The sequence below is a fragment of the Tissierella sp. P1 genome (assembly GCF_002266425.1).
Classification (GTDB): Bacteria; Bacillota; Clostridia; order Tissierellales; family Tissierellaceae; genus Tissierella; species Tissierella carlieri.
Genome location: NZ_NPMN01000027.1, coordinates 1 through 57,671 on the forward strand (window position 1 = coordinate 1; position 57,671 = coordinate 57,671).

A 57,671-nucleotide genomic window follows, 5' to 3' on the forward strand; every position below is an offset into this window, starting at 1 on the left:
TTCAGTTGAAGTTGCTCTTTTTAGTGCAATTCTTTGTCTTGCAGAAAGCTGATAATGTCCTCCAACAAATTCTAATATTGAAGATAATTTATAATTTCTATCTAACAACCATTCAATTTCTTCTTGCGCAATACTAAGTTTTATTAAAGATTGCTCTGAAAACCATTTATGATCGTTAGGATCAAATCCTCTTTTTACTATTTTTACAGACAATGTCACTCCTCCTAAAGTTTAAGGTTAAATATTTGATTTCCTTATATATTATTTACTTATTGTCAAGATATTAATAAAAAAGATATTAGAATAACTTATATGGGGATAATTTGTTGGTTCTTACAAATACTATATATAGTGATAATTTAATTAATAGGAGATGAATTTAATGTCAAAAAATAAATTAATTGTTCCAGAAGCCAGAGAAGCTTTAGAAAAGTTTAAAATGGAGATTGCAAATGAATTTGGAGTAGATGATCCTAGAAATTTGGCATCCAAACATACTGGTTTGGTAGTACGAGAATTAGTAAGAATGGGGGAAGAAGAACTTATAGATAATAAGAGAATAGAGTAAGAAATATTAGACCATAGATAGATATATGGTCTTTTTAATTATATTATATATTATTAAAATTGAAAGAGAACTATAGATGGAATAAAGCATTATTAATGATATAATACTTATAATAAAATAAAGTTTTATACATATCCATTATAAAATTTTATTAGGACAAAAAAGTTGTAAAATAGGAGAAAGTTATGAAAAAAATAATGCTTAAAACAATGGTTATTCTTATTACAATGGTTTTAATATCTTTTTTAGTAATAGAAAGTCTAATTATTATTGAGGGAAAAAGAATATCAACAGAAAAAGTGGATTATGTTATCGTACTAGGAGCAAGACTTTACGGAGATATACCTTCTCCAGCCTTATTAGAAAGACTCAAGATAGCTAAAGGATATTTACTTGAGAATAGAGAGGTAAAAGTAGTGGTATCAGGTGGACAAGGTTCAAATGAGGATATTGCAGAGGCATATGCTATGGAGAAGTACTTAGTAGATAATGGTATTGAAAAAAGCAGGATAATTATCGAAGATAAATCTACATCTACTTTTCAAAATCTTAGGTTAAGTTTAGATAAGATAAGGGAAGTAGATGATAAAGAAAATATAAAGATTTTAATTGCATCTAATAAGTATCATATTTTCAGGTCAAAATTATTAGCAAAGAGATTAGGATTAATTCCTTATGGATTGCCTGCAAAAACACCACCCATAATTATCTTCAAATCTTATATTAGAGAATATTTTGCTGTAATAAAATCTTTTTTCTTAGATAAAATGTAGAATTCATGGGTAATTAGGAAGCGAAAATTATTTAGCTTAAGTACTTGACTACCACCTTGGGGAATAGATTAAGCTTAAATTAGGAGGTGGTAATAATGCAAATTAATGAAGTCTGTAAGCAAACAGGATTAACTAAGAAAGCAATTGAATATTATCAGAACAAGGGATTGATCTCCCCAATAATAAAAGAAAATGGATATAGGGAGTTTACAGATGATAACCTTGAACAATTGAAGATGATTTCTTTGCTAAGAAGGCTTGATTTAAGTACAGATGAGATTAGAGAAGTAATGGAAAGTAAGGATAAGAAATCTGTTCTAATAATGATAAAGCAAGAAAAGCAAATTCAAGCAAAGGCGAAACTAGCCCGAATAGAATTAATTGAAGAATTAATTCGTGAGGAAGATATGTATAAGGTTCAAGATAGGATTAATTTACTAGAGCAACAAACTACAATAAAAGAAAAATTGATGATGGCTTTCCCTGGATATTATGGTCGTTATATTAGTATTCATTTTGGCCAATTTCTCAATGAACCTATAAAGACAGAGGAACAAAATAGAATGTATGGTATAATAGTTGATTTCTTAGACAATATTGAATCAATACAAATACCGGAAGAGCTCCAACCTATATTAGATAAAGCTAATCTTGATATAGAAGACGAGGTACTGGAAAAACTTAATCAAAATATGCAAGCTGTATATGATGACTTTGAAACATACTGGAAAAACAACAAAGATAGTATAATTGAATATGCAGAGTTTAAGAAATCAAGGGAGTATCAAGATTCTATGATGGCTCAGCAAATGAATTTATTTCGTAAGTTTGGAGAAACGAGTGGATACTATGATATATTTATTCCAGCAATGCGAAAACTAAGTCCAGCATATGATAAATATTATGAAAAGATGCTAGAAGCCAATGAAAAATTAATCCAGAAGATTCCGGATATAGAGAAATGGTAAATTAGGATTTAGGGAAACCTTTCACTTTTTACCATATTATTAAACTAAAATATGAAAAGGCCAGCTTGTGAATATATGATTTTAAAAGATAGGGATGGATATTAGATCAATGATTAATATTGTTTTTCTAAAGGAAGGGGAGCCTATTGCATCATATGGTGTAGATAAAAATGGTGTATATTGTCTGGATGCTAAAATAGAAAACTATAAATTAAAAAGTGACAGTTTGAATTATGATCGAATACTAGAGATATATGATGAAAGTAAAAATGAGAATTAATAAGAAGAATTTATTGTGAACTTAGGAATTAGACAATGAGAAATGAAATGGAATATGATATTTGTAATAGAGAAAGGACTAAGAAGCTATAATAGCAGTTTCAAGGTCTTTTTTTCTTTATTGACATATATAGATAATCTATATATAGATTATCTATATATGGAAAGGAAGGGAAGATATGGCTATTAATAAGAATCTAATTACTGGGAGCACAACAATGTTAATATTAAAGCTCCTTGAAGAAAAGGATATGTATGGCTATTTAATGATTGAAGAATTGGCTAAGAAATCCGATAATACATTTTCATTAAAGGCAGGTACACTTTATCCATTACTTCATAGTTTGGAGCTAGAGGGTATGGTGAATTCATATGATGAGAAGGCAGATAGTGGAAGAATAAGAAAATATTATAGTATCACCAAGAAAGGTAGAAAAATGCTTGAAGAAAAGAAAGATGAATGGAAGACATATGCTTCAGCTATTAACAAAGTCTTACAAGGAGGTGCTAGTTTTGGAACAATCTAATAAAATCAAAGAATATTTAGAAACAGTTTGTGAGCAAATAAGATGGAAAAAGGCTCATGGAATTATTTCAGAGGAAATAGAGAATCACATTATTGACCAAAAAAACGCTTTTTTAGACGATGGATTAGATGATGAAACAGCAACTGCTAAGGCAATATTAGAAATGGGGGATCCTGTTACTATAGGTACAGGATTAGATGGCGTTTACAGACCAAAGCCGGAGTGGGGAATAATTATATTGACTAGTGTAATGCTCCTTCTAGGTATAGTGATTAGAGCCTTTATTACGTATGACTATCAGATGTCATGGAAATTAATTAATGGTATAGTATATACTTTGATAGGTATAGCTTTTATGACTATTGCATATTTCTTAGATTTCAGTATTATAGGTAAATATCCTAAGACGATATATTTTGGGTTGATTATAACAACTATAGGAATTGCGATTTTAGGTCGTACAATTCGGGGACAGAATTTCTATGTTAAGTTTATTATGCTGTTATTTCCGACGGCTCTTACGGGAATATTATATACTATGAGGAGTAAGGGGTATTGGGGAATAATCTTAAGTGGAGTATATTGCATTATACCAGGGATTATTTGTTTTAAGGCAGGATTATCAAGTTTAGCATTATATTTCATAACCTGTTTCATATTGATTATATTTGCAATAATAAAAGGTTGGTTTAATGTAAAAAAGATTAATGCCTTATTACTTGTTTGTATATTAACAGTCATCTTATCCATAGTTATATTAGTATCCATGAATGGCTATCAATTAGATAGACTAAAAGGTGCATTTGATCCTACGGTAGGAGGATATATGAAAAATATAGTAAAAAAGATAACCGAAAATGCGCAGTTTATAGGAAATAATAGATATGGAATTGATACAAGTAACTTAATTGAACTGGAATATATAGATACGGACTATTTATTAATCCATCTAATCGATAAAATAGGTTGGATATCTTTTATAATAATAATGCTTATTATCTTAGCTTTTATTATTCGCTCTCTTAGATTTAGCTTAACTCAAAAAGGAGTATTGGGAGGATTGGTGTCATTTTCCGTTATAATAAATTTTACTATGCAGGTTTTAATATACGTTGCAAATAATTTAGGTTTCCAATTAATTGCACCATTAACATTGCCGTTAATTTCTTATGGTGGAATTGGCACAATAATAAATATGTTTCTAATAGGCATTATGCTCTCAGTATATAAATCTGGCATCTTATATAAAAATGATAATAAGCTAAATATAAGCTCTAATAAAAATAAGATATTTCAGTTTATAGATGGAAAAATAATTATTGATTTTAACAGAAGATAAATAAAATTTATCACTCCCACAAACTATTTACAATATAATTACAATTTGCTGTGATTGAGTTAATTTACTATATTGATTGATAATATAATATCAATTGGGGTATAAGATAAAATATAGAAATAATTTTCTAAAATAAATTTATAGGGGTGATAAATTGGAAAAATATAATGTTTCAAATCGAGATCTTATTTTGTTTTTGGGGATTACTTTTGGATTAACGGCTATAATGGGGGTTGCTATGGGATTGGCATATCCTACATATTCAGTAGATTCTTTCCCTCTCACGCAGATGTATTATCCTGCTCTTGGTGTTATGGTTACTTTACTATTGAATAAAAAATGGAGAAAGGAACTACCAAAGAATTTTTTTCTAACATATTTATTTTTCGCACTCGCATCAATAGTTTATCTTTTAGTAAAAATATTTGGATTTAATCAAAACCCAAATGCTCATTTAGAGATATGGCTTATGATAGGTAGTTTTTTATTAATTATTGCATACAACAGTGATAATAAGGAAACGATAGAGAGCTTCGGATTAAAGTTTACAAAGAATATAAGGTCATCAACTATCCATATTTTATTATTTGTTATTCTATATTTAACTGCTATATTTATATCGTCACTGCTGGCTGGAGAGGTAGATAGCGTTATAGTACCATTTAAGAGCTTAGAAACCTGGATTAAAGTGTTACTCCTACCGCTTTCCTTTCCATTTACTTATATTGCATTTTTTGGAGAAGAATATGGATGGAGATATTTCTTACAGCCAGCTATTCAAGAACGAATAGGAAAAAGAAGGGGAGCAATAGTTGTAGGACTAATTTGGGGGATTTGGCATTTACCAATAAATATGTTCTATTATAGCCCAGAAACATCTCTTTATTCTGTCATAAATCAATTAATAGTTTGTATTGGATACTCAGTTTTCTTTGGATATGTATATATGAAGACTGAAAATATATGGACTATATCCATGATACATTTTATGAATAATAATCTCGGTTATGTATTATACGGTGCTAACGGAGCCAATATAGTATTTACATGGCAGTCAGTTTTAGTAAATTTATTACTTTTTTCAACAGTATATATGCCATTCTTACTAACTAAAGAGTATAGAAAGTCAGATATAGATATGGTGGAAACAGTGGAAGATACTGATGAAGGGATTGAGGTCACTAAGAAAGATATATTAAGTTAGAGATATGATTAGTCAAAAAATTAGATAAACATTTTACTTATATTCTTAATCAAGATGAAACTTTATCTTTTAGACTTAGTCAATAAATAATAGCAAAAAAATCCAGATTTCTATTAAGTTTAGTATATGGTGAAGTTAAATAGTATCTATAGATAGCACCTGAGAATAAGTGTTTAATCTATAGGTACTTTTTATTTTAATTTAAGCTATTTTAGTATTTTGATATTATTGAATAATAAAATTTGGAAATTTTATGAAAAGTGAAATGACTAATATTGACATCATACTAAAAATGATTTACTATGATATATATCATAGTGAAGTGAGGTGTTGAAAATGAAATTGATTTATGAAACTATTTCTTGGATTGAACAAAATCATAAGAATAGTTCCCCGTTTTTCAATCAAAAAGATAAAGCTATGAGCATTATAAGACGCTATATTATGTGGCTATGGATTAATGAAATTGAATTAAATTTTTCGAGTGAAAAAAGAAAGAAGTATTTAAAAGAATGTTATATACAAGTAGAAGGAGATATCTTAGCTGGAATTTTAAATCTAGACATAGAACAAGAGGATAAGGCAAGGCTTATTTACTTTCTTTATTTGAGTGATGAAGAAAAACAAGAATTAATTGAATCCATAGAAGAAGCAAAAGAGGAGGTAAAAAGAATTTACCATGAAGAGAAAGTTAACTACCATAATAATGAAAAGAACATATTAGAGCAATTGAAAAATCCTGAATATATGAAGCAATTGGTAAATCTTCGTTTTCAATCGGAAGTAAAGGTTACCCCATATGTAAGTCTAATAGATAAAGACTCTATGAAATTGCATTATCAACAAAGTCGTGGTGTTTTGTTGATAATAGGACATGAATATAATATAAAAAATGATATCTTCATGTATAGTCACAAGTCGAGCCTAGAAAAGTTCAAAGCATTAGGAGATGATACAAGGCTTAAAATAGTAGAATCAATTATAGAAGAACCTAAGACTGCATCTGAATTATCTTCACTATTAAACTTAACAATACCAACAATAGCTCACCATTTAAAGGTACTAGTTTTAGCAGGAATTATTTCTACTTGTGTAAATACTGAAGAAACAGCTAAAGTAACCTACGAATTATATTATCCTGGAATAGAAGATCTCATTGCTAACTTAAACAAGTTAATGCTAGGAGGGATAAGATGAATTTAGTAAAGCAACACAAGTCATTTCTTATATTATTACTGTCATTGATACTATTAAATTCTACAGCTATAATGATAACTCCTATACTTTTGAATCAATGGATTAATCAAGATATAAATATAGGGATTAGGCAAGTAGGGAGCATAGCAATATTATTAGTATTTTCTTATATTATCCAAATTATATTGATTTATTTAAGAGAAAAATTTGCATTAAATTTTAATATCCATCAAGCTATTAGTTTAACTAAGAAATTTTTCGGTTTAACTTATGATGATATTAATACAAAAGGGCCAACATATTATCTAGAAAGAATAGCTATTAGTGTCAATAGTTTATATATCTATTTAGCAGATGGATTTGTGCAGATGGTAGTAAATGTAATTATTGTCTGTGCAATTATTGTCCTAGTACTTACTTTCAATCAGCTATTAGCAGTTATTCTTCTGGGACTATTGCCTATTAATTATTTTGGCTACAGATCATTGAATAAAGAATTGCAGAAGAGATCAAAGGTTATGCAAGAAGAAACTTCTAGTGGCTGGAAAGATATATTAAATTTATGCAAGGAAACAGATTATATAAAACAACTAGCTACAAAGGATGCCTTGCTAGAAACAATGAAGGAGCCTTTTACAAGAATTTACAGCTCTATGGCAAAAGTCAATAGTTTCGCTCAAGGGATAAGTGCTACTTTACGTTCTTTTAATGAGCTAATGAAAAATTTAATGATTCTTTTGTTAGCTTATGGAGTAATTGTTAATGGTGAGAGCCCGCTGTCCATTGTCTTATTTAGCATTATATTACCATTGTATTTTAATGCAATAAATGGAATAACTAATGCTAATTTAGCTTCAAGAAATTTAAAGGAAAGCTCTCGATTTATAGAATATTTAGATGAAAATCAAGAAAATAATGGTGCAAAACTAATATCTTCAATAGACAAAATAGAATTTAATATTAAGAACTTATCTATAGGAAATCAAACCCTAAAATCAAATATTCAAGGTGTTTTTGAAAAAGGGGATATTGTATCAGTAAATGGAGATTCAGGTACAGGAAAGTCAACTTTGATGAAGCTATTACCTAAATTTAGAGTAACGGATGCTATTCTTATTAATGGTATAGATATTAGAGATATTAGTAATGAGAGTTTAAGAAAGCAGTTAGTCTATATGTCTCAGGAAGTTCCAATAGTGACAGGTACATTAAGAGATAATTTATTCTTAGGGAGAGCTTATAATGATAAAGAAATTAATCAATTAATAAAACTTCCAATCTTACAGTCAATTTTATCCAATAAATCATTAGACACAGTAATTGAAGAAAATGGAGCAAATCTTTCTGGTGGAGAGAAGCAAAAGATTGCATTAAGTAGGGTAATTTTTAATGAGGCTGATGTATTTGTCTTGGATGAAATAACTAGCAATATTGATAAGGAAACAGCAGGAGAAATTTATAAGACTATCATGTCAATAAATGAGGACAAGATTACTTTCATTATATCTCACGATAAGATGCATCTTTCATATTGTAATAAGGTTATTGATTTACAATAACATATATGAATTCTCCCAGCTATTTACTTCACATTATTTTCCATCTATAATAGATATAAGTAGATTTTTAACATAAATTGTTAGGATTAGTTTTATGATTAGGGGAGGAATTGAATTGAGTATTGATGTACAAAAGATTTCAGGTAGTATGAAAAAATATTTGGATATACCTAGTCCAACTGGGAATACAAAGGAAGCTATATTAGAAATTCAAAAGGATTTCAAGAAATTAGGATTAAGTACTAAAATGACTAATACAGGAGCTTTAATCGCAACTTTAAAGGGAGAAAATGATGATGATCATGTATTGATATCAGCCCATATGGATACCTTAGGTGGAATGGTCAAGGAAATAACTAATGATGGTAAGTTAAGGTATACTAGAGTTGGTGGTGGCAGCTGGTCTGCAGTTGAGGGAGAAAATTGTCATATAATAACAAGAAAAGGTAAAAAGATTCGAGGATCTATGATTCCAAAGATGGCCTCTACGCATATATACGGACAAGAGAAAGCAAGTGTAGTTAGAGATCAAACAAATATGTTTGTTAGAATAGACGAAATAGTGAAATCAAAAAAAGATGTACTAGACTTAGGCATTAGAGTAGGTGATTATATTGCTATGGATACTAGAACTGAAATAACAGAATCTGGATTTGTAAAATCAAGATATTTAGATAATAAGTTAGCAATAGGCATAGTATTAGAAATATGCAGATATTTCAAAGAAAACTCTCTAATGCCAAAGCATACTACATATTTTTACATTAGCAATTATGAAGAAGCAGGTCATGGAGTTTCTTTTATTCCGGAAAAGACAAAGGAAATGATAGCAATAGATGTAGGAATAGTAGGCGAGGGGCAAGAATCTAATGAGTTCAGTGTAAGTATTGCAGCAAAAGATAAAAAAGTCCATATGATTATGAATTCAGAAATAGACTTGTAGACATAGCGGAAGAAAATAATATAGATTATGTTGTTGATGTGTATAATTTTTATAGTTCTGATGCCAGCCAATGTATGTTACAGGGGAAAGACGTAATTTTTGCTGCTTTAGGACCAGCTGTAGATGCATCACATCATTATGAAAGAACTCATATTAAGTCTATAATAAATACAACAAATCTATTGATCAAGTATTTAATCTAGAAAACCTAATACATATGGAATATGTCATTAATAGTTTTATCCCTAGACAATGGAGTATTAATATGGTACTATATCAATAATAGAATGAAAGGGGTGCATCGATGATTACATTTCTTGCTAAATAATGAATTAAATAAGTACAACTATTATCTTTGCTTTGAGCAGAGGCAAGTTTTGTTGTGCAGATTTAGCGAGAAATCTCATTCAATATGTTGCATTAACTTCATCATTAATGATAATTAGAAGATTATTTTTGTATTTTAAGTTGAGAGTTTTCTGCTCTCAACTTTTTTGTTTGCAGATTCTCGCTAATAATTTTATTATGAAGGGAGAATTTAAAATGGCGTTAATTGATATTCGTAACTTAACATTTGAGTATCCAGGAAGTGTAGAACCTACTTTTAAAGACCTAAATTTACAATTAGATACAGAATGGAAATTAGGTTTTATAGGTAGAAATGGATATGGTAAAACAACTTTTTTAAAACTTTTGATGGATAAATATTCTTATGAAGGATTAATTATTAAACCAATTCCAATGTTTTATTTTCCTTTTTCTATTGAAGAGTATGATATTAAGACTTTAGAATTATTAGATGCTTTGCAACCGGATTTGGAATTATGGAAATTGCAAAGAGAAATGAATTTATTGGAAGTAGATGAAGATACTCTTTATCGTTCATTTTCCACATTAAGTGGAGGTGAACAAACAAAAATACTATTGGCGTTACTATTTGCGGAGGAAGAAAGGTTTTTGTTAATAGATGAACCTACCAATCATTTAGATACCCATGGTAGAGAAGTAGTTGCAAAATATTTGCAGAAGAAGAAGGGATTTATACTGGTATCTCATGATAGGAATTTCATTAATAATATAGTAGATCATATACTAACAATAGAGAAGAGTAAGATCGTTCTTCAGAAAGGAACCTATGATACCTGGGAGAAAAATAAGAATTTAGAAGATCAATATGAGCTAGAACAAAATCAAAAATTAAGAAAAGAAATTAGGAGATTAAAGCAATCAGCAAGGGAAAAGGCTATTTGGTCCGATAAAGTTGAGGATACTAAAATTGGAGATGGACCTTGTGATAGAGGCTATATAGGTCATATGGCGGCAAAGATGATGAAGCGTTCTAAAACTATAGAAAAAAGATATGAGAAAGCTATAGAAGAAAAAAACAAACTACTAAAAAATATAGAAACTATAGAGCCTTTACAAATGGATGTAATTGAACATCATGCGAAATACTATATAAAAGCAGAAGATTTTACAATTGCATATGAAAATAACAATATTTTTAATCCTATGAAATTTACAATAGAAAGCGGAGACTGTATTGTCTTTAGAGGTGATAATGGAACAGGTAAAAGTAGCATAATAAAGGCAATATTGGGAGAGGAAGTTCCTTGGAAAGGTAAGCTTGAGATTTCTAAGGGAATTGCCATCTCTTATGTTCCACAGAGATTCTCTTTTATTAGTGGAAATATAGATGAGTTTGTTCATGAAGAAAAATTAGATAAAACAAAATTTTTAACCATGTTGAGGAAGTTGGGATTTTCACGAAGCCAATTTGAAACTCCTATTGAAAATTTAAGTATGGGACAAAAGAAGAAAATATTTTTAGCTAAATCCATGTGTGAAGAAGCAAATTTATTTATTTGGGATGAGCCACTTAATTATATTGATGTAATTTCAAGAATTCAAATTGAGAATATGATTTTAGAATATTCCCCAACTATGATTTTAGTGGAGCACGATAAAAGGTTTATAGATAAAGTAGCTACTGATATTATAGAATTATAAATACAGCAATAAAGTTCAAACTTATAATTTTATTAATAAATAATTTTTATTGAAAGTGGAGAGTAAAAAATACTTTTATACAGAATAGAGAAAGGATGTCAACAGATTATCTGTTAGACATCCTTTGGTCTATGCCAGAAGACATATAAATATAAGGTATAAAAAGGTTATAGAATATGTTATTGGTTGTATTCTGATTCCTATATTAAAATTTATCTAAATTATAGTTTCTAAAATATCATTGATAAAGAAATAAACCTACAATACCTGTTAGAATAATAATAGAGATTGGATTTGTTTTATACTTTCTTAGTAAAAATAAAGAAATAATGAATACAAAGATAGCAGTAATATTAAAATTAAGCATTTTGGCATCAGGCCATTGGGAGCCACAAAAGGTAATTAAAAGGATAGTAAATGTAGAGGAAATAATAAGTCCAACAGAAATTGATCGTAGTCCTTTCAATATACTGGAAATGATATCTATATCTTTATGTTTCTTGAAGAACTTGTATAAGATAATAGAAAGAATAAACCCAGATATAATACATCCTAAGGTGGCTACTATAGCTCCAAATATACCTGCAATACGCATTCCCACAAAAGTTGAAGCATTAACTGCTAAGGGACCAGGAGTCATTTGTGAGATTGTAATAATATCAGTGAATTCTTTCAAAGTAAGCCAATGATGCAAATCAACTACTTGTTCCTGTATTAATGGTATTGTAGCATAACCTCCACCGATACTAAATAAACCAATCTGTAAAAAACTAACTAACAAAATAACTATATTTTTAGTCATAGTCCGCCCCTCCTTTCTTGGTTTTCAAATAAGTCTGTATAAAACATAGAAATGAACAGAAAATAATAATTAAAATAACATTGATATTTAAAAAGAAGCTAGCAAAAAATGAAGCAGGGACGATTAATGTTAATAACCAATTTTTTTCATCTAAAATTTCTTTACTCATATCAATGAGTAAATTCACAATAGTAGCCGCAACACCTGCCTCCATTCCTTTTAGGATAGAAGAAATAATTCTATTATCTCGAAATACGCTATAGCAAGAAGAGATAACAGATAAAATAAGTAAGGGGGGTAGGACTGCTCCGATACAACAGATGATTGCACCTATAATTCCAGCAATACGATAACCTACTAATACAGAAATATTAACTGCAATTGCACCAGGTGTTGATTGGGAAATGGCTGCCATATCTAATAACTTCTGTTCATTAACTAATTTTAAATTATTTACGAAATATTTCTGGATCATAGGTATAACAACATATCCACCTCCAAAGGTAAATGCACTTATAGAAAACATTATTTTAAATAATGAAAAATAAAGTTTTAGCTTATTAGATTTCATAATGATAAAATTCTCCTTCATATATAAATTATAGATCTTCTATATTATATCCTATGGAAATATCATAAGTAAAATAGTATAATATTATAATAAACATAACTGATTAGTAATGAGAGGGATTTATATGAATTTGAGACATTTGCGTATATTTAAAGCTGTATGCGAAGAAGAGAGTATTACAAAGGCATCTGAAAAGCTGTTTATGACGCAGCCGGCAGTTTCTCATGCAATCAATGAGCTAGAATCCTATTTAGGTATTTGTCTATTTGACAGAATTTCTAGGAGACTTTATCTAAATGAAACAGGTAAATTATTTTTAGCAAAGGTAATAAAGCTTTTAGATTTGTATGATGATTTGGAACAAAACTCTAAAGAATTGGAGGATAATGCAACTATCAAGATTGGGTCAAGCATAACTATTGCCAGCTTTATCTTACCTAAGGTAATAGCAAATTTCGAAGCGGTTTGCAATAATACTTCCACAAAGGTTATAATTGATAATGCTAGAAATATCGAAAATATGCTGCTTAATAATGAAATTGATTTAGGATTGATTGAAGGGGTTATCTATAAGGAGGAGTTAATGAGAATTCCATTTTCAAATTATGAGTCAGCAGTAATTTGTTCACCTCAACATAAATTTGCTCTAGAAAAATCGATAGATGTTAATTCATTAATGAAGGAAAGGCTATTGCTGAGAGAAAAAGGCAGTGCCATTCGTGATGTTTTTGACAGTGCATTATTATTACATAACATAACTGTAAACCCGGAGTGGACCAGTGTAAATTCACAAGCTTTAATTTATGCAGTAAAACAAAATTTAGGAATAAGTGTGCTTCCCAAAATATTAGTGGAAAGAGAACTTATCAATGGAGAGATTCTTGAAGTAAAAGTAAATGATTTAGAATTAGCAAGTGTAAATCACATTGTACTCCATAAAGATAAGATCCAAACTAAGAATTATAAAATACTAATTGAAATAATAAGGAATAAAGGAAATGACAAATAGACTATCTTTACTAAAGCTTATTCATAAGATAGTCATACTCGATAGGTTTTTGTCGTCTTGAAAAAGTAGTAAATAAGGGAGAAAAGATAGGAATAGATTCAATGATAAATAGAGAATATTATTAATGGTATATCAATTATTAATCATCCTAACTTTAAAATTATAAGCATATCTTGTATAATAGTATAATGTTGAAATATTTATAAGAAGGTCAGGGAATAAAATGAAAAGAATAAATGAGATTTTCAATGATTATGAGGCAAAGGGCAATATAAATACTGCAACAGTAGAAGGCGTAGTCTTAAGAAAAGATGATAAGACATTGGAAATGAAAATTAGAACCGATAAATATATTGAAATTAGAGAAATCGAAGGACTTAATGATTTTATAAAGGAAAGATTTTCATTAAATGATTCTAAAATTATTGTAGAGTATGCTGAGGAAATTGATAAAATGCCTATAGAAGAGGAATTAAGAGATATTATATTTGCCATGTCAGATAAATATCCTGTATTAAATGCAATTAAAAACAATTGTGAATTTGAAGTATTTGAAAATACCATTAATTTAAATTTTAAAATCCCAGCATCAAATGTTTTAAGATCCATGGGTTATAATAGAAAAATCAGAAATACTATAAAAAAATTTTACGGAACAGAATATGAAATAAATTTTGTTGATAAAATATGCAATGAAGAGTTCAAAAGGCTGCAAGAAGATGTATATTCAAATGAGATTATGCTAATTCAAAAAGAGGCTAAGATTACACAAAGTAACAATGATTTTAAATTTCCTAAAGAAACTGTAAAGAAACAGGAAATGAAAGTAGAAACTAATGGTAAAAAGAATGACCCATTCCTAATATTAGGTAGAAGCTCTAAAATTAAAGAAGCTATAACAAAGATCACTGACATTACACCATATGAAGGTAAGGTAGCAATAGAGGGTGAAATATCTAATATAGAATCTAGGGAGCTAAGAAGTGGGAAAATTCTAGTGTCTTTTGATTTATATGATGGGTCAAGTTCCATAACATGTAAGTCCTTTATAAAAGGTGATGATATTGAGGTATTAGATAAGATTAAAAAAGCCAAAGGTGTTAGACTTTCTGGGAATGCAGCTTATAGCAATTTTTCTGGCGAAGTTGAGATTATTGCTAATACTATAATAGAAACAGAAGGAATAAAGAAGGCTAAAAGAGATGATTATGCAGAGGTGAAGAGGGTAGAACTTCATATGCATACACAAATGAGTCAGATGGATGCTATGACTAGTGCCACTGATTTAATTAATAGAGCCATGAGTTGGGGGATGAAATCCATTGCCATAACAGATCATGGAGTGGTGCAGGCCTTTCCTGAAGCACATAAGCTTTTAGGAAGAGATAATCCGGATATGAAAGTTATATATGGGGTAGAAGCTTACTTGACACCAGATAAAAAGCCCTCTGTAACAAAGCCTAAAGGACAGAGTATTGATACTATATATTGTGTACTTGATTTAGAGACCACAGGCTTTTCGGCAGCAACAGAAAAAATTACTGAAATAGGAATTATGAAACTAAAAGATGGAGTGGTAATAGATAAGTTTAGTACATTTGTAAATCCTGAAAAGTCTATTCCACAAAGGGTTGTGGAGGTTACCAATATAACTGATGATATGGTTAAAGATGCAGAAACTATAGATAAGATTTTTCCTAAAATGTTAGATTTTATTAATGGTAGTGTGTTAGTTGCACATAACGCTGATTTTGATATAAATTTTTTAAGACATAATGCAAAGGTATTGGGATATGAATTTGACTTTACATATATAGATACCTTATCCTTAGCTCGAGAAGTCTTTCCTGATTTTAAGAGCTATAAATTGGGAAGAATAGCTAAAAACCTTGGTATAAAGGTTGAAGTTGCCCATAGGGCCTTAGACGATGTAGATACCACTGTAAAGGTATTTAATATTATGCTTGAAAAGCTAAAGGAACTGGGAGCCGAAACCCTTGAGGATATAGATAGATATGCTGCTAGTGAGGAATCTAAGAAGGAGGAATATAAAAAGCTTAAAACCTATCATGCTATAATACTTGCAAAGAATTATATTGGATTAAAGAATTTATATAAGCTTGTATCCTATTCTCATTTAGATTATTTTTATAAGAGACCACGTATTTTAAAGAGCCTCTATAAAAAATATTCTGAGGGATTAATTCTTGGCAGTGCATGTAGTGAAGGGGAACTTTATCAATCAATACTCTTAGGAAAACCCGAGGAGGAAATTGAATCAATCGCAAAGGAATACGACTATTTAGAAATTCAGCCTTTAGGAAATAATGATTATTTAATAAGAAATGAGCAAGTGGAAAATATAGAAAGCTTAAAAGAAATCAATAGAAAGATTGTACGTCTTGGGGAGAAATTAAACAAACCTGTAGTTGCTACTGGAGATGTTCACTTCTTAGATCCTGAGGATGAGATATATAGACGTATATTGGAAACAGGTCAAGGATATAAAGATGCAGACAATCAAGCTCCTTTGTATTTAAAGACTACAGAGGAAATGCTTGAGGAATTTTCATACTTAGGAAGGGAAAAGGCTTATGAGGTTGTGGTTACAAATACTAATATGATTTCTGATATGTGTGAACAAATTAGTCCCATTTCATCAGAAAAGGCCACTCCGCATATAGAAGGCTGTGAGCAGACTATTCGAGATATTACTTATGGAAAGGCTCATGAGCTCTATGGAAATCCATTACCTGAAATTGTTCAAGAAAGGCTTGATAGGGAGTTAGATTCCATTATAAAGAACGGATTCTCAGTAATGTACATTATCGCACAAAAGCTGGTATGGAAATCCAATGAGGATGGTTACCTTGTAGGATCTAGGGGCTCCGTCGGTTCATCTGTTGTAGCGTATATGACTGGTATAACAGAAGTAAATGCTTTGCCACCTCATTATAGGTGTTCAAAATGCAAGCATTCTGATTTTACAGATTATGGCTATAAATTAGGCTTTGATTTACCTGATAAGATATGTCCAGTTTGCGGAGAAAATTTAACTAAAGATGGAATAGATATACCTTTTGAAACCTTCTTAGGCTTTAATGGGGATAAAGAGCCAGATATAGATTTAAACTTTTCGGGAGAATATCAGGCAAAGGCTCATAGGTATACGGAAGTTATCTTTGGAAAGGGTACAACTTTTAAGGCGGGTACTATAGGTACCATTGCAGAAAAAACAGCCTTCGGCTATGTGAAGAAATATTTTGAGGAGAAAAACATAACGGCAAATAAAGCAGAAATTCTTCGAATCTCAAAAGGTTGTACAGGTATTAAAAGGACTACAGGTCAGCATCCTGGGGGAATAATAGTTGTGCCAAAGGGGCGAGAAATCTTTGAATTCTGTCCAGTTCAGCATCCTGCTGATGATCCAAATTCAGATATTATAACAACTCACTTTGATTATCACTCTATTGACGAGAATTTACTAAAACTGGATATATTAGGGCACGATGACCCCACAGTTATAAGAATGCTCCAAGATATTACTGGAGTAGATCCGCAAAAGATACCTATGGATGATAAAAAGACCATGTCCATATTTTCATCTACTGAGGCTTTGGGAGTGACGCCAGAACAGATAAATTCCAAGGTAGGAACATTTGGTATTCCTGAATTTGGTACTAGATTTGTAAGGGGAATGCTATTAGATACAATGCCAAAGACTTTTATGGATTTAATATGTATATCTGGACTTTCCCATGGTACTGACGTATGGCTGGGAAATGCTAAAGATTTAATTGATTCAGAAATAATTGTCAGCATAAGTGAAGCTGTATGTACTAGAGATGATATTATGGTTTATCTTATTAAAAAAGGCTTACCACCAAATACTGCCTTTAAGATAATGGAAACAGTTCGTAAGGGGAAGGCTTTAAAAGATCCAAAATGGCCAGAGTATGAGAATTTGATGAGGGAGTTTGATGTACCAGAATGGTATATTAATTCATGTAAAAAGATAAAGTATATGTTCCCCAAGGCCCATGCTGCAGCCTATGTAATGATGGCCTTCAGAATAGCATGGTTTAAGGTTTATATCCCTAAGGCGTATTATGCAGCATACTTTTCGATTAGAGCAAAAGCCTTTGATGCAGAATTTATGATATTTGGTAAAGAAAAGGTTAAGGAAAAGATGAAGGAAATTGAATTGATGGGGAATGATGCTGCTCCTAAGGATAGGGACATGTACGATGACTTGGAATTGGTTTTAGAGATGTACGAGAGGGGGATTAAATTCCTGCCTATTGATTTATATAAATCTCATGCAACAAAATTTCTGGTTGAGGGAGAGTATTTAAGACCGCCTATTAACAGTATCCCTGGAATGGGAACTGTCGCTGCTGAAGGTATATATAATGCAGCCCAGGAAGAACCTTTCAGCTCCATAGAAGATTTAAGGAAACGTGCTAAGATTGGAAATGCTGCGATAGACTCATTAAAAAAGTTTGATTGTTTAAAAGAACTTCCTGAAAGTGATCAAATAAGCTTTTTTGATGTAGGCTAACGGCTCTGTTATGTAGCAATTATATTAAAGTGAAAGATCATAAGCTTAACAATTAAGTTTATGGTCTTTTTATTTTATCTTAATATCCATCATCTCCATTTATATCCATTGGCCATAGTACCTGCCATTGGTGCCATGTAACCCAATTACTGCAATTGATAAAATAGCTTAAGCCATTGAGAATTAATACTTAAGCTGTTTTTATAGTAGGCTCTTAGCTTCTATATTATTTTGTGTTGCCTACTAAATAAAATAACAATATATCTTATTAAGTCTTTTGAACAAGCTGATAAAGTTGGGCCCATCTATATAATAACATCTGGAAATTTATGATATAATCTTAATATGAAAACTTTAGTCCAGTACATAGTTGTAGCAAAATGCGAGCTAAAGATTATTAAGATTTTTAATAGGAGTGGTCTAGATGAAAACCAAAATTATAAATGTGCTTATTGTGTTTCTATTAAGTATTTCAATTATTGGGTGTTCAAGCGGGAAAAAAAGTTTAAACTTAAACAATAGTAGTACAAATAGTAACAAAATTTCTGATACCAGTGTTCCAACAGATCCTTCTTCTACCTCCTTAGACAGCAATAGTGAAAACCCAGAGACCCAGATGCTATCTAATAACTCGGTATTGTAAGCATATAAAGAAGTATTGCAGAACGAGACTGAATTCTTTAGCACAGATAACAAGAAAAAATTATATCTGAATGGCTTTTTAACTAACGAAGGAATTTATGACACTATCTTCGAAGTAACGCACTTTACGGTGCTAGACATGGATGGTGACAAAGCTGTTGTTCTTGAATTATCAGTAGGCGATGAACCAGAGTTTTATGAAGTCTTGCATTATATGAATGATACAGTTTATGGATACCTTATTGCGTACAGGGGTTTAGAAGGGCTAAAAGCAGATGGAACATTTAGTTATTCAAGCGGTGCGGCAGATAATGGAACCGGAAAATTGAAATTGGAGTCAGATGCCTTTGAAACTGATATATTAGGGTACAGTAAGTCAAGTCAAGGCGATGATAACTTAATCATATCATATTTCATTAATAATGAACCAGTTACGGAAGAGTCCTTTGATTCTTTCATGAATGAACAATTTGGAAAAAAAGATGCAGTATGGTATGAATTTTCTCAAAGGAATATTGAAACTGAACTCTCTATAAATCCATAAAAAGGGTTCCCTTAAAAAAAGCTATGAGATTATATCTCATAGCTTTTTTGGGTATTCTTGACGCAGTAAAAAGTTAACTTGCCATTGGCACCATATCCGTTATTAATAGGAATTTTTACATGCTGCAATTATCTTCCTCATAGTCACTTTCTATATATTCTAAAATGTCTCCTGGTTGACATTTCAATTCTCTGCAAATAGCATTGAGAGTTGAAAACCTTATAGCCTTTACCTTTCCAGTTTTAAGATTAGACAGATTGACAATTGAAATACCTACAAGCTCCGATAATTCGTTAAGTGATATTTTCCTATCTGCCATCATGCGATCAAGTCTTACAATTATCGCCATACTATCATCCTCCTAAACTGTCTCATCATATTCATGCTGAAGGTAACTGCCATACTTAAATACACCACTAAGTATAAACATCATAAACCCAGCTAATATTAAATAAAGGTTTACTGAAAAGTTTGTACTTACATTTTGAATTTTTAAAGTATTTATCACTGAACTGGCCATAAAAACTTGAGACGCCGGAATTAAAAATGAGCCTAAAAGTAATATGAGCCCAACCATTGATATCCTTTTTGCGTTTTGTATTGAAAAGGGTTTAGCATCTTCTATAGTCTTTAGAATAAGGCATAATTGTTTAAGTAATGGGGTAACTAAAACAAAAATTAATGTTGATATTATTGTTATTGAAGAATATATATTTTTCGTATTAACCTCATGTGTTATTTCATTAAGATTATACCTAATCAATCCATCAAGGTAAAATCCGGAGTGCCCTGTACTGCTTTTACTTACTACAAAGTTCGAATCAGGTACTAAGAGAATAACTATAAAAGCAACTAAAGACACACAGGCAGCAACAATCGCTATCCAATAAAATGCATTCAAAACAACCTCCAAATTGTGTGAATATCTTTTGATTTTTTGCATTTCAGATTTGTAATTCATACATTTACCCCCTAAACTAAATTTATACATTTATTATAATTAAATATTTTATCAATGTCAATAAAATTTTAATGATTATCGATAAATTATAATCCTAATGAGGGTATCTGATAAAATAAAAATTGAAATAATAATCAAGTAAAATAAAGGATACTACTGAAATGAAAAGTAGTATCCTTTATTTTGGATATAATAAACTAAAAGATATAGAAAGAAGTTGATAGTATGACTGATTCAAATAGAGTGCACAATAGATTAATTCATGAGAAATCACCATACCTTTTGCAACATGCCCATAATCCTGTGTATTGGTATCCTTGGAGTGAAGAAGCTCTAACAAAAGCTAAAGAAGAAAACAAACCCCTATTTATATCCATCGGATATAGTACCTGTCACTGGTGTCATGTAATGAACAGAGAATCATTCCAAGACGAAGAAGTCGCAGAAGTATTAAATAAATATTTCGTTCCAATAAAAGTAGACAGAGAAGAAAGACCAGATATTGATAAGGTATATATGACATTTTCTGAAGCCATGACTGGATCTGGTGGATGGCCGCTTAATATATTAGCAACACCAGAAGGAAAACCTTTTTTTGTGGGGACATATTTTCCTAAGAGAACTAGAAGCAGGATGACAGGGATAATTGATTTAATTAATAAAATCAATAGACTATGGAAAAATGATAAAGATAAGGTATTGGAAGAATCAGAATATATCTTAGAAGAAGTAAAGAAAAGATATCTAGTAAATGAAACAGGAAATATAAAAGAGACAGTGAATAATGATGCAAAAGAAGGATTAATGAGAATATTTGATGAAAAAAATGGTGGATTTGGGTCTTATCCCAAATTTCCTATGCCACAATATCTATGGTTTCTCTTAGAACATAGTAGAAAAAATAACTATAGAGAAGCTTTGAAAATAACAGAGATTACTCTAGAAAAAATGTATAAAGGAGGCATTTTTGACCATATAGGATACGGCTTCTATAGATATTCCGTAGATGAAAAATGGTTAATACCTCATTTTGAAAAAATGCTCTATGACAATGCACTATTAGGAATTGTCTATACAAGAGCATATGAGATAACCGGAAAATCATTATATAAAGAAGTGGCAGAAAAGATATATGCCTTTGTAATAAGAGATATGTCATCTACAGAAGGAGGATTTTATTCAGCATTAGATGCAGAATCAGAAGGAGAAGAGGGAAAGTTTTATATATTTGACTATGATGAAATACTAAATGTCTTGGGAGAGGAGATAGGAGAATTATATTCTAAGTACTATAATATTACAGAAGAAGGAAATTTTGAAGGCTCCAATAACCCTAATCTAATTTTACATGATTTGAATGAGATATCAGAGTTGGATAGATCAAATCTTGATAAAGCTAATAAGATACTCTTTGAATACAGAAATAAAAGAATTAAACCCCATAGAGATGAAAAAATATTAACTTCATGGAATGGTTTAATGATAGCTAGTTTAGCACATGCAGCTCAAATATTTAATAATGAAGACTACAGTAAAATAGCTACAAAATCATCAGATTTTATAATAGAAAACTCCATGGATAAAGAAGGCCATTTATTATCGACTTATATAAATGGAGAAGGCTATAATGTTGGTTTTTTAGAAGACTATTCATTCTTTATATATGGATTACTTGAGCTATTTGAAGCAACAAATGATAATAAATATTTAGACCTAGGGGTAAGATTAACTGAAGATATGATAAAACTCTTCGGAGATACGAAAGATGGAGGATTATTTTTCTATAGCAATATATCAGAACAGTTAATAATGCGACCAAAGGATGTTTATGATGGTGCTATACCATCTGGTAATTCCATGGCTATAATGAGTTTATTTAAACTATACAATTTAACTAAAGAAGAAAAATATAAAAAGATTGCCAATAAAATGCTCTATGCCTTTGGAGACGATATAAACAATAATCCACTTTCACACCTATATTCAGTAATTGCAATAGAACAAAGATAGAAATAAATGGAGATAAGAAGTCTGCAAATAATTCCTATCTCCAAATTTTAAATAATTCCTAATGAGTTTAAAAATACAATTAATAGAAGTAGTGGTGAAATATATTTTAAAACAAAGTAATAGATAGTAATAGTTTTTGAGTTGCTTAACTTATTATTATTTGATAACTCATCTAATACGCTATCTTTGCTAACAAAATAACCAACAAAAATTGCTATTAAGAGTCCTCCAACTGGTAGAATAATATTAGATGATATATAGTCAAATAAATCAAAAAAGTTTTTTCCCAAGATCGTTACATGTCCAAAAATACTACTAGAATGTACAGTTAAGGCACCTACTATAAACGTAGATAATGATACAATAATAACTGAATATTTCCTTTTAATATTCCATTTCTCCGTGATAAAGGCAATAGGAACCTCTGCCATTGATAAGGAAGCAGTAGTAGCCGCAATGGATGCTAGAATAAAGAAAGCAATAATTAGTAGATTACCAAATGGGATATGTGAAAACACTAAAGGTATAGTATTAAATAATAGACTAGGTCCTGAATTTGGTCTCATTCCAAAGGTGAATACTACCGGAAATATTGCAATTCCAGCTAATAGAGAAACAAATGTATCTGATAGTGCAACTTTAGCAGATGTATGAATTAAATTATTATCTTCTGTAAAATAACTTCCATAAGTGATCATGGTTCCCATCCCAAGAGAGAGCTTAAAAAATGCCAAACCTAGTGCAGAAAGAATAACAGATGGATTTATTTTTGAAAAGTCTATTTTAAATAGAAAGTTAAAACCTGCTTTAGCTCCTGGTAATGTTAGGGCTCTTATACAAGAGATTACTAGGAGAACAAATAACACAGGCATAAGAGTCTTTGTTATTCTTTCAATTCCATTTTTGACTCCACCAATTAATATTAGTGCAACAACCAAAATGGAAATTCCTTGCCATATAATAGGAGAATATAGACTTTCAGTAGTAGTTAAGAATTGATTCTCTACTATATTTGTTGCTTGCTCAAAAGAAAAATTAGAAAGATTTGAAAAAGCACCATTTATAGCTTTAAATACATATGAATATACCCATCCAGCAACAGCACTATAATAGAACATAATCAAAAATGCAGCAGCTACTCCAAAATAGCCAATAATCTTCCATTTTGGGTTTGCTTTAAGCTTAGTGAAGGCAGAGACTGCATTACTTCTAGATTTTCGTCCTATATAAAATTCAGATACCATTACTGGCATACCAACTAATAATATGGATAAAAAATAAATTAATACAAAGGCTCCGCCACCGTTTTCGCCTACAAGGTAAGGAAATTTCCAAATATTACCTAATCCTACTGCTGAGCCAAGTGTTGCAAAAAATACTGCTAATCCGGATGAAAATGTTTCTCGTTTTTTATTTGTGGAGACTGATTCGTTATTTGGTTTTTTCATCTTTAGTTCCTCCTATATGAGTTTTGCCAATAGTACATTTGATATAAGGAATATTGTAATATTAATCTTAATTTACGTCAATAATTAAATTTTACCTAATTACTTAGGTAAAACATCATTTAAATAAAGTTGTGATAAATTTTAACGGATTTAAATCTTATAATCAATAATACTTGACACCATAAGTTCACTAGCCTATTATATATAATAAAGTGATAAAGAAAGAAAGAAGGGGAACAAATGACAAATAAAATACCTACTAGAGAGGAAGCTTTAGAATTATTTAAAAAATATAATAAATCGGATAGTCTGCTTCGCCATGCTTTAGCAGTTGAAGGAACAATGAAGCATTTTGCTGAAATTTTCAATGAACCAGATGTAGAGAAATGGACCATAGTAGGCCTTATTCATGACTTAGACTATGAAATGTATCCAGAGGAACATTGTATAAAGGTGCAAGAAATTCTCAGAGAAGAAGGATATCCAGAGGATTATATAAGAGCAGTAGCAAGTCATGGATTTGGAATATGCTGTGATATAGAACCTATTGAAAAAATGGAAAAGGTGTTATATGCTATTGATGAACTTACTGGACTTATTACAGCAGTAGCACTTCTCCGTCCTAGCAGATCTGTATTAGATTTAGAGCCAAAGTCTGTAAAGAAAAAATGGAAAGATAAAGCTTTTGCGGCAGGGGTAGACAGATCTGTTATTGAAAAAGGTATAGAGATGTTAGGGATGGAAAGAGATGATGTAATTAGAGAAACTATCCTCGCTATGAGAAAAGTGGCGGAAGAAATAGGCTTAAAAGGAGAACTATAAATTTAAAAACCCAGTATTTACTGGGTTTTATTATGCTATAATTAGGGTAACAAATAGTATAAAGAAATATATAATAAGGAGACAGTATATGATAAGAGATTTAAAGGATAAGAAAACTAATATACATCCAGAAGGATTTATTGCTGAGACAGCAGATGTTTTAGGAGATGTAACCATAGGCGAAGGAAGTAGTATGTGGTATGGAGCAGTGGCACGTGGGGATATGAGCTATATAACCATTGGGAAATTCACCAATATACAAGATAATGCTACAGTACATGTAGATACCAATACTCCTTGTGAAATCGGAGATTATACTACTATAGGACATAATGCAGTAGTTCATGGTTGTAAAATAGGCAATAATTGTTTAATTGGAATGGGATCAATAATTCTTAATGGGGCTGTTATTGGCGATAATTGTATAATAGCAGCCGGAGCATTGATTACAGAGGGAGCAGTTATACCATCTAATTCTTTAGTAATGGGCTCACCAGGAAAGGTTAGAAGGGAAGTAAGTAAAGAAGAAATAGAGACAGTAAAATATAATGCAGTTAGATACGAAGAATTATGGAGAAATGAACATTTATAACAAGAAAATATTTATATTAGAGGATATATTGACTAAGAAATTTCTAGATCAATATATCCTTTTTAATTTATTCAATTGATAATTTGTGACTGAGTTAGACCTTTTATCCTTTTTTTCGGTTCTATGATTTGTGAAATATGAATAACATATATCACAATAATTTTTTCTTAATCATTTTAATAAAATCAAGGGGGGATAATATGTTAACCAATCCAGTAGTATTATCAGTATTAGTTATGACTATCTTATGTTTATTAAAACTAAATGTATTAATCGCACTTATTCTAGCTGCTTTAAAAGGCGGTGTATTATCAGGTATGTCATTAGGAGATACTATAGCTACTCTAATTGGTGGTATGGGTGGTAATGCGGAAACTGCGTTATCTTATATATTACTTGGAGCCTTAGCAGTAGCCATTGGCAAGACAGGAGTTGCAGACATATTAGCTAGAAAAATAGGAAAAATGGTTGAAGGGAGAAGAGCAATATTTGTATTGTTAATAGCTGGTGTAGCTTGTTTCTCACAAAATCTGATTCCAGTCCATATAGCTTTTATTCCAATACTAATACCACCATTAATTTCTGTTATGAATAAGTTGAAAATTGACAGAAGGGCTGTAGCATCAGCATTGACATTTGGCCTCAAGGCTCCTTATGTAATGCTTCCAGTAGGCTTTGGACTTATATTTCATAATATAATAAGAGACGCTTTAATAGATAATGGTATGAATGTGGAAACAAATATGGTTTGGAAGTCAATGTTACTTCCCGGTATAGGTATGATAATAGGATTATTTATTGCAGTATTAATAGCCTACAGAAAGCCGAGAGAATATAAAGATATTAAATTAGCTAAACCAGATATTAAGCACGAGGGGATGTCTAAGGAACATATAGGGGCTTTAATTGGGGCGATTGCAGCCTTTGCTATACAAATTATAACAAAGTCACTTCCACTTGGAGCCATAGCAGGTCTAGCAATAATGATGGGATTTGGTGCGTTTAAATGGAAAGAACTTGATGAAATGCTAAACGGTGGCATTTCACTAATGGGATTTATTGCCTTTATAATGTTAGTTGCTTCTGGGTATGGTGCAGTTATTAGAGCCACTGGGGGAGTAGAATCTTTAGTAGAAGCTGCGGCAGGTATGATGGGGGGAAGCAAAGCCATAGCAGCGTTTATAATGTTATTCATTGGTCTAATAATTACCATGGGTATTGGAACTTCTTTTGGAACAGTTCCAATAATAGCTGCAATATTTGTTCCACTATGTATGACTTTAGGATTTAGTCCTGCCGCAACTATTTGCTTAGTAGGTACAGCTGGCGCATTGGGAGATGCTGGATCTCCGGCTTCTGATAGTACATTAGGACCTACGGCTGGATTAAATGTAGATGGACAGCATGACCATATTTGGGATACCTGTGTTCCTACGTTTATTCATTATAATATTCCATTATTGATATTTGGAACTATAGCAGCATTAATACTTTAATATGACTAAGGGGACAGGTTAACTGTCTCCTTTGCAATTATGGAAGGAATGGTTATGAAAAAGATAGTTTTGGAAATTGTCGTAACTAGTGATGGATGAGATAATATATAAAGATATTAATCTTTGTAAAGACATGATAAAAGCCGATATTTAGATAGAAATAATAGAACAAAGAATAGGAATATTAGATAACTAATTTAATTAAATAGTTATTAATAGATTTTATATGTTATAATATTATTTAAATTTTATATAAGAAAGGAATCGTTATATATGAATAGTTTTCCGACAATAGATGAGGTTCATCAGATCCTTGACGATATAGCAGAAGAATTACCAAAGGAGTTCTTCGATAAACTTAATGAGGGTATAATCCTTTTACCAGAATATAAACTTCATCCTGAGAGTAGAGATAGAGATAAATTATATATTATGGGAGAATATATCAAAAGTATAACAGGTAGAAGAATTGCGATCTACTATGGCTCTTTTGAAAAGGTCTGTTATGGACTCTCTAGACAAGAATTGTATGATAAGTTACAGGATACTCTATTACATGAATTCACTCATCATCTGGAATCCTTAGCAGGAGAAAAGGGATTGGAAATAAAGGATGCAGAAGATATGAAGAAATATAGGGGAAGGGAATAGAGTTGGTATTATAGAGAGATTTCATATATGAAATTTCTCTATAGGCGGAATAAGTTATGATTATATTTATAAACATATGAATTAAAGATGTCGATTAATATCGATGTTGTGGAATTAAAAAATCTTCTTAATTTATAGAAATGATAGTTGGTTAAAGGTACTTAATTAAAAACCCCTAGAATATTAACTATTCTAGGGGTAAAATATTTACTATTTTATAACGATATTTTCAGCTTGAAGACCTTTTTGTCCTTGAGCTACGTCAAATTCTACTTCTTGCCCTTCTTCTAAAGCTTTGAAACCTTCTTTTTGGATTTGTGAGAAGTGAGCGAAAACATCATTTCCGTCTTCTCCTGTAATAAATCCAAATCCTTTTTCTGCATTAAACCATTTTACTGTACCCTTCATAATGTGTACCTCCAAATTTTATTTCTTAAACTACTGTAATAAATTAATAATAAAATTTCTACACATGTATGCAAACTGCGAGTACCTATGGAAATATATATTATGTTACTTTTTACATTTAATTTAAGTTCTTATTAAGCATAGCATAACTGTTAACTAATAGCAAGGTATATTTAATAAATAAATATTACATCATCTATTGATACTACAAAGGCATCTACAATACTATCAAAATATATTGAGGTAGCTGAGATTTCTAAATGTAATAGAAAGGTCCAATTAGGGACCTTTTCTACTTCATAGCTTTTTTAGCAAATTCAGTAGTTACTATTTTGTTATAATCGGCTCTTTCATCTAGTTCTCCTGCTAATTCCATTATGTCCATCATATGATTTAATCCATCTTCTGTAATGATTAAATCTGGTTTCCAAGAATCTTGATCTCTATACCTTTCTATTAAAGTTTTTAGAATTTCTTTATCAGTATCTGGGAATTGTGGCATTACAGCATTTGCAATTTCTTCACTACTATGTTCTTGAACCCAAACCATGCCTTTATATAGAGCATTTGTAAATTTTTGAATTATTTCTGGATTCTTTTCAATGTATTCTTTGGTCGCTGAGTAGCAGGTGTATGGAATATATCCTCCTTCTTTACCTATAGAAGCTACTACATATCCTCTACCTTCTTTTTCTAATGTAGCTGCTACAGGTTCAAACAATGTTACATAGTCACCTTCTCCACCAACAAAAGCTCCCGCCATTACATCAAATTGTATGTCTGTTCTAACTTCAACATCTTTATCTAGTTCTAGACCATGACTTTTTATTACATATTCCAAAGTCATTTCAGGCATGCCACCTTTTCTGCCGCCGATTACAGTTTTGCCTTTTAATTTATCAAATGTAAAATTATCATCTTTTTCTCTTCCTACTAAAAAAGAACCATCTCTTTGTGTCAATTGTGCAAAGTTAATTACATAATTATCTCTTCCTTGATTGTACACATATACAGATGCTTCAGGCCCCATAAATCCTATTTCTGCCTCATTACTTAACAATGCAGCCATAACTTTATCTGCACCTTTTCCGTTTATTAATTCGATCTTTAGCCCTTCTTCTTCAAAGAAGCCTTGAGTTATAGCTACATATTGTGGTGTATAGAATAGAGAGTGAGTTACCTCAACTAACCTAATATTTTTTAATTCAGCTTCTTTTTTACATCCAGTTAATCCTAATGAGAGTATTAGTACTAGGATTAAAATAAAGGAAATCCTTTTAAAAAGCCCTGCCATCCTATCCCTCCTTACATAATATGGGTATACGAAACTATGATTTAATGTTATAATATTCTAAAATATAGTAAAGGTTACAAATTAGTTGTTAAAGGGGGAGTCGTATGAATATACCAAATATGTTAACGATTTTAAGAATATTACTTATTCCAGTTTATTTATACTTCTTTTATTCTAGTTTTCAAAAAAATATTTTATTTGCAGGACTGATATTTATTTTAGCTGGAATTTCTGATGTATTAGATGGATATATTGCAAGAAAGTATGATATGAGTACTAAACTCGGCATAGTGTTAGATCCTATTGCAGATAAATTGATGACATTTACCATTCTAATTAGTTTTACGACAAAGGGTATAATTCCAAGTTGGATATTGATTGCATTAGGAGTTAAGGAAATAATGATGATTTTAGGTGGAGCTATATTATATTTATTTAAAGGAAAACAGGTGATGCCTTCCAATAAATACGGTAAAATTGCAACCTTGTCTTTTTATGCGGCCACATTATCTATAGTGTTTAAATTTCCTGAATTAATTTCTACAGTTTTATTTTCTTTAACTGTAGCTTTAAATATTATTGCTTTTATCAATTATTTGATTATTTTTATGAAAGTGAAGCACAATACAGTTAATGATATAGTTGACAAATAAAAAATATGTATATATAATTAAATCAATAATTTTAGATTTGCTTTGATAAAGAAGAGTAGGTAAATACCCTATACAGAGAAAGGATTCTAGGCTGAGAGATCCTAAGTTAAGTATTTACTGAAGGTAGCTTTTGAGCGTTCAAGCTGAAACTAAGTAAGCTTGAAGGGTTAAACCCTTATATTTATTTAAGAGTCATGGATATTTCCATGGAATTAAGGTGGTACCGCGAATTACCCTTCGTCCTTACAATTGTAAAGATGAAGGGTTTATTTATTGTCATTCTGAAATACTTCAAATTGTTTTTTAGGAAGCATTTTAGTGGTAGAACCCTATGTTTTAAGAGTTTTAATTGTGAATTGTGCATTGTAAATTGTGAATTGAATGAAGGAGGAGATAAAAATGTTAGAAAATTTACCAAAGACGTATAATCCTAAAGACTTTGAAGATAGACTTTATAAGTATTGGAATGATAATAATCATTTTGTAGCTCATGTTGATAAAACTAAGAAGCCATATACTATAATGATGCCGCCGCCAAATGTAACGGGTAGCCTTCATATGGGCCATGCACTAAATAATACTATTCAAGATGTTTTAACTAGATGGAAGAGAATGGAAGGGTATTCTGCACTTTGGCTGCCTGGTACAGATCATGCTAGTATATCAACTGAAGCGAAGGTAGTAGAAAAAATTAATAAGGAAGGAAAATCCAAGGAAGAATTAGGACGTGAAGGATTCTTAGAAGAGGCTTGGGATTGGACCCATAAATATGGAAGTACAATCAAAAATCAGCTGAAAAAATTAGGAGTTTCCTGTGATTGGACTAGAGATAGATTTACTTTAGATGAAGGTCTTAGCAAAGCAGTAGAAGAAGTATTTATTAGATTATACGATAAAGGCTTAATATATAGAGGAGATAGAATAATCAACTGGTGTCCTAACTGTAAGACAGCAATATCAGATGCAGAGGTGGAGCATGAAGATTCACAGGGACATATATGGCATATTAGATATCCTATTAAGGACAGTAATGAATATATAGTTATAGCAACTACTAGACCAGAGACTATGTTAGGAGACTTAGCTATTGCTGTTAATCCAGAGGATGAAAGGTATAGGGATGTAATAGGAAAGACTGCTATTCTACCTCTAATGAATAGAGAGATACCAATAATTGCTGATGATTATGTAGAAATGGAATTTGGTACAGGAGCAGTAAAAATTACTCCATCTCATGACCCTAATGATTTTGAAGTAGGAGAGAGACATGGACTTGGTCAGTATATAATAATGAATGAAGATGGAACTATTAGCAGCAATGGTGGAATATATGAAGGATTAGAAAGATATGATGCTAGAAAGAAAATAGTTGCTGATCTAGAATCACAAGGATATTTAGTAGAGACTAAGGAACATCAAAATGCAGTAGGACATTGTGAAAGATGTACTACAATAGTAGAGCCTCTTATTTCTAAACAATGGTTTGTAAAGATGGAGCCATTGGCTAAGCCGGCTTTAGAAGCATATAAGAATGGAGAAGTAAACTTTATACCTGAAAGATTTGGAAAGATTTATACTAACTGGCTAGAGGGTATTAGGGATTGGTGTATTTCCAGACAGTTATGGTGGGGACATAGACTACCAGTATACTATTGTGATGAGTGCGGAGAAATTATAGTATCTAGAGCTAAACCAGAGAAATGTACTAAATGTAACAGTACTCACTTACATCAAGATACAGATACTTTAGATACTTGGTTTTCATCAGCTTTGTGGCCTTTCTCAACCCTCGGATGGCCTGAGAAGACAGAGGACTTAGAATATTTCTTCCCTACAGATGTACTAATTACAGGATATGATATTATATTCTTCTGGGTAGTTAGAATGGTATTCTCAAGTATTGAGCAGATGGGAGAAGTTCCATTTAAAGATGTATTCTTGACAGGACTAGTTCGTGACTCTCAAGGAAGGAAGATGAGTAAATCTCTAGGTAATGGTATAGACCCATTGGAGATAATCGATGAATATGGTGCAGATGCTTTAAGATTTACCTTAGTTACAGGAAATTCTCCAGGAAACGATATGAGATTCTACACCGAGAGAGTAGAAGCTAATAGAAATTTTGCTAATAAGCTATGGAATGCTACTAGATTTGTCCTTATGAATCTTGAAGAAGATGTAGCTAAGGAAGAATTAAATTTAGATAGTTTAGAGGAAGAAGATAAATGGATATTATCTAGATTAAATTCTGTAGTTAAAGAAGCCACAGAAAATCTAGATAAATATGAAATAGGTATGGCTGCACAGAAAATATATGATTTTATTTGGGATGAATATTGTGATTGGTATATTGAAATGGTTAAATCAAGATTATATGGAGAAAATGAATCTAGTAAACAAACAGCTGAGAAAGTTCTATTATTTGTTTTAAAAGATATATTAAAGCTACTTCATCCATTCATGCCATTTATTACTGAAGAAATTTGGCAGCACTTACCAGACAATGATAGACCATTGATTTTAAGCTCTTGGCCAATATATAAGGATGAACTAAATTTCCCTGAATCAGAAGAAGCTATTGAGTTTATTAAATCAGGAATAAAGGGTATAAGAAATGCTAGAGCTGAAATGAATATAGTACCTTCTAAAAAATCTACACAAATATTTGTAACAAAAAATGAAAAGATAAAGAATATCATTAATTATGGTCAAAGATATTTCTTAAATCTTGCATCCGCTGAAGAAATAGAAATAAGAGATACGAAAGATGGCATAGGTGAAGATAATATTTCAGTAGTATTGGATAGATGTGAGGTGTTTTTACCTTTAAAAGATTTAATTGATTTTGAGAAGGAAATAGAAAGATTAGGGAAGGAAAAAGAAAAACTTGAAGGTGAAATAAAGAGAGTAGTAGGGAAATTATCTAATGAGGGCTTTGTAAAGAAGGCTCCTGAAAAAGTAGTAGCTGAAGAAAAAGAAAAACAAAAGAAATACGAAGAAATGCTTGAAAAGGTAATGGAGCGACTTGAAAGTATAAAAACTAATAGATAAAGTGGGGGTTAAAATGAAGTATCAAGAGGCTTTAGAATATATTAATGACAAGAATAAATATGGATCAAGACTTGGGCTAGATTCAATTGGTAAGCTTTTGAGTCTCTTAGGAAATCCTCAAGAAGGATTAAAATATATTCATGTAGGTGGAACAAATGGAAAAGGTTCCACCTCCTCCTATCTAGCTCATGCACTAGAATCTGGAGGATATAAGGTAGGCTTATTTACTTCACCTTATATAGAACGATTTAATGAACGCATTCAAATAAATGGACAAGACATACCAGATGAGACCCTTGGAAGGATAACTGGCCTTATTAAAGAAAAGGCTGATATCATGGTAGAAGAAGGCTTTGAGCATCCTACTACTTTTGAAATAGTTACTGCCATAGGCTTTATTTACTTTAAAGAAGAAAATGCAGACTATATAGTGTTAGAAGTAGGATTAGGTGGTAGATATGATTCTACTAATATCATTTCTTCACCATTAGCATCAGTTATCACAACTATAGATTATGATCACATAGATGTTTTAGGTGATACTTTAGATAAGATTGCTTATCAGAAAGCTGGTATAATAAAGAAAAATAGTATAGTAGTTTCCTATCCGCAGGAAGAAGAGGCTTTGAAAATTATAAAAGAAGTATCAGATGAAATGAAAGCAGAGTTTCATCTATGTCCAATGGAGAATATTAAAGTAAAAGAGATTTCTGATGCTGGAGCCTGTTTTGATTTTCATTATGGAGAGATAAGTATGAAAGATATTAGTATCTCCATGTTAGGTGAATATCAGATATACAATGCTACTTTAGCCTTGACAACTTTATTGATTTTAAAGGAGAAAGGATTCGTAGATATTTCTGAAGAACAGATAAGGGAAGGTTTAATAAAGACCAAATGGCCTGGTAGACTTGAAGTTATGAAGAAAGATCCTATATTTTTAATTGATGGAGCTCATAATGTACAAGGTATTGCTCAATTAAAGAAAGCTATTAGCCTATTTAAGTATAATAAGCTGATTCTAGGTGTAGGAATATTAAAGGATAAGGATTCTTCTCATATGGTTGAATTACTAGCTCCTATTGCAGATAAAATTGTAGTTACAGAAGTTAATATGCCTAGGAAACTAGATGCAGAGGATTTAGCAGAAGAGATAGCCAAATATAATGAAAATGTTTTTGTAGAAAAAGATATAAAAAAGGCTATAGAAAAAACTTTAGAGTTATCAGAAAAAGATGATATGATAGTATTTGGCGGTTCTTTATATTTAATTGGAGAAGTAAGAACATTAATAAAACTACTGTAGCTTAGGCTCAGTAGTTTTTTAGATTTCACCAATATCTCACCTACTGCATAAATTACTTATATACAGGGGGTGATGTGTTGACTTTCCATAAAATATTAGTAGCTAATACTGGTGAAGACAGCTTAACATTGAAAGACGGCTATAATCTCAAAACTATTTTTCTATCTAAACTTATAGAGGAAAAAGAAGATAATTCAACTCAAGAAAATAATCAGCTGGGACCATATGACATAGATATGGGAGAAGAAGGATATATATATATCGCAAACTCTTACGATAACTCTATTATGAAATTAGATATAGAAAACATAAAATTATTAGAATTTATTAAAGTAGGAAGAAATCCTACCTGTATAAAGAGATTTAAAGGTAAAATTTATGTTGCCAATAGCGATTCTAATTCCATATCGATTATTGATGAAAATACATTTTCCTTAATAGAAGATATATCTGTAGGAGAGAGACCTACAGATATTCAAATAGATGAAGATAGTCTAAAAGTCTTTATTGCAAATGGAAACTGCTATACAATAAATGTTTTAGACTTAAATAATGAAAAGATTTCATCAATAACATTAAGTAAACAGCCAGTAAAAATGGCCATAGAAGATAAAAGATTATTTGTTTTATCTTATATTAATAATGGAGTTACTAACTACAGCAATTTATCAGAACTAGAAATAGAAGACTATAAGACCATGATGAGTATAGATCTAAAAGGAATTTTTGCTAATTTCGTTAAAATAAAAGGAAAGGAAGTGTTTTACCTCTCTAATGTAGAAGATGGATATATTTATAGAGTATTTATCGATGATGAAGTAAACATTTCTAAAATTTACTTAGGTGGGATGCCAAACAATATTAAATGGGACGGAAAAACAAAGCTTTATATATCAAATATATTAAATGATGATTTAACTATAATAGATGAGTCAAACAATCAAATAATAGAGAATATTAGAGTAGGAAAAGAACCTAATGGGATTCTCCTACTCTAATGGAGTTGTTTTTTCATTTGTAAGTATGTTAATTATATTTTGATATATAAACTCTGGATTTTCTTTCCATCTATTGCAAATCAAATCAACCTGTTTTTTTGTTGCCACATCTAAGTATAAACTGAATAGGGTATCTTCATTTTCCATTAATTTTAAGTTTACTACGTATTGATTATTTTCTTTTTCAAAGTAATCAGCAACCACTTGAGTTTCAATTTTATTTTTCTTTTCAATTCTATTGAATTCTTTGTTCAATTCTTCTTTTATTTTATTTGGAATTCTATCTTCAAAATATGATAAAGCTATTTCACCTTTTTCTAAGATAGAATATACCTCCTTGGAATTTTTATTTATTATTTCTATAAAATTAGACTCGATTAATTCACTTAAGTATTGTTGAACTAGGAAAAAATTCATATAATTTTTTTCTAAGACAAATTCAGTTATTTCAGTATTAGTGAAGACAGTAGCAGCTGATTTTATTAAATATAGTAAAAGTAATTTATTTTGTGCTAATTCTTCAGTGTTTTCAATAAACATTATTTAACACCTCTTTTCATGTATTACATCCTTAATATTATATCATAATAAATAAGTATGGTAAATATTCACATAAACTTAGTGTTTTCAGTAGTTAATTAAAATTAGTGGAAATATTGTTTGGAAATAAGATTTATAATTGATTTAATCTTCTAAATTCATCTCTAGCTTTATTTTGTAATAATTTTATTTTATTCATAAGATTTTCTTTTATGATATTGTAAAGAGAAATATTATGATTAAATAATATTTTTATTCTTTTTAAATAAGTATTGAATAAAAATCTAAAGTGAATTTGATTAGACGAATACTATGTTAATTAGGTATATGATACGAATATGATACAAATGTGATACCTTTTGATTTAAAATAGGTGATATGATGATATTGTGATAATATGTTTTAAATTCAAGAAATCTATTACAATTAAATTAATATCAGGAATTCACTGGGAGAATGATACAAATATGATACCTTTTGAGTGAAAATAGATGATACTATGATATCATGAAGTTATGTATCAAGTTTAAAAAATGCAATACAACTAAATATAGAATAGATTTATATCTAGCCCAGATAAATTTAAGTCAATGGAATGTCCCGTTGACTTATTTTATTATATTTAAATAGATATCATCATAAAAAGGAGGTGAAAAGATGAATGATAAATTAGATAGTCATAGAATAATTTTATTTGGACTGTTTTCTAGAGATCCACCAAAGGAGGATGAGAGGTGATTAATTTATATTTAGAAAATAGTTTTTCTAGAATATAAAGAATATCTTTATAATGATAGAGCTTAGGTTCGACACTTGAGGAGTTGAGTTTATGAAATTAACAGATATAAAAAGAGCTATTGACTCTATTCTAAAGGATAATTTTTCAACAATTGAAATATATTCTACTAACACTAAAGAAGGTCTTGATAGACCTTATTTTTTTGTTGAAATTTCACCTATTATTAGAGAGAGACTTAACAGAGCCCACTATCATAGAAAAGTAACAGTGCTAATTCGATATTTTCCAAATAATGAAGAAGAATTAGAGAACCTAGAAATCCAAGAGCAATTGGAAGAATTATTTGGACAAGCTCTAAGGATAAAAGATAGGGTGATTACCTTAGATAGTGTAGAAGGACAAATAGTTGACGGTACTTTACAGTTTAAATTTGATATAAGTTATATTGATAGCTTAGATGTGGATAAAATTTATGGATATGAAGATGCAGAATTAATGCAAAATCTTATATTAGAGGAGGAATGATTTATGGGTTTACCAGAGGTAATTATTGAATTTAGAACGAGAGGCACAAGCGCTATACAAAGAAGTTCTAAGGGTGTTGTAGCAATGATTTTAAAAGACGCTACAGGAAATTTTGATACTAAAATATATAAGTCTATAGAAGAAGTAGAGTCTGCTGATTGGACTTCTAAAAATAAAGACTATATAGATAAGGTATTTATGGGTACTCCAACAAAAATTATTATAGAGAGAGTTGGACTGGAGTCTACTGATTATAATTCAGCATTAGCAAGGCTAAAGAATAAAAAATGGAATTATTTAACCATTCCAGAGCTAGACAATGCAGATGTACAAAATATTTCAACTTGGATTAAAACCCAAAGAAATGTAAATAAAAAGACATTTAAAGCTGTATTAGCTAATAATGTGGCTGATGACGAAGGAATTATCAACTTTACAACAAATGATATTGAAGTAAGTGGAACTAATTATACAACTTCCCAATATTCAGCAAGATTAGCAGGGATATTTGCAGGTATGTCATTGGATAGGAGTTCAACTTATTGTGCTCTAAATGAAGTGACTAGTATTAAAGAACATGAAGATCCTGATGCCGATATTGATGCAGGACAGCTAATTTTAATTAATGATGGTGAAAAAATTAAGATAGGAAGAGGAGTAAACTCATTAACTACAACTACTGCAACTAAGGGTGAAGAGTTTAAGAAAATAAAAATAGTTGATGCAATAGATTTAATGAGAGATGATATTAGAGATACATTTGAAAAACATTATGTAGGTAAGGTTAATAATATTTACGACAATAAAATATTATTTTTAGCTGCTGTTAATGCTTATTTCAAGGAATTAGAAAGGGATAATATATTAGACCCTACCTATGGAAATATTGCAGAAATTAATATAGATGCTCAAAGAAATTATTTGCTAGGTAAGGGATATACAACAGTAGATGGCAGAAGTGTTGAAGATATGACTGAGCAGGAAATTAAAGAAGCTAATACTGGAAGTAAAGTATTTGCAAAAGCTAGTATTAAATTTGTAGATACTATGGAAGATTTAGAATTTTATATTTATATGTAAAGGAGAGATTTAGATGGCTAATAAAGTACCTGGATATAGACAAATAGCAGGAAGTTGGGGACAAATTTGGTGGGATGGAGAATTAGTGTTTGAAGTGGAATCATTTGAGGCAAAAATTACTGCTGAAAGAGAAGATGTATATCAAGCTGGTAGTTTAGATACAGATTCTAAAATGACTGGACTAAAAGGAGAAGGCTCTTTTAAGGTAAAGCATGTATTCTCTAGAGGGGTTCTTAAATTACTAAAGGCTTGGAAGGAAGGACGAGATGTAAGGAGTCAGTTGATAGGAAAATTAGCAGATCCTGATGCTTACGGTTCTGAAAGATGTGTAATTAACAATGTATGGTTTAATGAATTAACTCTAATGCAATTTGAAATGAAACAAAAATTAGAAAGGGAATTTCCTTTTGGATTCACTCCTTCAGATGTGGATTTTCCTGATAGAATAGAGGTGAAATAATATGAATAAGAATAAAGCTAAGAAAGTGACATTACAAGATTTAATAGCTAGAGCGGAACAAAGAAAACTAGATAAGAAGGAATTAAGACAATTATATATAAAATCCTTAGATGCTACTATTACTATTATGAAGCCTGATAGATCATTGGTTTTAGATTCTATGAATATGGAAGACGAATCTGATGGAGATAGACATTTAATTTATAATTGTGTAGTAGAACCATCTCTAAAAGATTCAGAGTTGCATAAGGCGTATAAAGTAGTGTCTCCTATGGATATAGTAGATGAAGTATTTGATCCCGGTGAAGTTGCTAATATTTCTAAAGAAATAGTAAGAATGGCAGGATATATTGATAGTGTTGAAGTGGTGAAAAACATAAAAAACTAATAAATGCTTCCTCTGAATTGTATATGATACATCATTACATTCAGAGGGGGCACAAAATTAATGATTTATTAGAATTGAGCAATGTTGAAAAAATATTTTTTATTGCTAGTATGAATTTAGATATTGAAGAAAGAAATAGTATTATTTCATGATGACAAATTAGAGACCAATCAGGGTCTCTAATTTATTATCGAAAAGGTAGGTGATAAGATGGCAAAACTAGGGGCAACATTAACTATTAAAGATAATGTAAGTGCTACATTAAAAATAATTAAAAAAGAGCAAGAAGATTTCAGAAAAAGTGTTGATAGGACTAGAATGGCTCTTGAAAGAATCTATAATAGAAAGTATCAGATTAGACTAAATAATACAGCTGCTACAAGGAATCTCAATAATTTAAAGAGATCACTAGCACCTTTTAGAAGGAAGCTTGTTATAGCTATGGCATATAAAGATATGGTTACATCAAGAATAAAAAGTGTTAATGAAAAATTAAGATCTTTTGGGAAGCAGGTATTTTCACCTGTTGTAAAAATCAAAGATAAAACTGTTGGAACTTTCTCTAGTGTGAAAAAGGGCTTCTCAAAATTAAAAGATTTAGATAATAAATATGGTGTTAGTGAAATACTTAGCTCAGGTGCTGAACTTGAAAAACAGCAAATATCAATGAAACATTTAATCGGAATTAACAATCAAGATCTAGATGAAAGTGGAGTTCAAAAAGTAACTGATGATTTTATGAAACAATTGAGAGATAATGCTAAGATTACTCCATTTTCATCTACAGAAGTAGTCGAAGCAGGGAGTAAAGCTTTAGAACTTACTGGGGGAAATACATCAGAAGCCATGTCACTTGTAAAGATAGCAGAGGATATGGCTTCTCTTAATCCTGGGAAGGACATTAATATGGCTATTGAAGCACTGGCAGATGCCAAGAATGGAGATATAGCAAAATTAAAGGAATTTAATGCAAAAGTATCTGATGAGGAACTTCAAGAACTGGGACTTATGGGAGTTGTAGATAAGAAACTCAAATCTCAATTTGAAGGCGGAACTGCTACGTTATCAAAATCTGCTAGTGGTATGTGGTCTACTATGACTGGTTTTGTTGATTCTACATTACAAGATTTAGGTCTTAAGGTAATAGAAAGTCTTCTTCCACATCTTGAAAAACTGATAGAATGGATGAATGCATCTGGTCCCACAATTGATACATGGGTAGGGCATATCTCAACTGGTATAGGGTGGGTAATAGATAAAGCTGGTTTGTTTCTTGGTAAAGTACTGGAATATTTACCTATGGCAGGAGAAGTTGTAGGTAGTGTAGTAGGATGGATAACTGATAAATTTGGTTGGTTAGGTGAAAAAATATTTAATCTTAACATTGATTGGGTTGGTGCATGGGAAGGTATCAAGAGTGTAATGGGTACTGCCTGGGAATTTATAGAACCTATATTATCCTTAATCTCAGAAGGTGTTAGATTTCTTTGGGAAGCTTTTGAATGGGCTTTCCCTGCAATCCAAGCTACAATAGAAACTGTATGGAACATTGTAAAACCTATACTAGAGGGATTAGGAACTATAATTGGATGGGTAGGGGATGGGATTGGAAAGCTAGCTGACTGGATAGGTGGTGAGAGAGAGCCAAAATCTACAAAACTTCTGTACAAAACAGGTAGAAATATGATATTTACTGAAGATGTATCAGGTCGGCATTTCAATGGCATTGAAAGAGTCCCATATAATAACTATAATGCAATTTTGCACAAAGACGAAGCAGTTATTCCAGCTCGCAATAATCCATATATAGGAAATGGAAAGATTAACAATCCAATAAATATAAATATAAATGGAGTAAATAAGTCAACAAACGAGATAGTAAATGAATTGGTGCCACAATTAAAATTAGCACTATCGAATATGTAGGAGGGTGATTTGATGGATATATTTATTAGTGTAAATAATAGAGAACAAGTAATCAAATTACCTGTTCTGCCCAAAGAATTTAAAATACAATCTAATATGAATAATCAAAGCTATGATACTATTTCAATAGGAGAAATAAAACTTATAGGCTTGTCTTCCTTAAAGTCTATTTCTCTAAGCTCTTTTTTCCCAAACCAAGAATATTCCTTTATTAGAGATAAGACATATAAATCTTGGGATTATGTAGAAATGATTGAAGACTGGAAAGAAAGAAGGATACCTATAAGGCTGATTGTTACTGATACTCCAATTAATATGGCTTGTACTATTGAAAGTTTTGAATATGGAGAGCAAGATGGTTCTGGCGATGTTTATTATACATTGTCTTTAAGTGAATTTAAGTTTATTAAGCTGGAGAAGAGGAGTGTATAATATGGGTCATGAACTTTGGTGTGTTAATGGTAGCGGTATGACAAATATAACTCCTCTTGTAGGTTCTATAACATGGAGAAGTAATATAAATGAATTAGGAGAACAGCTTGATTTTGATATTGCTTTTAATGATGATAGATATTTTCCAAAAAGTCCAGTAGATTTAGGTTCGCTAATCATAATTAAAAAATGGAGAAAAGGAAGTAAATAGAACTATAGTTATTACTGAGAATAAATCTGGGAGAGGTTCAATTCCTTACAATTGTTTTGATTATGCTTTTTACTTGAATAAATCTGAAGAGACCTATCAGTCAATAAAATGAATTCTAATGGAGCAATAAATGAGGTTTTAGCAAGAGCAGGAGTACCTATTGGTGGAGTGGACATACCCAGTATATTATTAACTAAGATATATGCTGATAAAGTTCACAGTGAGGTTATAAAAGATATTCTTGATTTAGTAGAAAAAGAAACTGGCGTAAAGTGCAGGATGGAGATGAAGGAAGGAAAATTATTTATTTTCAAACAAAATGATAAAATTATTGTTCCTACCTTTAAACTAGCTACTAATTTACCTTATGAGTCGGTTACTAATGCAATAAGTAATCCTTCTAGAAAAAGAACTATAGAAGAAATGAAAAACTCCATTAAAGTAATTATAAATAATGAAGATAAAATTAGATTAATCGATACTGTTCAAAATAGTGAACTAATAAACCAATATGGATTATTGCAAAAATTAGTGCAAGTCGATAAGGAAAATATTAGTGAGGCAAAGGTTGTTGCACAGAATATGTTAAAGGATTTAGGAAGGGTATTTGAAGAAAATAGTATAACTATACCAGGACATGATGATATAAGAGCAGGAAGACTAATTGAAATCGAAGAACCTTTAACTGGTATGAGAGGTAAGTATTTGATAGAAAGTGCCAATCATACTGTAACTAATGGAATACATTTATGTAGTGTCAATCTAGGGGTGATATAATGGAAGGAATAAGTGAATTAGCTAAAATGTTCAAAGAAAGAGAATCAATAAGATATATGGGACCTATAGTTGGGACTGTGTTATTTCCACCTCCTGAAATAAAGATCCAGATAGATAAGAATATAATATTGGATAAAGGCAATCTTGTTATAGGGGCTAGTATTCTAAAAGAATATAAAAGAAAGATAATCATAGAAGGTGAGAAGATTAAATTTAATCAAAGCAATCCTCCAACATATATTGGAACTACAGATAGTGTCAATGATGGAGGAATGGGTGCGTCAAGTCATGCTCATAAAATAGTAGATATAAATATAAATACCCCTGTAAGAATTGAAGCCACCAAAGAATCTTCATATATTGAAACAACAGATACTATAAAGGAAGGGGATAAAGTAATATTAATTCCTTCACAAGATGAACAAATATATTTTCTTATTGACTGGGCGGTGAGATTATGATATTTCCTAAAATAACTGAATTAGAATTACCAAAACAAGATTCTAATGTAATAAAGGATTTGGGTAAAACTTTCTTATATGATTTCAAAAAAAGAGAATTTATACTAAAGGATGGTAAGCCTATAGAAGCAGCAGGAAAAAAAGGCATTGAAATATGGATTGAAAAAGTCCTTAGAACTCAGAAGAACAGGTGGAAGATTTATGATGAAGTAGATTATGGAACTACTATAGAAGATTTAATTGTGGGACACAGCTATCCTAAAAGTTTTCTTGAGAGTGAACTAAAAAGAGAAATAACACAAGAAGTATTAAAACATCCTAGAATAGAAAATCTTACGAATTGGGATTTTATAAGAGTAAATGATAAATTAAGAGTTATATTTACTGTAAATTTATATGATAGTGATTTTATAAAGCAGGAGGTGAGCTTTTAACATGAAAAGTGTAAAAGAAATACACAATAGGATGCTTGAAAATATAAACAAAGAATACGATAGGAGCGAAGGCTCTTTTTTTTATGATGCTACAAAGCCTGCCGCTATAGAGTTTCAAAGGAAAGATAAAGAAATAAAAGAAGTTGAAAACAAACTAGATATAGAGAACCTATCAGGAGAAGACTTAGAAAGGTTTATTAATCAAAGGACTGGTATAGAAAGAAAACCAGCAACAAAAGGAACTATAACTGTAGTTATAAGTGGTTCTCAAGGATCTAGTATTAAAAAGGGTGATCTAATTGGTAGTGATACAGTAAATTTTGTGTTGCTTGAAAACAAGGTCATTGGAGAAAATGGAGTAACAAGTGCATTGGCTGAATGTGAGGTAGCTGGAACTGTAGGAAATGTACCAGCAGGAGCCATAAAGCATTTTCCGATAACTATTTCAGGATTAACTTCTGTAACTAATACTGAAGCGGTTATAAATGGATATGATGACGAAAGTGATTACGATCTAAGGCAAAGGTATTATGAAAAGATTCGTACTCCTTCAACATCAGGAAACAAATATCATTACCTCAACTGGGCAAAAGAGGTCGTTGGTGTTGGGGAGGCTAGGGTCTTTCCTTTGTGGAAAGGTGATAATACCGTAAAAATAGTAGTAATAGATTCAAATAAACAACCAGCTAGCACAGATTTAATTCAAGAAGTACAAAAGCATATTGACCCAGAGATAACAGGTCTTGGGGAAGGACAGGCACCTATAGGTGCTTTCTGCACTGTAGCATCTGCAAAGAGAAAAGATATTAATATATTAGTTACAATTACTAAAGATATGAGCAATTCTCTAGAAGAAATTAAATCTAAAATAAGGGAAAGCATAGTTAACTATCTCAAAGAAATAGCATTTAAAAAGAATTTAGTTAGCTATGCACAAATAGGGTCTTTAATATTGGATGTAGAAGGAGTATTGGATTATACGGATTTAAGAGTAAATGAAGGTATTGAAAATATATTAGTAGAAAATGAAGAAGTGGCGATATTAGGTGAGGTGGTAATAAGTGAGTAAAATGCTAAAGTATTTACCGCCATATGAGAGACAATCCAAAGTATTTCAGGAGATTATGAAGGCTGAGGAGATTGAATTTGAGAAGATTCATACAGAGATAAAAGATTTAGAAAAGCAATTCTTTGTTGACACTGCAACTTGGGGATTAGCTATATATGAAAAAGAGTTAAAGCTACCAATTAGACCAAACAAGTCCTTAGAAGAACGTAGAAGTATTATAAAAGCTAAGATGAGAGGTATGGGTAAGGTAGATGCTGAAATGATAAAGGCTATAGTTGAAGCATTTACTAAAAGTAGTGTAGAGGTTACCTTTGATGGCATAATCAAGATTATATTTAGTAATCAAGATACAATAATATTAAATATGAATGATATGTTTGAGGCTATAGAAGAAATTAAACCTGCTCACTTGGATTATGAGACAATCTTAGTCTTTGAATTAAAAGAAAATGACATATATATTTGTAGTACTTTAATATCAGGGGAAGAAATAACAGTATATCCTTATTCTCCTAGAGAATTATTTTCAAAAGGAAAGGTGTATGTTGCAGTAGGAAGTAATACTGGATTAGAAAGCATAACTGTATATTCAAGAAAGGAAGTGGTATAATGGCAGAACAATTTTATACAATATTAACTCAAATTGGAAAAGCTAAAATAGCAAATGCTAGTACATTAGGAAATAAAGTAAATTTCATACACTTTGCATTAGGTGACGGTAATGGAAGTTACTATAATCCTATAGAGAGTCAACAAGCTTTAAAAAATGAAGTATGGAGAGGGCAAATAGGTAATGTAGTGATAGATGAAAATAATCCTAGCTGGATAGTGTTAGAAACAATAATTCCTGCTGATCAAGGCGGTTTTATGATTAGGGAGGCAGGGGTGTTTGATGATGAAGGAAATATGCTTGCAATAGGTAAATATCCTGAAACATATAAGCCAATAGTTTCAACTGGTAGTGCTAAGGATTTGTATATTAGAATGATCTTAGAGGTGAGCAATACTTCTGCAGTGAATTTAAAGATAGACCCTACTATGATACTAGCAACAAAGAAGGACATAGATATATTGAGTAATAGAATAAAAAAGAATGAAGATGATATTTTAAATTTTAAAAAGGGAACAACTATAATAGAAGAGTTACAAACTGAAAATAAGACTTTATTAGGTGCAATAAATGAATTGAATGAAAAAAAGGTTGATAAAATCCAAGGGAAAGGATTAAGTACAGAAGATTACACTACAGACGATAAAAATAAATTAAAAAATATTGAAAATATAATAGAAGAAATGCACAATACAATAGGAGATATAAATGATCTTACTTTACCAGCAGAGTTAAAGGGTAAGGTATTAACTGAACAGACTAAATATATTCTAGTAAAAGCAGATCAGGCTTTTCAGTCAGCCAGTGATGGTAAACAACAAATTGCTACCGCTATTACTGGCAAAGGTGTTCCAGCTTCAGGTAGTGATACATTCCCTATATTGGCGAATAAGATAGGACAAATAGAAACAGATAAGACAGGGGATGCAACAGCAATAGCCTCAGACATACTGACAGGTAGAACTGCATATGTTAAAGGTTCAAAGCTTATAGGTACTATGCATAATAATGGAGCAATTAGCGGTTCTATAACTGCTCAAAATGGTCAATATACTATTCCTGCTGGTTATCATAGTGGATCAGGAAAAATAACAGCTACATTTTCAAATTTAACTGCGGGTAATGTAAGAAATGGAGTAAGTATAGGAGGAGTAACTGGATCATTTAAAGGTGGATGGAGTCTACGAGAGCTGAGTGTAGACTATGAAAACGATAGAATATATGAAGGAACATTTAATATAGACTTGCCTAGGGGACCTATAACTTCATTAAATCAAATAAAAGTATTGCTATTTGTCTGGAATGAATATTGGTCATATTATCACGCAGGGGGTACTACCTACAAGGTAGCAGGTGGTGGTTATACTGTAAGTCACTTATGGACACCTTTATCTCAATGGGGGCCCGATTTCAACCCGTCAGCTGGTACTGGTAATCAGGGGTCAAGCATTTATTTAGACAGTGTTACTATGTCTGGTACTAATATCAGATTAGGATTTAGAGCGCGATTAGGACTTGATGCTAATCATATATATGCAAAATCTGATCTATGCCAGATATATTATGAATCGTAACTCATAATAATCATAAATAAGTGAAAGAATTAGTATAAAATGGTGAGTAACAGGATGAATAGTGAAGTCTTTGTAGCTATCTTGTAGTAGGCATATTCGGAGGATTGTCATAACTAATAAATTAGTAAATTACAGACTAGACAGATCAGAAAAAGAAGTAAGAAAATACAATAATGTAATAAAGAGGAAATTCGTAATAGAAGAACAAATGAAAGTAGCTAGCCATAGAATTAAAGATTTAGAGAAGACTATATTCTAATGATAAAAATAAATATAACAGAAGGATACAAGGAATATAGCCTTAGATGTTGATAAAACATGTGTATTTTACACATAGATTAGGAGTATAATCGAATTAGTAATGACTTTAGATATGTGAAAGCAGATATTATTTTATGAAGTACAAAAGTTTTATACCTATAAAGTAGAGGTGATAGAACAATCATTTTAGGAGAGCATAGCCTTTTTTAGTGTTGTATTTAGGAAATAATTAAGTATTTGCAAAGTAAGAATTCCTTGGATGAAGTAAATTATATCCAAGGAATTCTTACTATTGAATCATAATACATTTATTATTTTATTGTATTTAAGTGGTAATAAAAATATTTTTAAATTTTAATCTTATGACTCATAATAAATAAAGAAGTGGAATTCCACTTCTCTATTTATTATGCTATTCCAAAGTTATTTTCCTGCAAGTTGGTTTTGAGCAGACTCAACTAATTTTTTTACCATGTATCCGCCTACGTATCCATTTTGTCTTGAAGTCAAATTACCTTTATCCATGCTGTCATAATTTGACATACCTAGTTCGTTTGCTATTTCTAATTTCATTTGGTTTAAGGCTGCTCTAGCTTCTGGAACAACTATTCTGTTATTATTGTTATTAGCCATTTGACAAACCTCCTTTTTCAACAACTTAATTTGTTGTTGTAATATTAATATAACCCTTCCATCAATATTTATTCTGGAAATTAATTTTAAATTGTATAAATATAGCCAGTTTAGTCAATAATCATAATTTGATTTTGTTTTATGCTTATTCTGTTGTATAATTATCATAAATAATAAAATAGACAGAGGGCGAAAATATGAAACTAAAGAAAAAGATTATATTTGTTTTATCTTGTTTTTTGCTATTAACTTTTACCGCATGTGAAAAAAATAGGAATAAAGATAATATGGTAGTTGATACCCCTACAGACTCTATAGTTGGAGATGATGTAGAAGAAACAGAAGAGGAAGAAATAAAAGATCAAAAAGAATTAATAGATTTATCTTTAAAGCCTAATGAAGCTGGAGAAGTGATGATTCTTATGTACCATAATATTGGTGAAGAGGAGGCTGAGTGGACAAGAACACCTGATAACCTTAGAAAAGATTTATTGACACTTTATGAGAAAGGATATAGGCCTGTAAGTTTAAAAGATTTTGTAAATAATGATATGGATGTAGAAGCAGGCATGACACCAGTAGTAATTACTTTCGATGATGGAAATGAAAATAATTTTAGGATAATAAAGAATGACAAAGGTGAAGATATTATAGATTCTAATTCAGCTATTGGAATATTGGAGGATTTTAAAGAGGAATATCCAGATTTTAAATCAACTGCAACTTTTTTTGTATTTGGAACCAATGTCTTTCGACAGCCAGAATTTTTAGAGTATAAACTAAATTATTTAATAGAAAATGGATATGATATTGGAAATCATACTATTGACCATAGAGGAATGAAAAAAATAGATGATAAAGATGTGATACAGGAAGTTATAGCCAAACAAGTAAGCAACATAAATAAGATATTATCAGGATATAAAGTGAACACTTATGCACTTTGTTACGGAGAAAGACCAGCAGATAAGGAACTAGAGAGATACTTAGAAAAAGGAAGTTTTGATGGTACAAGCTACGAAAACATTGCCATCTTAAATGTAGGTTGGAATCCAGCACAGTCACCAGTATCTAATAAATTTAACTCTTTATCATTACCTAGAATCAGAGCCTCCGAAATAAAGGTAGATAATGTTGGAATATATAATTGGTTAGATTACTTTGATAGCAATCCAGAAAAAAGATATATTTCAGACGGAATCAAGGAAGTAATTACTGTGCCTAAAGTTTTAGAGGAAACAATAAATTTGGAAGGTTTAGATGGTAAAGAATTATATATTTATGGAGAATAGAGATAAAGATCCTTCGTTTTACGAGGGATTTTTTCTATTTATAATTAACAATTATTTTCTATTGTAATATAAATTTTATTTTAGAATAAATTATATTATATAAGCACTTGGAGGTGATGTTATAATGAGAAAAACTTATTATAGGAATGATATTAATATTACAGTTAGATTATTAATCGTCCTATGTATAGCATTAGTATTTTTAGTCTATGTTTCTGTTAAGACTACAGGAAATATTGCAGCTGTATTTTCACCAACTAAGGAATTACCTATATATAGTGTAGAAACACCAGAAAAGAAAATAGCTATAAGCTTTGATGCTGCTTGGGGAAATGAATACACCAATGATATATTGGATACACTAGATAAATATAAGGTGAAAAGTACATTTTTCTTAGTAGGATTTTGGGCAGATAAATATCCAGAAGACGTAAAAGAGATAGCAAAAAGAGGTCATGATGTAGGAAACCATTCAACTACTCATCCAAATATGCCACAATTAAGTCCAGAGAAAATGGCAGAAGAATTAAATACAACAGGACAGAAAATTGAAGAATTAATTGGTAAGAAACCAACATTATTTAGACCACCATTTGGTGATTATAATGATAACCTTATCCGTACTTGCAGAGAAAATGGTTATTATGTAATTCAATGGGACGTTGATTCCCTAGATTGGAAGGAACTAGGTGTGCAGCCAGTAGTTGATAGAGTAACAAGAAATGTAAGAAATGGTTCCATTGTACTGTTTCATAATAATGCAAAATATATTAAAGAATATTTGCCTTTAGTTATAGAGCGATTACAAGAAAGTGGATATGAAATAGTACCAATTTCTGAACTAATATATAAGGAAAACTTTATGATGGATAATACTGGAAGACAGATTCAAGTAAAATAGATAATGATTTGAGGGGATATGGTGGAACAACAAATGATAATTATTGGAATAGTAGAGAACTCTAAGGACAGAATAACTTTTAAATTATTAAAAGAGATTTTCACCATGTCTGGTTATAAAATCTACTATGAAAATAAGCTCGAAAGTATGGCAGTATTAAATAAAGGAAATACCAATATCATTATAATCGATATAAAATCTAATTTAATATCTTCTATAGAAAATATTGGATTTCACTTTAATATACTTATCCATACTTTCTTAAGTCCTAAGGATTATGAAAATCATAAACTAAAGAAATTATTTAGTGAATCGGAATATATAATCATAAACTGCGATGAAGAAAGATGGACTTATCTTTTGAATGATAATATTAAACCAATAGTAATAACCTATGGATTTAATAACAAAGCAACTATTAATCCTTCTAGTTATAATATTCACGACTTAATAGAAACTAATATATGCTTTCAAAGAGAAATAAAAAGAATAGATAGCACTATGATTGAGCCATTTGAATTACCCATAAAAATTTATTCCAGAGAGAAACTAGATATTTACTCAGTTATATCAACTATTACCTGTGGATTACTTCTTGGAGTAGATAAATTTTCTATAAATACTTTTATGAATTTTAATACTCATATAGTTTAAGAAAAAAGTAACTGCAAAAAATAATTGAAAAAATTTTAACAAATTTTGCAAAAAAAGAAGGATTTTTTAAAAATTTGTCTAATAATAGATATATACGAAAGATAAGTTTGCTATATCTATTATTTTTTGTTTTTGTTCATATTATTTTCATTAGTAGAATATATTAGATATAGATTAAAAAACATAGGAATAGAGGGGGACAATAGCAATGATTGATAAGATTATGGATACAAATAGTGTAAGGTTAGTAGGTAAAGTGGCAAGCGAAAAGGTCTTTAGTCATGAGATGTATGGAGAAGGGTTTTATAGTATTGATTTAGAAGTACCTAGATTAAGTGATTCAATAGACTTGTTACCTGTTACAATTTCAGAGAGGCTTATGGTAGATATGGATTTATCTATTGGTCAATATGTTATAATAGAGGGACAACTTAGGTCCTATAATAGATATATTGACAATAGCAATAGATTAGTTTTGACCATATTTGCAAAGGATATTTATATACCAGATGAAGAAGAATTAATAGAAACTTTGAGAAAGCCTAATGAAATTTATTTAGATGGGTATATATGTAAAAAACCAATCTATAGAACTACACCTTTTGGCAGAGAGATAACTGATATTTTAATAGCTGTGAATAGGTCCTATAATAAATCAGATTATATACCTTGTATTGCTTGGGGAAGGAATGCAAGATTTTGTGAGAAGATGTTAATAGGAGACCATATTAGACTTTGGGGTAGGATTCAAAGCAGAGAATATCAGAAAAAACTTTCTACAGGTGAAGTTGAGAGAAAGATTGCATTTGAAGTATCGGTGTCAAAACTAGAATATGTTGAAAATGATAATAATAGATTGGTGGTATATGAACAGGAAGGATAAGATAATTTATGGATACAAAAATGATATTTAGTGCTATAATATTGATAATATTAATAAGTATTCAATATACGCTTAATCTTATATTAAGGGAGATTAGGGATATTAGAAAGATGCTAATTAAAAATCCAAATGATGTTTAACTTAAGAGAGAGGAGAGAATAAGCTTGGGAGGCAGCAAAAGAGAAAGAACCCTTTATAGTAGAGAGAGTATAAGCACTAGAGTTAAAGAATTAGGAGAAATTATATCTGAGGAATATAAAGACAAGAATCTGTTGGTTGTATCATTGTTAAGAGGGAGTTTTATTTTTGCTTCAGATTTAGTTAGGGAATTATCTATACCAGTTGAGATTGATTTTATGACAACTGCTAGTTATGGACATGATGAAGTATCATCAGGAAACGTAGAAATTGTACATGATATTAGAGCAGATGTAGAAGGAAAAGATGTTTTAATAGTAGATGATATTATTGATTCTGGATATACTTTAAAGAAGGTAAAGGAAATTTTAAGTCTAAAAAAGCCAAATTCTGTTAAGATATGTGTAATGTTGGATAAGCCTAGTAGAAGGAAAGTAGACTTGGAGCCAGATTTTGTAGGGTTTAGCATACCAGATGTTTTCATTGTAGGCTACGGGCTTAATTATGGTGATCACTACAGAAATATACCTTACATTTTTACATTTGATTAAAAATTCACCTACAGGAATTATTCTGTAGGTGAATTTATTGTCATTAAATATAAGTAAAAGGAGAAAAAATATGGAACGTTTCAAAAAAATGCGTGTTTTACAAGTTAATGTATTATATTTAGCACTTGGGCTTTTATTATTCTTTCTGGGATCTATAGTTCAAAGTAAAGAGATATATTCTGGATTACTTATTACAGAATATATAATAATACTTTTGCCCAATCTAATCTATTTAAAACTAACAGGAATACCTTTAAAACAGTTTTTGAGACTTAATAAGATTAGTCTAAAACAAGCATGGTATATTATTTGGATTACAATTTTTTCATATCCAGTAGCAATATTTTTAAATACTCTAGTAATAACTATTTTAAGTTTTTTCGGAGAAATGGTACCAAGTTCAGTTCCTATACCTGAGAATTTAGGATTATATTTTTTAAGTATTTTTATTATAGCTTTGTCACCTGGTATATGTGAAGAAATAATGTTTAGGGGGACAATAATGAATGCTTATGAAGATATAGGAAAAAAGAAGGCAATATTATTTTCTGCAATATTATTTGGCCTTTTTCATTTAAATCTTCAAAATTTTGCAGGACCAACATTTTTAGGACTAATTTTTGGTATAATTGTCTATAAAACTAATTCCATATACTCCTCTATTCTTGGGCATACATTAAACAATGGGCTAGCTATGACTATTGGATATTTTGGGATGAAGGCACAAAGTCAAGCCATAGATGTGCCAGCATATGAAATACCTTATCAGATTCAGATGCTGATCCTATTAGCAGTGCTTAGCATATTTGCTATATGTTCTTTAATTATCCTTATAAAACTGATTAAAAGGTTACCTAAAGGTGAGGAAGGAATACAACAGGATATACAACCAAGAGAAACAAATACTCTTCATTATATCCCAATAATAGGTATTATTATTTTATTTATAGTAATAAATATTAAATATTTATTTCTTTAAGAATAATTAAAGGGGTTCTTCCTAATAATAGAGCTAGGAGGGATGATATATGAAGAAAAATAAGAAGAAAGATAAAATTGAAACTTTAGAGGATAAGTTAAAATATGAGATAGCTGAGGAATTGGGATTAACACAGAAAATCAAAGAAGTAGGTTGGGCTGGATTAACTGCTAAGGAATCTGGTAGAATAGGCGGATTAATGACTGTAAGAAAAAGAGAAATGAATAAGAAATCTGAATAATTAGTAAAAGGGGGAATAGTTATGGATATCTACAATAAGTTTGCTAATATCTATGATGAATTGATGATGGACTTTAACTATGAAGATTGGTTTAATTATATAGAAGACATATTTAAGAAATATAATAAGACGCCTAGGAAGATTATTGAAATGGCTTGTGGGACAGGAAACCTTTCTTATTATTTAGCGAAGAAAGGCTATAATTTAACTTGTTTTGACTTATCAGAGAATATGCTGTCTCAAGCTTATGGAAAGCTTAGGAAGTTTAAAAATGTAAAGTTAATAAAACAGAATATGATTGATTTTAATTTAAAAGAATCATTTGACTCTATTATTTCCATATGTGATAGTATAAACTATATTACTAGAAAAGAAGATTTACTTCAGACTTTTAAAAATGTCTGGAATCATTTAGAAGATGATGGTATATTTATATTTGATATAAACTCTTTTTATAAACTAAAATATATTATAGGAAATAATACCTTTGTAGAAGATAGAGAAGATGTATTCTATACTTGGCAGAATTATTATGATGAGAATAAAAATATTTGTGAATTCTATTTAACTTTCTTCTTTAGTGAAGACGGGGAAATATATGAAAGATTTGATGAGGAACATAAAGAAAGAGCTTATGAACTAGATGAAATAGTAGAACTACTTAAAAAAGCAGGATTTAGAGATGTAGATTATTTTCAAGCATTTCAGTTTGAAAGACCAGTAGAAAAAACTGAGAGGATAAACTTTGTAGCAATAAAATGATAAATATAGGTTTCAGGAGTGATTAGGATGAAAGATTATTTGATAAGAGGTATAGATAAAACAGGAAATATCCGAATATTTGTAGCAACCACAACAAACATGGTTGAGGAGGCAAGAAATAATCATAATACATCACCTACAGCTACAGCAGCGTTAGGAAGGGCTTTAACAGCTGGATCTATGATGGGTGTGATGATGAAAAATGAAAAAGACAGACTTACATTAAAAATTTCTGGAGATGGACTTATTGGGACTATTATGATAGTAGCCAATAATAAGGTTGAGATTAAAGGATATGTAGACCATCCTTATGCAGATGTACCTAGTAGAGACGATGGAAAGTTAGATGTAGGTAGACTTGTAGGGTCTAATGGTACTATTACCACTATTATGGACTTAGGATTAAAAGAGCCTTATATAGGACAGGCCAATTTAGTATCAGGGGAAATTGCAGAGGATCTGGCAACGTATTATGTAATATCAGAGCAGCAGCCATCTGCTATTGGTCTAGGAGTATTGGTTGACAAAGATATATCAGTTAAAGCAGCAGGGGGATATATAATTCAATTATTACCTGATGTATCAGATGAAGATATAACTAAAATTGAGGAAGCAATATCAAAAACACCTCCAATATCCTCTTTAATAGATAAAGGGTTAACACCAGAAGATATAATGTATGAGTTGCTAAGAGAATTTGAAATGGAAATATTAGATAGAGTAGATATTAATTATAGATGTGATTGTTCTAGGGAAAGGATAGAAGAGGTGCTTCTTAGCATAGGAAAAAAAGAAATAGAGGCTATGATTGAAGAAGATGGAAAAGGAGAAGTAGTGTGTCATTTCTGCAATACAAAATATCATTTTTCAAAAGAAGAGTTAGAAAAATTAATAGTTGACAAATAGAGGAAATTCATATATACTAGATATTGTTCTGTTTGCCAAGGCAAACGTGATGCCCGGATAGTTCAGTCGGTATAAGCAGGGCACCAAAACGGCAAATTTCTGTTTTGTGTGCATCGCTTAATCCTTGATTGGTATATCTGGTCGAAGAAGTAAATAACTTTTACTAACAAAGTAAAGCATGATGCCCGGATAGCTCAGTCGGTAGAGCAGTAGACTGAAAATCTACGTGTCGCTGGTTCGATTCCGGCTCCGGGCACCAATATGTTCTAGGTAAATAAGCCAATGATTATTAACAGAAATTCAATTATAATATTTAATCAAAAAATAAAATTAAGTATTGACATTTTCTGTGAATCTATGCTATTATAATAAGGTAGCGAAACGTGCTAGAATGTAAGATTGTACTAGATAACATGCGGAAATGGCTCAGTGGTAGAGCATCGCCTTGCCAAGGCGAGGGTCGCGAGTTCGAATCTCGTTTTCCGCTCCATAATGAGTAGCCCTAATTAATTAGGCTATATATATGGCGCCATAGCCAAGTGGTAAGGCAGAGGTCTGCAAAACCTTTACTCCCCAGTTCAAATCTGGGTGGCGCCTCCAAAATATACACTTGTAGGACTTAGGAAAACGGACGAAAATTAAAAATTGTCCAACATGAATAAGATAAACTCCCTGGTTAGAGGGAGATTATTTGTATAAGGATCGTTTTTTAGAATCTATCGCTTGATCAAATAGTTGAGCGGTAGATTTTTTTATTTCTTCAGTAACGTGGATATAAATATCATCTGTAGTTGATACTATTGAATGTCTTAGCCTTTTAGATATTTCTTGGCTAATCAGCTTCAGCTCCATAAACAATAGTTGCGTGGGAATGTCTGAGTCCATGGAAAGTAATCCTATCGATCCTTTTCTCCTCTGAAAATTGTTTGGCAAATTTTGTGAAAGCTTTTGAAATATAAGTAGGTCTAAGCGGCCTACCATCTGGCCAAGAGCATAACCATCTTTTAATGTTATAGTTTATTTAGACATTTTTAGATAGAGTTCATTTATTATTTTAGTATTTAATTTATCAAGCCTAACTTTTCCTAAATTTGCTTTTATACAGTCTTTGTACCTCTTAACTGTATTATAAGTCTTCTTACCATCGATAAACGTTTCAAACTAATCATCTAAGAATGAAGAGAAGGTTATATTTCCTTTTGCACTTAAATTTCCTTCCTCAACTAAAGAGCAATAGGAGTGAGGATGGTGATCAATCGATTTATATAAACACTTTGGTAAAAGAAAGAAGGAAATCAAGAGATGTACAGCATAGCAAATGTGTTTTATGAGATGGGGACGAAGGAAGAAAAAAAGATTTATACAGGTAAAAAAACAAAGAAAATCGGGGACAAGCCCCGATTAGTGTGATAATTTAACATTTTTTACCGAAGAAGCCACCAAGTAAATCATCACCACAGAAAATAATTACTAGTAATAGAAAGAAGAATAGCAGTGAACTATCATTCTTACCACAACCTCTGTCTCTATCACAATCTCTTCTACCGCCTATGAATTCATCCATAAAGATACCCCCTATTTAATATTCGGTTTAAGTAAAGAACCTAATACTAACATATGAAAAGTAGTGATGAAGTGTTATTAATTAATAAATTAAAAGAAGGAGATACAGATGAAAGCATTAAAGCTATGGAAAAAGCTAATTACAGGGACATTACTTAAAGAATATATAGCAAATAGTATTTTGAAATAATGAGAATATCTATAGCTTTTGATGATAAAGAAACAAAGGAAGAGACAAGATTTCCTTTAAGTAATATCCAACCACATCAAATGGAGTTTACGGAAAATTAGTACAAGCATAGAAGAATATAAGGAGCATGAATATACAATAAAAGTTATATATAAGAATAAGAGTTATAAGGACCATGAGGATAGAAGGCATAAGGATAAATGCACCTATAGAGTAGAGGATATTATTCCCACACAGGTAAAGAAAAGACTATATGAGATGGTGATTTAAAGGCAGGAGATAAATATTAAGAAATAAGATGTAGTAAATGTGGCAAGTTATTACTTTGGGCAGAAGGCAAAGGCGAAATAATATGTAAGAGATGCAAGACTAAGAAGAAATATGATACCGATAGTTGATATTAATAGTTTATAAAATAAGCATTTTTCCACATACTATTAAAGATGATTTTTAATAAAACAATAAATGGGAGAGTGTTAAAAGTGGGTAATAAAATAGTGGAAGGATTATCGGCAATGACAGCAACATCACAGGAAGTAACTCCAGATATATTGTTAATGGATTTTACAATTGTTAATGCTTGTTTAGTTGGAAATGAAGAAAATGAATGGATAATTGTAGATACAGGTCTTGAAAACTCAGCAGATTTTATATTGCAATGTGTTGAGAAAAGGTTTGGTAAGAATAGCCGACCACAAGCAGTTATTCTTACTCATGGACATTTTGACCATGTCGGATCAGTTATTAAATTATCCGAATTATGGGATGTTCCAGTATATATTCATGAATTAGAAATGCCCTATGTAACAGGAAAAAAGGATTATCCTTTAGGGGACCCTACTGTGGATGAAGGTCTAGTGGCAAAAATGTCACCAACATTTCCGCATACAAGTATCGATTTAGGTTTTCGTGCTGTAGCCCTTCCTACTGATGGTAGTGTACCTGGTATCACTGGCTGGAAGTGGATACACACACCAGGTCATACTGAAGGGCATGTCTCATTATTTCATGAAAAAGACCGTATACTTATTGTTGGAGATGCTTTTTGTACGACAAAACAAGAATCCTTATCATCTGTAATAACACATAAAGAACAAATAAGTGGTCCTCCAAAATATTTAACAACGGATTGGAAGGCAGCAGAAAACTCAGTAAGAATTCTTGCAGATTTAAAACCTTCATTGGCAATAGCAAGTCACGGAAAACCTATTGAAGGTGAAGAACTTATACAACACCTAGAAGTATTAGTAAAGGATTTTGATGCAATTGCTAAACCTGAACAAGGTCGTTTTGTAACTAAGCAAT

At 30.7% G+C, this 57,671-nt stretch carries 60 protein-coding genes, 3 tRNA genes, 1 pseudogene and 1 other annotated feature (1 of these 65 running past the window's edge); of the genes and pseudogenes, 52 read left to right on the plus strand and 12 right to left on the minus strand.

Going from position 1 to position 57,671, the window contains the following annotated elements; all coding sequences use genetic code 11:
- On the minus strand, window positions 1–213 hold a 213-nt coding region (locus tag CIW83_RS16715), incomplete at its 3' end, for a DUF434 domain-containing protein (protein WP_158220156.1).
- A gap of 169 nt (window positions 214–382) precedes the next feature.
- Between CIW83_RS16715 and CIW83_RS16720 the strand changes: the two genes are divergently transcribed.
- The 11 genes and pseudogenes from CIW83_RS16720 to abc-f all read left to right on the plus strand — a co-directional run bounded on the left by CIW83_RS16720 (window position 383) and on the right by abc-f (window position 11,367).
- Window positions 383–568 carry an alpha/beta-type small acid-soluble spore protein gene (locus tag CIW83_RS16720; RefSeq protein WP_094903264.1) on the plus strand — a complete coding sequence of 62 codons (186 nt, stop codon included), beginning with the start codon at window positions 383–385 and terminating at the stop codon, window positions 566–568.
- Between the two features lie 185 nt (window positions 569–753).
- The gene (locus CIW83_RS16725; protein WP_201259978.1) at window positions 754–1,341 is read left to right on the plus strand and encodes a YdcF family protein; all 588 of its coding nucleotides are present in this window, start codon (window positions 754–756) and stop codon (window positions 1,339–1,341) included.
- A 95-nt stretch (window positions 1,342–1,436) separates the two neighbouring features.
- On the plus strand, window positions 1,437–2,309 hold the full coding sequence (locus CIW83_RS16730) for a MerR family transcriptional regulator (protein ID WP_094903266.1): 873 nt from the start codon (window positions 1,437–1,439) through the stop codon (window positions 2,307–2,309).
- A 109-nt stretch (window positions 2,310–2,418) separates the two neighbouring features.
- Window positions 2,419–2,589 carry an NOGCT domain-containing protein gene (locus CIW83_RS22010; RefSeq protein ID WP_158220157.1) on the plus strand — a complete coding sequence of 57 codons (171 nt, stop codon included), beginning with the start codon at window positions 2,419–2,421 and terminating at the stop codon, window positions 2,587–2,589.
- A gap of 178 nt (window positions 2,590–2,767) precedes the next feature.
- The gene (locus CIW83_RS16735; RefSeq protein ID WP_094903268.1) at window positions 2,768–3,115 is read left to right on the plus strand and encodes a PadR family transcriptional regulator; all 348 of its coding nucleotides are present in this window, start codon (window positions 2,768–2,770) and stop codon (window positions 3,113–3,115) included.
- A complete protein-coding gene (locus CIW83_RS16740; protein WP_158220158.1) occupies window positions 3,102–4,454 on the plus strand; it encodes an FtsW/RodA/SpoVE family cell cycle protein in 1,353 nt (450 codons plus the stop codon). Before CIW83_RS16735 ends, CIW83_RS16740 begins: the two co-directional genes overlap by 14 nt.
- Before the next feature lie 154 nt (window positions 4,455–4,608).
- On the plus strand, window positions 4,609–5,658 hold the full coding sequence (locus CIW83_RS16745; protein WP_094903272.1) for a CPBP family intramembrane glutamic endopeptidase: 1,050 nt from the start codon (window positions 4,609–4,611) through the stop codon (window positions 5,656–5,658).
- 336 nt (window positions 5,659–5,994) lie between these two features.
- Entirely contained in the window at window positions 5,995–6,855 is an 861-nt protein-coding gene (locus CIW83_RS16750) for a helix-turn-helix transcriptional regulator (protein ID WP_094903274.1), read from the plus strand.
- Window positions 6,852–8,414: an ABC transporter ATP-binding protein gene (locus CIW83_RS16755; protein WP_094903276.1), complete on the plus strand. Its 1,563-nt coding sequence runs from the start codon at window positions 6,852–6,854 to the stop codon at window positions 8,412–8,414. The genes CIW83_RS16750 and CIW83_RS16755 overlap by 4 nt, the downstream gene beginning before the upstream one ends.
- Window positions 8,415–8,661: 247 nt before the next feature.
- Window positions 8,662–9,560 (plus strand): annotated as a pseudogene (locus CIW83_RS16760) (M42 family metallopeptidase).
- 340 nt (window positions 9,561–9,900) lie between these two features.
- Window positions 9,901–11,367: a ribosomal protection-like ABC-F family protein gene (gene abc-f / locus CIW83_RS16765; protein ID WP_094903278.1), complete on the plus strand. Its 1,467-nt coding sequence runs from the start codon at window positions 9,901–9,903 to the stop codon at window positions 11,365–11,367.
- Window positions 11,368–11,605: 238 nt separating this feature from the next.
- Here abc-f and CIW83_RS16770 read toward each other — a convergent pair whose 3' ends face one another.
- Window positions 11,606–12,169, minus strand: a complete 564-nt coding sequence (locus tag CIW83_RS16770; protein ID WP_094903280.1) for a chromate transporter — start codon at window positions 12,167–12,169, stop codon at window positions 11,606–11,608.
- Window positions 12,162–12,740, minus strand: a complete 579-nt coding sequence (locus CIW83_RS16775; RefSeq protein WP_094903282.1) for a chromate transporter — start codon at window positions 12,738–12,740, stop codon at window positions 12,162–12,164. The genes CIW83_RS16770 and CIW83_RS16775 overlap by 8 nt, the downstream gene beginning before the upstream one ends.
- Window positions 12,741–12,864: 124 nt before the next feature.
- On the opposite strand from CIW83_RS16775, the gene CIW83_RS16780 reads away from it, so the two are divergent.
- The 4 genes from CIW83_RS16780 to CIW83_RS16795 all read left to right on the plus strand — a co-directional run bounded on the left by CIW83_RS16780 (window position 12,865) and on the right by CIW83_RS16795 (window position 19,496).
- The gene (locus tag CIW83_RS16780) at window positions 12,865–13,749 is read left to right on the plus strand and encodes a LysR family transcriptional regulator (RefSeq protein WP_094903284.1); all 885 of its coding nucleotides are present in this window, start codon (window positions 12,865–12,867) and stop codon (window positions 13,747–13,749) included.
- A gap of 223 nt (window positions 13,750–13,972) precedes the next feature.
- Window positions 13,973–18,310 (plus strand): DNA polymerase III subunit alpha, encoded by a 4,338-nt coding sequence (gene polC, locus CIW83_RS16785; RefSeq protein WP_094903286.1) that lies wholly within the window; start codon window positions 13,973–13,975, stop codon window positions 18,308–18,310.
- A gap of 424 nt (window positions 18,311–18,734) precedes the next feature.
- Window positions 18,735–18,953, plus strand: coding sequence for a hypothetical protein (locus CIW83_RS16790; protein ID WP_094903288.1), 219 nt, complete (start codon window positions 18,735–18,737; stop codon window positions 18,951–18,953).
- 15 nt (window positions 18,954–18,968) lie between these two features.
- Window positions 18,969–19,496: a hypothetical protein gene (locus CIW83_RS16795; RefSeq protein ID WP_158220159.1), complete on the plus strand. Its 528-nt coding sequence runs from the start codon at window positions 18,969–18,971 to the stop codon at window positions 19,494–19,496.
- 115 nt (window positions 19,497–19,611) lie between these two features.
- Here CIW83_RS16795 and CIW83_RS16800 read toward each other — a convergent pair whose 3' ends face one another.
- Both CIW83_RS16800 and CIW83_RS16805 read right to left on the minus strand, forming a co-directional pair.
- Window positions 19,612–19,845 (minus strand): helix-turn-helix transcriptional regulator, encoded by a 234-nt coding sequence (locus CIW83_RS16800; RefSeq protein ID WP_094903292.1) that lies wholly within the window; start codon window positions 19,843–19,845, stop codon window positions 19,612–19,614.
- 12 nt (window positions 19,846–19,857) lie between these two features.
- On the minus strand, window positions 19,858–20,457 hold the full coding sequence (locus CIW83_RS16805; RefSeq protein ID WP_158220160.1) for a DUF2975 domain-containing protein: 600 nt from the start codon (window positions 20,455–20,457) through the stop codon (window positions 19,858–19,860).
- A gap of 225 nt (window positions 20,458–20,682) precedes the next feature.
- Here CIW83_RS16805 and CIW83_RS16810 point away from each other — a divergent pair, with 225 nt between their 5' ends.
- Window positions 20,683–22,467, plus strand: a complete 1,785-nt coding sequence (locus CIW83_RS16810; protein ID WP_094903296.1) for a thioredoxin domain-containing protein — start codon at window positions 20,683–20,685, stop codon at window positions 22,465–22,467.
- Window positions 22,468–22,514: 47 nt separating this feature from the next.
- On the opposite strand, the gene CIW83_RS16815 is transcribed toward CIW83_RS16810, so the two are convergent.
- Window positions 22,515–23,915 (minus strand): sodium-dependent transporter, encoded by a 1,401-nt coding sequence (locus tag CIW83_RS16815; protein ID WP_094903298.1) that lies wholly within the window; start codon window positions 23,913–23,915, stop codon window positions 22,515–22,517.
- A gap of 240 nt (window positions 23,916–24,155) precedes the next feature.
- Here CIW83_RS16815 and CIW83_RS16820 point away from each other — a divergent pair, with 240 nt between their 5' ends.
- The 4 genes from CIW83_RS16820 to CIW83_RS16835 all read left to right on the plus strand — a co-directional run bounded on the left by CIW83_RS16820 (window position 24,156) and on the right by CIW83_RS16835 (window position 27,476).
- Window positions 24,156–24,737: an HDIG domain-containing metalloprotein gene (locus CIW83_RS16820; protein WP_094903300.1), complete on the plus strand. Its 582-nt coding sequence runs from the start codon at window positions 24,156–24,158 to the stop codon at window positions 24,735–24,737.
- Window positions 24,738–24,825: 88 nt separating this feature from the next.
- On the plus strand, window positions 24,826–25,329 hold the full coding sequence (locus CIW83_RS16825; RefSeq protein WP_094903302.1) for a gamma carbonic anhydrase family protein: 504 nt from the start codon (window positions 24,826–24,828) through the stop codon (window positions 25,327–25,329).
- Window positions 25,330–25,529: 200 nt separating this feature from the next.
- Window positions 25,530–26,825 carry a Na+/H+ antiporter family protein gene (locus CIW83_RS16830; RefSeq protein ID WP_094903304.1) on the plus strand — a complete coding sequence of 432 codons (1,296 nt, stop codon included), beginning with the start codon at window positions 25,530–25,532 and terminating at the stop codon, window positions 26,823–26,825.
- A 273-nt stretch (window positions 26,826–27,098) separates the two neighbouring features.
- Window positions 27,099–27,476 carry a metallopeptidase family protein gene (locus tag CIW83_RS16835; protein WP_094903306.1) on the plus strand — a complete coding sequence of 126 codons (378 nt, stop codon included), beginning with the start codon at window positions 27,099–27,101 and terminating at the stop codon, window positions 27,474–27,476.
- A 210-nt stretch (window positions 27,477–27,686) separates the two neighbouring features.
- Here CIW83_RS16835 and CIW83_RS16840 read toward each other — a convergent pair whose 3' ends face one another.
- Window positions 27,687–27,884: a cold-shock protein gene (locus CIW83_RS16840; RefSeq protein WP_158220161.1), complete on the minus strand. Its 198-nt coding sequence runs from the start codon at window positions 27,882–27,884 to the stop codon at window positions 27,687–27,689.
- 292 nt (window positions 27,885–28,176) lie between these two features.
- Entirely contained in the window at window positions 28,177–29,178 is a 1,002-nt protein-coding gene (locus CIW83_RS16845; protein ID WP_094903310.1) for an ABC transporter substrate-binding protein, read from the minus strand.
- A 104-nt stretch (window positions 29,179–29,282) separates the two neighbouring features.
- Here CIW83_RS16845 and pgsA point away from each other — a divergent pair, with 104 nt between their 5' ends.
- From pgsA to CIW83_RS16865, 4 genes are all read left to right on the plus strand, one after another.
- The gene (gene pgsA / locus CIW83_RS16850) at window positions 29,283–29,831 is read left to right on the plus strand and encodes a CDP-diacylglycerol--glycerol-3-phosphate 3-phosphatidyltransferase (RefSeq protein WP_094903312.1); all 549 of its coding nucleotides are present in this window, start codon (window positions 29,283–29,285) and stop codon (window positions 29,829–29,831) included.
- Between the two features lie 33 nt (window positions 29,832–29,864).
- Window positions 29,865–30,079: a binding site (T-box leader), on the plus strand.
- A gap of 151 nt (window positions 30,080–30,230) precedes the next feature.
- On the plus strand, window positions 30,231–32,882 hold the full coding sequence (locus tag CIW83_RS16855; RefSeq protein WP_094903314.1) for a valine--tRNA ligase: 2,652 nt from the start codon (window positions 30,231–30,233) through the stop codon (window positions 32,880–32,882).
- A 13-nt stretch (window positions 32,883–32,895) separates the two neighbouring features.
- Window positions 32,896–34,188, plus strand: a complete 1,293-nt coding sequence (locus CIW83_RS16860) for a folylpolyglutamate synthase/dihydrofolate synthase family protein (protein ID WP_094903316.1) — start codon at window positions 32,896–32,898, stop codon at window positions 34,186–34,188.
- A gap of 77 nt (window positions 34,189–34,265) precedes the next feature.
- Complete coding sequence (locus CIW83_RS16865) at window positions 34,266–35,186, plus strand: YncE family protein (RefSeq protein WP_094903318.1); 921 nt, start codon at window positions 34,266–34,268, stop codon at window positions 35,184–35,186.
- On the opposite strand, the gene CIW83_RS16870 is transcribed toward CIW83_RS16865, so the two are convergent.
- Window positions 35,178–35,726 (minus strand): DUF4364 family protein, encoded by a 549-nt coding sequence (locus CIW83_RS16870; protein WP_094903320.1) that lies wholly within the window; start codon window positions 35,724–35,726, stop codon window positions 35,178–35,180. The genes CIW83_RS16865 and CIW83_RS16870 overlap by 9 nt on opposite strands.
- A gap of 829 nt (window positions 35,727–36,555) precedes the next feature.
- On the opposite strand from CIW83_RS16870, the gene CIW83_RS16875 reads away from it, so the two are divergent.
- From CIW83_RS16875 to CIW83_RS16935, 13 genes are all read left to right on the plus strand, one after another.
- A complete protein-coding gene (locus tag CIW83_RS16875; RefSeq protein ID WP_094903322.1) occupies window positions 36,556–36,990 on the plus strand; it encodes a DUF6838 family protein in 435 nt (144 codons plus the stop codon).
- A 3-nt stretch (window positions 36,991–36,993) separates the two neighbouring features.
- The gene (locus tag CIW83_RS16880) at window positions 36,994–38,070 is read left to right on the plus strand and encodes a phage tail sheath C-terminal domain-containing protein (RefSeq protein WP_094903324.1); all 1,077 of its coding nucleotides are present in this window, start codon (window positions 36,994–36,996) and stop codon (window positions 38,068–38,070) included.
- Window positions 38,071–38,083: 13 nt separating this feature from the next.
- Complete coding sequence (locus CIW83_RS16885) at window positions 38,084–38,530, plus strand: phage tail tube protein (protein ID WP_094903326.1); 447 nt, start codon at window positions 38,084–38,086, stop codon at window positions 38,528–38,530.
- A gap of 1 nt (window position 38,531) precedes the next feature.
- A complete protein-coding gene (locus CIW83_RS16890) occupies window positions 38,532–38,918 on the plus strand; it encodes a hypothetical protein (RefSeq protein WP_094903328.1) in 387 nt (128 codons plus the stop codon).
- Window positions 38,919–39,128: 210 nt separating this feature from the next.
- Window positions 39,129–40,844 (plus strand): hypothetical protein, encoded by a 1,716-nt coding sequence (locus CIW83_RS16895; protein WP_094903330.1) that lies wholly within the window; start codon window positions 39,129–39,131, stop codon window positions 40,842–40,844.
- 12 nt (window positions 40,845–40,856) lie between these two features.
- A complete protein-coding gene (locus CIW83_RS16900; RefSeq protein WP_094903332.1) occupies window positions 40,857–41,276 on the plus strand; it encodes a hypothetical protein in 420 nt (139 codons plus the stop codon).
- Between the two features lies 1 nt (window position 41,277).
- The gene (locus tag CIW83_RS16905) at window positions 41,278–41,487 is read left to right on the plus strand and encodes a hypothetical protein (RefSeq protein WP_094903334.1); all 210 of its coding nucleotides are present in this window, start codon (window positions 41,278–41,280) and stop codon (window positions 41,485–41,487) included.
- Between the two features lie 108 nt (window positions 41,488–41,595).
- Window positions 41,596–42,264 carry a hypothetical protein gene (locus CIW83_RS16910; protein ID WP_094903336.1) on the plus strand — a complete coding sequence of 223 codons (669 nt, stop codon included), beginning with the start codon at window positions 41,596–41,598 and terminating at the stop codon, window positions 42,262–42,264.
- Window positions 42,264–42,725, plus strand: coding sequence for a DUF2577 family protein (locus CIW83_RS16915; RefSeq protein ID WP_094903338.1), 462 nt, complete (start codon window positions 42,264–42,266; stop codon window positions 42,723–42,725). Before CIW83_RS16910 ends, CIW83_RS16915 begins: the two co-directional genes overlap by 1 nt.
- On the plus strand, window positions 42,722–43,159 hold the full coding sequence (locus tag CIW83_RS16920; RefSeq protein WP_094903340.1) for a DUF2634 domain-containing protein: 438 nt from the start codon (window positions 42,722–42,724) through the stop codon (window positions 43,157–43,159). The genes CIW83_RS16915 and CIW83_RS16920 overlap by 4 nt, the downstream gene beginning before the upstream one ends.
- A 1-nt stretch (window position 43,160) precedes the next feature.
- On the plus strand, window positions 43,161–44,228 hold the full coding sequence (locus CIW83_RS16925; protein ID WP_094903342.1) for a baseplate J/gp47 family protein: 1,068 nt from the start codon (window positions 43,161–43,163) through the stop codon (window positions 44,226–44,228).
- A gap of 1 nt (window position 44,229) precedes the next feature.
- Window positions 44,230–44,838: a putative phage tail protein gene (locus CIW83_RS16930; RefSeq protein ID WP_235601388.1), complete on the plus strand. Its 609-nt coding sequence runs from the start codon at window positions 44,230–44,232 to the stop codon at window positions 44,836–44,838.
- Entirely contained in the window at window positions 44,838–46,412 is a 1,575-nt protein-coding gene (locus tag CIW83_RS16935; RefSeq protein ID WP_094903346.1) for a phage tail protein, read from the plus strand. The genes CIW83_RS16930 and CIW83_RS16935 overlap by 1 nt, the downstream gene beginning before the upstream one ends.
- 684 nt (window positions 46,413–47,096) lie before the next feature.
- Here CIW83_RS16935 and CIW83_RS16940 read toward each other — a convergent pair.
- Window positions 47,097–47,306, minus strand: coding sequence for an alpha/beta-type small acid-soluble spore protein (locus CIW83_RS16940; protein WP_094903348.1), 210 nt, complete (start codon window positions 47,304–47,306; stop codon window positions 47,097–47,099).
- Window positions 47,307–47,503: 197 nt separating this feature from the next.
- Here CIW83_RS16940 and CIW83_RS16945 point away from each other — a divergent pair, with 197 nt between their 5' ends.
- The 13 genes from CIW83_RS16945 to CIW83_RS17000 all read left to right on the plus strand — a co-directional run bounded on the left by CIW83_RS16945 (window position 47,504) and on the right by CIW83_RS17000 (window position 55,213).
- Window positions 47,504–48,598, plus strand: a complete 1,095-nt coding sequence (locus CIW83_RS16945; RefSeq protein WP_094903350.1) for a polysaccharide deacetylase family protein — start codon at window positions 47,504–47,506, stop codon at window positions 48,596–48,598.
- A gap of 124 nt (window positions 48,599–48,722) precedes the next feature.
- Window positions 48,723–49,499 carry a polysaccharide deacetylase family sporulation protein PdaB gene (gene pdaB, locus CIW83_RS16950; protein ID WP_094903352.1) on the plus strand — a complete coding sequence of 259 codons (777 nt, stop codon included), beginning with the start codon at window positions 48,723–48,725 and terminating at the stop codon, window positions 49,497–49,499.
- 33 nt (window positions 49,500–49,532) lie between these two features.
- Window positions 49,533–50,153, plus strand: coding sequence for a hypothetical protein (locus CIW83_RS16955; RefSeq protein WP_094903354.1), 621 nt, complete (start codon window positions 49,533–49,535; stop codon window positions 50,151–50,153).
- Window positions 50,154–50,361: 208 nt separating this feature from the next.
- Window positions 50,362–51,036, plus strand: a complete 675-nt coding sequence (locus CIW83_RS16960; protein ID WP_201259981.1) for a single-stranded DNA-binding protein — start codon at window positions 50,362–50,364, stop codon at window positions 51,034–51,036.
- Between the two features lie 8 nt (window positions 51,037–51,044).
- Window positions 51,045–51,176, plus strand: a complete 132-nt coding sequence (locus CIW83_RS24505; RefSeq protein ID WP_255374500.1) for a hypothetical protein — start codon at window positions 51,045–51,047, stop codon at window positions 51,174–51,176.
- A 24-nt stretch (window positions 51,177–51,200) separates the two neighbouring features.
- A complete protein-coding gene (hpt, locus tag CIW83_RS16965) occupies window positions 51,201–51,725 on the plus strand; it encodes a hypoxanthine phosphoribosyltransferase (protein WP_094903356.1) in 525 nt (174 codons plus the stop codon).
- Between the two features lie 70 nt (window positions 51,726–51,795).
- The gene (locus CIW83_RS16970) at window positions 51,796–52,704 is read left to right on the plus strand and encodes a CPBP family intramembrane glutamic endopeptidase (protein WP_094903358.1); all 909 of its coding nucleotides are present in this window, start codon (window positions 51,796–51,798) and stop codon (window positions 52,702–52,704) included.
- A gap of 49 nt (window positions 52,705–52,753) precedes the next feature.
- On the plus strand, window positions 52,754–52,945 hold the full coding sequence (locus CIW83_RS16975; protein WP_094903360.1) for a small, acid-soluble spore protein, alpha/beta type: 192 nt from the start codon (window positions 52,754–52,756) through the stop codon (window positions 52,943–52,945).
- Between the two features lie 21 nt (window positions 52,946–52,966).
- Window positions 52,967–53,707, plus strand: coding sequence for a class I SAM-dependent methyltransferase (locus CIW83_RS16980; RefSeq protein WP_094903362.1), 741 nt, complete (start codon window positions 52,967–52,969; stop codon window positions 53,705–53,707).
- A 27-nt stretch (window positions 53,708–53,734) separates the two neighbouring features.
- Window positions 53,735–54,613 carry an Hsp33 family molecular chaperone HslO gene (gene hslO / locus CIW83_RS16985; RefSeq protein WP_094903364.1) on the plus strand — a complete coding sequence of 293 codons (879 nt, stop codon included), beginning with the start codon at window positions 53,735–53,737 and terminating at the stop codon, window positions 54,611–54,613.
- 183 nt (window positions 54,614–54,796) lie between these two features.
- Window positions 54,797–54,872 (plus strand) — tRNA-Phe (locus tag CIW83_RS16990).
- Window positions 54,873–55,028: 156 nt separating this feature from the next.
- Window positions 55,029–55,103, plus strand: a tRNA-Gly gene (locus tag CIW83_RS16995).
- Between the two features lie 35 nt (window positions 55,104–55,138).
- Window positions 55,139–55,213: transfer RNA gene (locus CIW83_RS17000), tRNA-Cys, on the plus strand.
- A gap of 87 nt (window positions 55,214–55,300) precedes the next feature.
- Here CIW83_RS17000 and CIW83_RS17005 read toward each other — a convergent pair.
- Both CIW83_RS17005 and CIW83_RS22355 read right to left on the minus strand, forming a co-directional pair.
- Window positions 55,301–55,498 (minus strand): hypothetical protein, encoded by a 198-nt coding sequence (locus CIW83_RS17005; protein ID WP_094903366.1) that lies wholly within the window; start codon window positions 55,496–55,498, stop codon window positions 55,301–55,303.
- 529 nt (window positions 55,499–56,027) lie between these two features.
- A complete protein-coding gene (locus CIW83_RS22355) occupies window positions 56,028–56,177 on the minus strand; it encodes a hypothetical protein (RefSeq protein ID WP_158220162.1) in 150 nt (49 codons plus the stop codon).
- A 188-nt stretch (window positions 56,178–56,365) separates the two neighbouring features.
- On the opposite strand from CIW83_RS22355, the gene CIW83_RS24985 reads away from it, so the two are divergent.
- Both CIW83_RS24985 and CIW83_RS17015 read left to right on the plus strand, forming a co-directional pair.
- Window positions 56,366–56,467, plus strand: coding sequence for a Holliday junction resolvase RecU (locus CIW83_RS24985; RefSeq protein ID WP_094903368.1), 102 nt, complete (start codon window positions 56,366–56,368; stop codon window positions 56,465–56,467).
- A 381-nt stretch (window positions 56,468–56,848) separates the two neighbouring features.
- Window positions 56,849–57,671, plus strand: the 5' portion of a protein-coding gene (locus CIW83_RS17015; protein WP_094903370.1) for an MBL fold metallo-hydrolase. The gene runs 2 nt beyond the window's last position; 823 of the gene's 825 nt are visible here — the first part of the coding sequence; its start codon is at window positions 56,849–56,851; the stop codon is cut by the window's right edge — 1 of its three bases falls inside, at window position 57,671.

Coding starts and splice junctions, on each gene's coding strand:
- CIW83_RS16725 (WP_201259978.1), top strand. CDS start 754: ATGAAAAAAATAATGCTTAAAACAATGGTTATTCTTATTACAATGGTT.
- CIW83_RS16925 (WP_094903342.1), top strand. CDS start 43,161: ATGAAAAGTGTAAAAGAAATACACAATAGGATGCTTGAAAATATAAAC.
- CIW83_RS16875 (WP_094903322.1), top strand. CDS start 36,556: ATGAAATTAACAGATATAAAAAGAGCTATTGACTCTATTCTAAAGGAT.
- pdaB (WP_094903352.1), top strand. CDS start 48,723: ATGAGAAAAACTTATTATAGGAATGATATTAATATTACAGTTAGATTA.
- CIW83_RS16730 (WP_094903266.1), top strand. CDS start 1,437: ATGCAAATTAATGAAGTCTGTAAGCAAACAGGATTAACTAAGAAAGCA.
- CIW83_RS16830 (WP_094903304.1), top strand. CDS start 25,530: ATGTTAACCAATCCAGTAGTATTATCAGTATTAGTTATGACTATCTTA.
- CIW83_RS16855 (WP_094903314.1), top strand. CDS start 30,231: ATGTTAGAAAATTTACCAAAGACGTATAATCCTAAAGACTTTGAAGAT.
- CIW83_RS22355 (WP_158220162.1), bottom strand. CDS start 56,177: ATGGATGAATTCATAGGCGGTAGAAGAGATTGTGATAGAGACAGAGGT.
- CIW83_RS16870 (WP_094903320.1), bottom strand. CDS start 35,726: ATGTTTATTGAAAACACTGAAGAATTAGCACAAAATAAATTACTTTTA.
- CIW83_RS24505 (WP_255374500.1), top strand. CDS start 51,045: ATGGATACAAAAATGATATTTAGTGCTATAATATTGATAATATTAATA.
- pgsA (WP_094903312.1), top strand. CDS start 29,283: ATGAATATACCAAATATGTTAACGATTTTAAGAATATTACTTATTCCA.
- CIW83_RS24985 (WP_094903368.1), top strand. CDS start 56,366: ATGAGAATATCTATAGCTTTTGATGATAAAGAAACAAAGGAAGAGACA.
- CIW83_RS16770 (WP_094903280.1), bottom strand. CDS start 12,169: ATGACTAAAAATATAGTTATTTTGTTAGTTAGTTTTTTACAGATTGGT.
- CIW83_RS16915 (WP_094903338.1), top strand. CDS start 42,264: ATGGAAGGAATAAGTGAATTAGCTAAAATGTTCAAAGAAAGAGAATCA.
- CIW83_RS16735 (WP_094903268.1), top strand. CDS start 2,768: ATGGCTATTAATAAGAATCTAATTACTGGGAGCACAACAATGTTAATA.
- hslO (WP_094903364.1), top strand. CDS start 53,735: ATGAAAGATTATTTGATAAGAGGTATAGATAAAACAGGAAATATCCGA.
- polC (WP_094903286.1), top strand. CDS start 13,973: ATGAAAAGAATAAATGAGATTTTCAATGATTATGAGGCAAAGGGCAAT.
- CIW83_RS16945 (WP_094903350.1), top strand. CDS start 47,504: ATGAAACTAAAGAAAAAGATTATATTTGTTTTATCTTGTTTTTTGCTA.
- CIW83_RS16895 (WP_094903330.1), top strand. CDS start 39,129: ATGGCAAAACTAGGGGCAACATTAACTATTAAAGATAATGTAAGTGCT.
- CIW83_RS16845 (WP_094903310.1), bottom strand. CDS start 29,178: ATGGCAGGGCTTTTTAAAAGGATTTCCTTTATTTTAATCCTAGTACTA.
- CIW83_RS16900 (WP_094903332.1), top strand. CDS start 40,857: ATGGATATATTTATTAGTGTAAATAATAGAGAACAAGTAATCAAATTA.
- CIW83_RS16980 (WP_094903362.1), top strand. CDS start 52,967: ATGGATATCTACAATAAGTTTGCTAATATCTATGATGAATTGATGATG.
- CIW83_RS16820 (WP_094903300.1), top strand. CDS start 24,156: ATGACAAATAAAATACCTACTAGAGAGGAAGCTTTAGAATTATTTAAA.
- CIW83_RS16960 (WP_201259981.1), top strand. CDS start 50,362: ATGATTGATAAGATTATGGATACAAATAGTGTAAGGTTAGTAGGTAAA.
- CIW83_RS16940 (WP_094903348.1), bottom strand. CDS start 47,306: ATGGCTAATAACAATAATAACAGAATAGTTGTTCCAGAAGCTAGAGCA.
- CIW83_RS16860 (WP_094903316.1), top strand. CDS start 32,896: ATGAAGTATCAAGAGGCTTTAGAATATATTAATGACAAGAATAAATAT.
- CIW83_RS16910 (WP_094903336.1), top strand. CDS start 41,596: ATGAATTCTAATGGAGCAATAAATGAGGTTTTAGCAAGAGCAGGAGTA.
- CIW83_RS16905 (WP_094903334.1), top strand. CDS start 41,278: ATGGGTCATGAACTTTGGTGTGTTAATGGTAGCGGTATGACAAATATA.
- CIW83_RS16930 (WP_235601388.1), top strand. CDS start 44,230: ATGCTAAAGTATTTACCGCCATATGAGAGACAATCCAAAGTATTTCAG.
- CIW83_RS16815 (WP_094903298.1), bottom strand. CDS start 23,915: ATGAAAAAACCAAATAACGAATCAGTCTCCACAAATAAAAAACGAGAA.
- CIW83_RS16790 (WP_094903288.1), top strand. CDS start 18,735: ATGAAAACCAAAATTATAAATGTGCTTATTGTGTTTCTATTAAGTATT.
- CIW83_RS16750 (WP_094903274.1), top strand. CDS start 5,995: ATGAAATTGATTTATGAAACTATTTCTTGGATTGAACAAAATCATAAG.
- CIW83_RS22010 (WP_158220157.1), top strand. CDS start 2,419: ATGATTAATATTGTTTTTCTAAAGGAAGGGGAGCCTATTGCATCATAT.
- CIW83_RS16840 (WP_158220161.1), bottom strand. CDS start 27,884: ATGAAGGGTACAGTAAAATGGTTTAATGCAGAAAAAGGATTTGGATTT.
- CIW83_RS16805 (WP_158220160.1), bottom strand. CDS start 20,457: ATGAATTACAAATCTGAAATGCAAAAAATCAAAAGATATTCACACAAT.
- CIW83_RS16890 (WP_094903328.1), top strand. CDS start 38,532: ATGAATAAGAATAAAGCTAAGAAAGTGACATTACAAGATTTAATAGCT.
- CIW83_RS16920 (WP_094903340.1), top strand. CDS start 42,722: ATGATATTTCCTAAAATAACTGAATTAGAATTACCAAAACAAGATTCT.
- abc-f (WP_094903278.1), top strand. CDS start 9,901: ATGGCGTTAATTGATATTCGTAACTTAACATTTGAGTATCCAGGAAGT.
- CIW83_RS16835 (WP_094903306.1), top strand. CDS start 27,099: ATGAATAGTTTTCCGACAATAGATGAGGTTCATCAGATCCTTGACGAT.
- CIW83_RS16800 (WP_094903292.1), bottom strand. CDS start 19,845: ATGGCGATAATTGTAAGACTTGATCGCATGATGGCAGATAGGAAAATA.
- CIW83_RS16970 (WP_094903358.1), top strand. CDS start 51,796: ATGGAACGTTTCAAAAAAATGCGTGTTTTACAAGTTAATGTATTATAT.
- CIW83_RS16755 (WP_094903276.1), top strand. CDS start 6,852: ATGAATTTAGTAAAGCAACACAAGTCATTTCTTATATTATTACTGTCA.
- CIW83_RS17005 (WP_094903366.1), bottom strand. CDS start 55,498: ATGGACTCAGACATTCCCACGCAACTATTGTTTATGGAGCTGAAGCTG.
- CIW83_RS16935 (WP_094903346.1), top strand. CDS start 44,838: ATGGCAGAACAATTTTATACAATATTAACTCAAATTGGAAAAGCTAAA.
- CIW83_RS16825 (WP_094903302.1), top strand. CDS start 24,826: ATGATAAGAGATTTAAAGGATAAGAAAACTAATATACATCCAGAAGGA.
- CIW83_RS16880 (WP_094903324.1), top strand. CDS start 36,994: ATGGGTTTACCAGAGGTAATTATTGAATTTAGAACGAGAGGCACAAGC.
- CIW83_RS16975 (WP_094903360.1), top strand. CDS start 52,754: ATGAAGAAAAATAAGAAGAAAGATAAAATTGAAACTTTAGAGGATAAG.
- CIW83_RS16955 (WP_094903354.1), top strand. CDS start 49,533: ATGATAATTATTGGAATAGTAGAGAACTCTAAGGACAGAATAACTTTT.
- CIW83_RS16885 (WP_094903326.1), top strand. CDS start 38,084: ATGGCTAATAAAGTACCTGGATATAGACAAATAGCAGGAAGTTGGGGA.
- CIW83_RS16775 (WP_094903282.1), bottom strand. CDS start 12,740: ATGAAATCTAATAAGCTAAAACTTTATTTTTCATTATTTAAAATAATG.
- CIW83_RS16810 (WP_094903296.1), top strand. CDS start 20,683: ATGACTGATTCAAATAGAGTGCACAATAGATTAATTCATGAGAAATCA.
- CIW83_RS16780 (WP_094903284.1), top strand. CDS start 12,865: ATGAATTTGAGACATTTGCGTATATTTAAAGCTGTATGCGAAGAAGAG.
- CIW83_RS16720 (WP_094903264.1), top strand. CDS start 383: ATGTCAAAAAATAAATTAATTGTTCCAGAAGCCAGAGAAGCTTTAGAA.